Source organism: Xanthomonas sp. 3075 (genome assembly GCF_014197275.1).
GTDB classification, from domain to species: Bacteria; Pseudomonadota; Gammaproteobacteria; order Xanthomonadales; family Xanthomonadaceae; genus Xanthomonas; species Xanthomonas campestris_B.
In genome coordinates, this window is the sequence record NZ_JACIFI010000002.1 from 345,510 (window position 1) to 403,180 (window position 57,671).

General features: G+C 65.0%; 40 protein-coding genes and 1 pseudogene (2 of these 41 cut by a window edge). 18 read left to right on the forward strand and 23 right to left on the reverse strand.

All coding sequences use genetic code 11. The features are described from left to right. Positions 1 to 788 carry the 5' portion of a tRNA 2-thiocytidine(32) synthetase TtcA gene (gene ttcA / locus GGR62_RS03410; RefSeq protein ID WP_184406562.1) on the reverse strand. 133 nt of this gene lie to the left of the window's left edge, so 788 of the gene's 921 nt are visible here — the first part of the coding sequence; it begins with the start codon at positions 786 to 788; its stop codon lies off the left edge, out of view. A 700-nt stretch (positions 789 to 1,488) separates the two neighbouring features. On the opposite strand from ttcA, the gene xylA reads away from it, so the two are divergent. Next, a complete protein-coding gene (xylA, locus tag GGR62_RS03415) occupies positions 1,489 to 2,826 on the forward strand; it encodes a xylose isomerase (protein WP_184406563.1) in 1,338 nt (445 codons plus the stop codon). Between the two features lie 76 nt (positions 2,827 to 2,902). On the opposite strand, the gene GGR62_RS03420 is transcribed toward xylA, so the two are convergent. Beyond that, positions 2,903 to 3,964 (reverse strand): LacI family DNA-binding transcriptional regulator, encoded by a 1,062-nt coding sequence (locus GGR62_RS03420; protein WP_184406564.1) that lies wholly within the window; start codon positions 3,962 to 3,964, stop codon positions 2,903 to 2,905. Between the two features lie 161 nt (positions 3,965 to 4,125). On the opposite strand from GGR62_RS03420, the gene GGR62_RS03425 reads away from it, so the two are divergent. From GGR62_RS03425 to GGR62_RS03450, 6 genes are all read left to right on the forward strand, one after another. Further along, positions 4,126 to 6,336, forward strand: a complete 2,211-nt coding sequence (locus GGR62_RS03425) for an alpha-glucuronidase family glycosyl hydrolase (RefSeq protein WP_184406565.1) — start codon at positions 4,126 to 4,128, stop codon at positions 6,334 to 6,336. Further along, entirely contained in the window at positions 6,333 to 8,297 is a 1,965-nt protein-coding gene (locus tag GGR62_RS03430; RefSeq protein ID WP_184406566.1) for a sialate O-acetylesterase, read from the forward strand. Before GGR62_RS03425 ends, GGR62_RS03430 begins: the two co-directional genes overlap by 4 nt. A gap of 11 nt (positions 8,298 to 8,308) precedes the next feature. Next, positions 8,309 to 9,568: a D-mannonate dehydratase ManD gene (gene manD / locus GGR62_RS03435; protein ID WP_184406567.1), complete on the forward strand. Its 1,260-nt coding sequence runs from the start codon at positions 8,309 to 8,311 to the stop codon at positions 9,566 to 9,568. Then, positions 9,568 to 11,262, forward strand: coding sequence for a glycoside hydrolase family 43 protein (locus GGR62_RS03440; RefSeq protein WP_184406568.1), 1,695 nt, complete (start codon positions 9,568 to 9,570; stop codon positions 11,260 to 11,262). The genes manD and GGR62_RS03440 overlap by 1 nt, the downstream gene beginning before the upstream one ends. 2 nt (positions 11,263 to 11,264) lie before the next feature. After that, positions 11,265 to 13,976, forward strand: a complete 2,712-nt coding sequence (locus tag GGR62_RS03445; RefSeq protein WP_260305405.1) for a glycoside hydrolase family 3 protein — start codon at positions 11,265 to 11,267, stop codon at positions 13,974 to 13,976. 292 nt (positions 13,977 to 14,268) lie between these two features. Beyond that, positions 14,269 to 15,693, forward strand: a complete 1,425-nt coding sequence (locus tag GGR62_RS03450) for a mannitol dehydrogenase family protein (RefSeq protein WP_260305440.1) — start codon at positions 14,269 to 14,271, stop codon at positions 15,691 to 15,693. A gap of 148 nt (positions 15,694 to 15,841) precedes the next feature. Here GGR62_RS03450 and GGR62_RS03455 read toward each other — a convergent pair whose 3' ends face one another. Continuing rightward, positions 15,842 to 16,228, reverse strand: a complete 387-nt coding sequence (locus GGR62_RS03455; protein ID WP_184406569.1) for a VOC family protein — start codon at positions 16,226 to 16,228, stop codon at positions 15,842 to 15,844. A 306-nt stretch (positions 16,229 to 16,534) separates the two neighbouring features. Between GGR62_RS03455 and GGR62_RS03460 the strand changes: the two genes are divergently transcribed. Beyond that, positions 16,535 to 17,455 carry a kelch repeat-containing protein gene (locus tag GGR62_RS03460; protein WP_326520231.1) on the forward strand — a complete coding sequence of 307 codons (921 nt, stop codon included), beginning with the start codon at positions 16,535 to 16,537 and terminating at the stop codon, positions 17,453 to 17,455. 157 nt (positions 17,456 to 17,612) lie between these two features. On the opposite strand, the gene GGR62_RS03465 is transcribed toward GGR62_RS03460, so the two are convergent. The 6 genes from GGR62_RS03465 to GGR62_RS03490 all read right to left on the reverse strand — a co-directional run bounded on the left by GGR62_RS03465 (position 17,613) and on the right by GGR62_RS03490 (position 23,932). Further along, positions 17,613 to 18,650 carry an SMP-30/gluconolactonase/LRE family protein gene (locus GGR62_RS03465; RefSeq protein ID WP_184406571.1) on the reverse strand — a complete coding sequence of 346 codons (1,038 nt, stop codon included), beginning with the start codon at positions 18,648 to 18,650 and terminating at the stop codon, positions 17,613 to 17,615. A gap of 75 nt (positions 18,651 to 18,725) precedes the next feature. Beyond that, positions 18,726 to 19,910 carry an endo-1,4-beta-xylanase gene (locus GGR62_RS03470; protein ID WP_184406572.1) on the reverse strand — a complete coding sequence of 395 codons (1,185 nt, stop codon included), beginning with the start codon at positions 19,908 to 19,910 and terminating at the stop codon, positions 18,726 to 18,728. Between the two features lie 51 nt (positions 19,911 to 19,961). Then, positions 19,962 to 20,132: a hypothetical protein gene (locus tag GGR62_RS03475; protein ID WP_184406573.1), complete on the reverse strand. Its 171-nt coding sequence runs from the start codon at positions 20,130 to 20,132 to the stop codon at positions 19,962 to 19,964. An 11-nt stretch (positions 20,133 to 20,143) separates the two neighbouring features. Then, positions 20,144 to 21,565, reverse strand: a complete 1,422-nt coding sequence (uxaC, locus tag GGR62_RS03480; protein ID WP_184406574.1) for a glucuronate isomerase — start codon at positions 21,563 to 21,565, stop codon at positions 20,144 to 20,146. Positions 21,566 to 21,606: 41 nt separating this feature from the next. Continuing rightward, positions 21,607 to 22,596: an endo-1,4-beta-xylanase gene (locus GGR62_RS03485; protein ID WP_184406575.1), complete on the reverse strand. Its 990-nt coding sequence runs from the start codon at positions 22,594 to 22,596 to the stop codon at positions 21,607 to 21,609. Between the two features lie 10 nt (positions 22,597 to 22,606). Then, positions 22,607 to 23,932 (reverse strand): MFS transporter, encoded by a 1,326-nt coding sequence (locus GGR62_RS03490; protein WP_184406576.1) that lies wholly within the window; start codon positions 23,930 to 23,932, stop codon positions 22,607 to 22,609. 464 nt (positions 23,933 to 24,396) lie between these two features. On the opposite strand from GGR62_RS03490, the gene GGR62_RS03495 reads away from it, so the two are divergent. The 4 genes from GGR62_RS03495 to GGR62_RS03510 all read left to right on the forward strand — a co-directional run bounded on the left by GGR62_RS03495 (position 24,397) and on the right by GGR62_RS03510 (position 30,874). Next, positions 24,397 to 27,339 (forward strand): TonB-dependent receptor, encoded by a 2,943-nt coding sequence (locus tag GGR62_RS03495; protein ID WP_184406577.1) that lies wholly within the window; start codon positions 24,397 to 24,399, stop codon positions 27,337 to 27,339. 97 nt (positions 27,340 to 27,436) lie between these two features. Next, the gene (locus GGR62_RS03500) at positions 27,437 to 28,924 is read left to right on the forward strand and encodes an MFS transporter (protein WP_184406578.1); all 1,488 of its coding nucleotides are present in this window, start codon (positions 27,437 to 27,439) and stop codon (positions 28,922 to 28,924) included. A gap of 36 nt (positions 28,925 to 28,960) precedes the next feature. Next, entirely contained in the window at positions 28,961 to 29,995 is a 1,035-nt protein-coding gene (locus GGR62_RS03505) for a glycoside hydrolase family 43 protein (RefSeq protein ID WP_184406579.1), read from the forward strand. A 345-nt stretch (positions 29,996 to 30,340) separates the two neighbouring features. Further along, positions 30,341 to 30,874 (forward strand): lipocalin family protein, encoded by a 534-nt coding sequence (locus GGR62_RS03510; protein ID WP_184406630.1) that lies wholly within the window; start codon positions 30,341 to 30,343, stop codon positions 30,872 to 30,874. 76 nt (positions 30,875 to 30,950) lie between these two features. On the opposite strand, the gene GGR62_RS03515 is transcribed toward GGR62_RS03510, so the two are convergent. After that, complete coding sequence (locus GGR62_RS03515) at positions 30,951 to 31,304, reverse strand: ribonuclease E inhibitor RraB (RefSeq protein ID WP_184406580.1); 354 nt, start codon at positions 31,302 to 31,304, stop codon at positions 30,951 to 30,953. Positions 31,305 to 31,498: 194 nt separating this feature from the next. After that, the gene (locus GGR62_RS03520) at positions 31,499 to 32,071 is read right to left on the reverse strand and encodes a hypothetical protein (protein ID WP_184406581.1); all 573 of its coding nucleotides are present in this window, start codon (positions 32,069 to 32,071) and stop codon (positions 31,499 to 31,501) included. Between the two features lie 155 nt (positions 32,072 to 32,226). Here GGR62_RS03520 and GGR62_RS03525 point away from each other — a divergent pair, with 155 nt between their 5' ends. Beyond that, on the forward strand, positions 32,227 to 32,430 hold the full coding sequence (locus GGR62_RS03525) for a YdcH family protein (protein WP_184406582.1): 204 nt from the start codon (positions 32,227 to 32,229) through the stop codon (positions 32,428 to 32,430). 375 nt (positions 32,431 to 32,805) lie between these two features. Here GGR62_RS03525 and GGR62_RS03530 read toward each other — a convergent pair whose 3' ends face one another. From GGR62_RS03530 to GGR62_RS03540, 3 genes are all read right to left on the reverse strand, one after another. Further along, a complete protein-coding gene (locus GGR62_RS03530; RefSeq protein ID WP_184406583.1) occupies positions 32,806 to 33,786 on the reverse strand; it encodes a zinc-binding dehydrogenase in 981 nt (326 codons plus the stop codon). Between the two features lie 422 nt (positions 33,787 to 34,208). Then, complete coding sequence (gene plsB, locus GGR62_RS03535; RefSeq protein WP_184406584.1) at positions 34,209 to 36,878, reverse strand: glycerol-3-phosphate 1-O-acyltransferase PlsB; 2,670 nt, start codon at positions 36,876 to 36,878, stop codon at positions 34,209 to 34,211. Next, the gene (locus GGR62_RS03540) at positions 36,878 to 37,852 is read right to left on the reverse strand and encodes a hypothetical protein (protein WP_184406585.1); all 975 of its coding nucleotides are present in this window, start codon (positions 37,850 to 37,852) and stop codon (positions 36,878 to 36,880) included. The genes plsB and GGR62_RS03540 overlap by 1 nt, the downstream gene beginning before the upstream one ends. A 405-nt stretch (positions 37,853 to 38,257) precedes the next feature. Between GGR62_RS03540 and GGR62_RS03545 the strand changes: the two genes are divergently transcribed. The 4 genes from GGR62_RS03545 (at position 38,258) to GGR62_RS03560 (ending at position 47,557) form a co-directional block, all read left to right on the forward strand. Next, positions 38,258 to 39,310 (forward strand): LacI family DNA-binding transcriptional regulator, encoded by a 1,053-nt coding sequence (locus tag GGR62_RS03545; protein WP_184406586.1) that lies wholly within the window; start codon positions 38,258 to 38,260, stop codon positions 39,308 to 39,310. Between the two features lie 122 nt (positions 39,311 to 39,432). Continuing rightward, the gene (locus GGR62_RS03550; RefSeq protein WP_184406587.1) at positions 39,433 to 42,465 is read left to right on the forward strand and encodes a TonB-dependent receptor; all 3,033 of its coding nucleotides are present in this window, start codon (positions 39,433 to 39,435) and stop codon (positions 42,463 to 42,465) included. A 311-nt stretch (positions 42,466 to 42,776) separates the two neighbouring features. Continuing rightward, the gene (locus GGR62_RS03555; RefSeq protein ID WP_184406588.1) at positions 42,777 to 45,806 is read left to right on the forward strand and encodes a TonB-dependent receptor; all 3,030 of its coding nucleotides are present in this window, start codon (positions 42,777 to 42,779) and stop codon (positions 45,804 to 45,806) included. Between the two features lie 230 nt (positions 45,807 to 46,036). Further along, positions 46,037 to 47,557 (forward strand): tryptophan halogenase family protein, encoded by a 1,521-nt coding sequence (locus GGR62_RS03560; protein WP_184406589.1) that lies wholly within the window; start codon positions 46,037 to 46,039, stop codon positions 47,555 to 47,557. A 163-nt stretch (positions 47,558 to 47,720) separates the two neighbouring features. Here the strand turns inward: GGR62_RS03560 and GGR62_RS03565 are convergent, their stop codons facing one another. The 5 genes and pseudogenes from GGR62_RS03565 to GGR62_RS03580 all read right to left on the reverse strand — a co-directional run bounded on the left by GGR62_RS03565 (position 47,721) and on the right by GGR62_RS03580 (position 52,638). Next, on the reverse strand, positions 47,721 to 49,187 hold the full coding sequence (locus tag GGR62_RS03565; RefSeq protein ID WP_184406590.1) for an XVIPCD domain-containing protein: 1,467 nt from the start codon (positions 49,185 to 49,187) through the stop codon (positions 47,721 to 47,723). A 14-nt stretch (positions 49,188 to 49,201) separates the two neighbouring features. Then, positions 49,202 to 49,831, reverse strand: coding sequence for a hypothetical protein (locus GGR62_RS21065; protein WP_260305426.1), 630 nt, complete (start codon positions 49,829 to 49,831; stop codon positions 49,202 to 49,204). 193 nt (positions 49,832 to 50,024) lie between these two features. Beyond that, positions 50,025 to 50,646, reverse strand: a pseudogene (locus tag GGR62_RS21070) (DDE-type integrase/transposase/recombinase); the annotation flags it as partial. 322 nt (positions 50,647 to 50,968) lie between these two features. Next, on the reverse strand, positions 50,969 to 51,700 hold the full coding sequence (pyrF, locus tag GGR62_RS03575) for an orotidine-5'-phosphate decarboxylase (protein ID WP_184406591.1): 732 nt from the start codon (positions 51,698 to 51,700) through the stop codon (positions 50,969 to 50,971). Continuing rightward, positions 51,697 to 52,638 (reverse strand): 5'-nucleotidase, lipoprotein e(P4) family, encoded by a 942-nt coding sequence (locus tag GGR62_RS03580; RefSeq protein ID WP_184406632.1) that lies wholly within the window; start codon positions 52,636 to 52,638, stop codon positions 51,697 to 51,699. The genes pyrF and GGR62_RS03580 overlap by 4 nt, the downstream gene beginning before the upstream one ends. 334 nt (positions 52,639 to 52,972) lie before the next feature. On the opposite strand from GGR62_RS03580, the gene GGR62_RS03585 reads away from it, so the two are divergent. Further along, positions 52,973 to 53,629 carry a YceH family protein gene (locus tag GGR62_RS03585; RefSeq protein ID WP_184406592.1) on the forward strand — a complete coding sequence of 219 codons (657 nt, stop codon included), beginning with the start codon at positions 52,973 to 52,975 and terminating at the stop codon, positions 53,627 to 53,629. A gap of 152 nt (positions 53,630 to 53,781) precedes the next feature. Here the strand turns inward: GGR62_RS03585 and GGR62_RS03590 are convergent, their stop codons facing one another. The 4 genes in view from GGR62_RS03590 to GGR62_RS03605 are tightly spaced (at most 7 nt apart) and all read right to left on the reverse strand, a layout consistent with a single transcriptional unit that may run on beyond the window. Then, positions 53,782 to 54,633 (reverse strand): STM4011 family radical SAM protein, encoded by an 852-nt coding sequence (locus GGR62_RS03590; protein WP_184406593.1) that lies wholly within the window; start codon positions 54,631 to 54,633, stop codon positions 53,782 to 53,784. A gap of 7 nt (positions 54,634 to 54,640) precedes the next feature. Then, the gene (locus tag GGR62_RS03595) at positions 54,641 to 56,002 is read right to left on the reverse strand and encodes an STM4012 family radical SAM protein (protein ID WP_184406594.1); all 1,362 of its coding nucleotides are present in this window, start codon (positions 56,000 to 56,002) and stop codon (positions 54,641 to 54,643) included. After that, positions 55,999 to 56,817 carry an STM4013/SEN3800 family hydrolase gene (locus GGR62_RS03600; protein ID WP_221229004.1) on the reverse strand — a complete coding sequence of 273 codons (819 nt, stop codon included), beginning with the start codon at positions 56,815 to 56,817 and terminating at the stop codon, positions 55,999 to 56,001. The genes GGR62_RS03595 and GGR62_RS03600 overlap by 4 nt, the downstream gene beginning before the upstream one ends. Then, a protein-coding gene (locus tag GGR62_RS03605) for an STM4014 family protein (protein ID WP_184406634.1) crosses the window boundary here: on the reverse strand, positions 56,810 to 57,671 show its 3' portion. It continues 269 nt past the right edge of the window; only the last 862 of its 1,131 coding nucleotides appear in the window; its start codon lies off the right edge, out of view; the stop codon is at positions 56,810 to 56,812. The genes GGR62_RS03600 and GGR62_RS03605 overlap by 8 nt, the downstream gene beginning before the upstream one ends.

Genomic DNA, 57,671 nt, shown 5'->3' on the forward strand with positions numbered 1-57,671 from the left:
GGGCGCACATCGGCCAGCGCGCGGGCGATCTGCTCGACCCGCCCGGGCTGCTCGCGGTCCCACTGCTGCAACATCCTGCCGACCTGCTGGCGCTGCAGGTTTTGCTGGCTGCCGCACAGGTTGCACGGAATGATCGGGAACTGGCGCGCCTGCGCGTACGCGGCGATATCGGCTTCGCGCACATAGGCCAGCGGGCGGATCACGACATGCTGGCCGTCGTCGCTGCGCAGCTTGGGTGCCATCGCCGCGAGCCGGGCGTGGTGAAACAGATTCATAAAAAACGTGGCCACGATATCGTCGCGGTGATGGCCAAGCGCGATCTTGGTCACGCCATGCGTCTGTGCGTAGGCATACAGCGCGCCGCGCCGCAGCCGCGAGCACAGCGAACACATGGTCTTGCCGGCCGGGATGACCCGGCTGACCACCGAATAGGTGTCCTGTTCGACGATATCGAACGGCACGTCCAACCCGCGCAGATAGGTCGGCAGCACATCGACAGGAAAGTCGGGCTGCTTCTGGTCCAGATTCACCGCCACCAGGGTGAACGGCACCGGCGCCTTGCGCTGCAACTGCAGCAGCATATCGAGCAGGGTGTAGCTGTCCTTGCCGCCGGACAAGCAGACCATGATCTTGTCGCCGGCGGCGATCATGCCGAAATCGGCAATCGCCTGGCCCACCTGGCGTTGCAGGCGTTTACCCAGGCGCACCTGCTCACGCTGCAGCCGCTGACGCGGGTCGCGCGGCGCGGGGTCGGCCAGGGGGTGCGGCAGCGGCAGGACAGCGGTCATAAGCCAGCCATTGTAGCTGCCGGGGATGGTGGCTGAGGGGCCGGACGGGTGGATGGGTGGATGGGTGGATGGGTGGATGGGTGGATGGGTGGATGGGTGGATGGGTGGATGGGTGGATGGGTGGATGGGTGGATGGGTGGACGGGTGGACGGGTGGACGGGTGGCGGGACGGCAACCCCCATCCGCCCTTCGGGCACCTTCCCCCGTGAACGGGGGAAGGGAGCGTGCCTGCTTCCGCCAGCGCGCGCGCTCCAGATCCAACCGGCCAGACCAGTCTCTGACCAAGTCCCTCTCCCGCATGCGGGAGAGGGTGCCCGAAGGGCGGGTGAGGGCAGCCCCACCATCACATCACCTGGTACCTAACGCAGTGGCTACGGAACAGGTCGTATCTCGCAGCGCAGCAAGCCTTTCGGCGCCGGGCTGGGTAAAGTCGGGCAGACCGCTTCCCTCGGGATAGGCATGGCATCTTCGGCTTCGCTCCATCGCGCGGCTTTTTTCAGTCGCGATTGTGGTAGCGCTAACATTTCGCATCGCGCAGACGCTGCAATGCATCGACGCGTATGCCATGCGCTGGCTGACAGAGCGCGCAGGCAACACGCCATGGCGATGCTGGATGCGCCTTGGCCGAGTCGCACAGCGATCCGTTCTTGGTAGTGACGCCTTTCACTGTTCCCCTCCCCTTCTGCAGGAGCTTCACCCCATGAGCAACACCGTCTACATCGGCGCCAAAGAATATTTCCCCGGCATCGGCAAGATCGGCTTCGAAGGCCGCGACTCGGACAACCCGCTGGCCTTCAAGGTCTACGACGCGCATAAAAAGATCGGTGACAAGACCATGGCCGAGCACCTGCGCTTTGCGGTGGCCTATTGGCACAGCTTCTGCGGCAACGGCGCCGATCCGTTCGGCCCGGGCACGCGTGCGTATCCGTGGGATGTAGGCAATACAGCGCTCAATCGTGCCGAAGCCAAGGCCGATGCCGCATTCGAGTTCTTCACCAAGCTCGGCGTGCCGTATTACTGCTTCCACGATATCGACCTGTCGCCGGATGCCGACGACATCGGCGAATACGAGCGCAACCTGCAGCACATGGTCGGCATCGCCAAGCAGCGCCAGGCCGATACCGGCGTCAAGCTGCTGTGGGGCACCGCCAACCTGTTCTCGCACCCGCGCTACATGAATGGTGCATCGACCAACCCGGACTTCAATGTGGTGGCGCGGGCGGCGGTGCAGGTCAAGGCCGCGATCGATGCCACCGTCGAACTCGGTGGCGAGAACTACGTGTTCTGGGGCGGCCGCGAAGGCTATGCGTGTTTGCACAACACCCAGATGAAGCGCGAGCAGGACCACATGGCGCGCTTCCTGACCCTGGCGCGCGACTACGGCCGTGCGATCGGCTTCAAAGGCAATTTCCTGATTGAGCCCAAGCCGATGGAGCCGATGAAGCACCAGTACGACTTCGACAGCGCCACCGTGATCGGCTTCCTGCGCCAGCATGGCCTGGACCAGGACTTCAAGCTCAATATCGAAGCCAACCATGCCACGCTGTCGGGCCATAGCTTCGAGCACGACCTGCAAGTCGCCTCCGATGCCGGCCTGCTCGGCAGCATCGATGCCAACCGTGGCAACCCGCAGAACGGCTGGGACACCGACCAGTTCCCGACCGACCTGTACGACACGGTCGGCGCGATGCTGGTGGTGCTGCGGCAGGGCGGGCTGGCACCGGGCGGGCTGAATTTCGATGCCAAGGTGCGGCGCGAATCGTCCGATCCGCAGGACCTGTTCCTGGCCCATATCGGCGGCATGGACGCGTTCGCACGCGGGCTGGAAGTGGCCGATGCGCTGCTGACCTCCTCGCCGCTGGAAACCTGGCGCAAGGAGCGCTACGCCAGCTTCGACAGCGGTGCCGGTGCGGCGTTCGCCGATGGCACCAGCACGTTGGTGGATGTGGCCCAGCACGCAGCCGGTAACGAGCCCAAGCAACTCAGCGGCCGTCAGGAAGCCTACGAGAACCTGATTAACCAGTATCTGACGCGTTGATGCTGTGTAGGTGATCGCTTGGCACATGCATGCGATCACCTGCCGTCTGCACCCATGCAGGCGTGCAGCGTTAGGGCTATTGCGTCGTATCCGCCGCCGGTGCGGCGACCGAATCCCGCTTGACCAGCAGGTGCGCCACCACATGATCGACCATCGCCGTGCGCTCCTTGGCGCGAATCGTCTTCAACAGGATATCCAGCGCGGCATCGGCCATGGCGGCGATGGGCTGCTGCACGGTGGTGAGTTCGGGCCAGACGGCAGTGGCAGCGGAGGTGTCGTCGAAACCGACCACCGACAGATCGCGCGGCACATCCAGCCCACGGCGATGCGCAACCGAAATTGCAGCGGCAGCCATGTCGTCGTTGCTGGCGAAGATGGCGCTGGGGCGGCGTTTGCGCGCCAGCAATTTTTCGGCCGCGACCAGGCCAGATTTGTAGGTGTAGTCGCCCGGTTGCACCAGATGCCGATCCAGACGCAGGCCGGCGTCGGCCAGTGCGGCCTGAAAGCCTTCGAAGCGTCGCGTGCTGGCGGACAGGTTGGGATGCCCGGCGATATAGCCGATGCGCGTATGTCCCTGCGCGATCAGATGCTCGGTGATCTCTTTGGCGGCGGCGAATTCGTCGATGCGCACGCAGGCCACGTCGGGACTGAAATGGTTGGAGGCGATCGCCACCACCGGCACTTTGGCACGCACCAGTTCCAGCACGGCCGCCTTGGATTCGCACAACGGCGGCGGCAGGATCACCCCGGCCACGCCCTTGGCGAGTTTGCGCGCTGCCTTGCGTTCGGCATCGGCGTCCAGGTCGTCCCAGCAATCGATGACCAACTGGATCGAGGTACGCGAGGCAACCCGCAACACGCCCAACAGCAACTCACGCAAGTACGCGCCACTGGGGTCGCTGTAGATCAACGCGATGCGCGTGCTCTGTGCGGCGGCCAGCGCACTGGCGGCCAGATTGGGTGTGTAACCCAGCTTGTCGACCGCGCGCAGCACACGTGCGCGGGTGGCATCGCGCACGCTGCCGTTGTTGTTGACCACGCGCGAGACCGTCATCGGCGAGACCTTCGCCAGCGCCGCCACCTCATCGATGGTGGTCGCGCGGCTGGTGCGGCGGACCGATTTCCTGACCTTCTCCAAGCGTGGCCTCTTCAAGTGGGTGACGAACTTGCACGATGCACACAGACCGCTGCGGGAACGCAAGCGTCTTCTGCATGCATGACGATGCGCTGCATGGTACCGGGAAGCAGGCAGAGCGGCGATACGCCGACGCGTGCATTGACGGCGATGGAGTCTGCAGCATGAGCGCACGTGCAATAGCGCGCTACGTCGCGGATTACCTGGCATTTTCACGGCAATGGCTGCTTGCGGTCGCGCTGCTGTGCAGCGGCCTGCTGGCCAGTGCCCGTGCGCACGCCGAAGACGGCTACGATTTATGGTTGCGCTACCAACCGCTGGCGAATGCAGCGCAGTTGCGCAGCAGCGCAAGCGAGCTGGTGGTGGCTGGCGACTCGGCGACCTTGCAGGCGGCGCGCGAGGAATTGCAGCGCGGATTGTCGGGCCTGCTTGGTGGCGCGCCGCCGTCGTCTGCCGCCATCACGCGCGATGGCGCCATCCTGCTGGGCGCGGCCACGGCGCCGCAGATCGCAGTGTTGACATTGAAGACCACCGGCCTCGGCCGCGATGGCTATCTGATTCGCAGCGTCAGCGTGGACGGGCATCGCGTCACTGCCATTGTCGGTGGCAGCGATGTCGGGGCGTTATACGGAGCATTCCATTTCCTGCGCCTGCTGCAGACCGGCCAATCGATCGCCGCGCTGGATGTGCGCCAATCCCCGCGTCTGCAGCTGCGCATGCTCAATCACTGGGACAACCTCGATGGCGTGGTCGAACGCGGCTATGCCGGTGCCTCGCTGTGGAACTGGCAGACCCTGCCCGGCTACCTGGATCCGCGCTATACCGACTATGCGCGCGCCAACGCATCGCTCGGCATCAACGGCAGCGTGCTCAACAACGTCAACGCCAACGCCTTGAGCCTGACCCCGCAGTACCTGGACAAGGCGGCGGCATTGGCCAAGGTGTTTCGTCCCTATGGCATCCGTGTGTTTCTCAGCGCGCGCTTCAGTGCGCCGATCGAGATCGGTGGACTGACAACCGCCGACCCGCTGGATCCGCAGGTGCAGCAGTGGTGGCGCCACACTGCCGACGCGATCTACGCGCGTATCCCGGATTTTGGCGGCTTTTTGGTCAAGGCCAATTCCGAAGGCCAACCCGGCCCGCAGGATTACGGACGCAGCCATGCCGACGGCGCCAATCTGCTGGCCGATGCACTGGCGCCGCACGGTGGGGTGGTGATGTGGCGCGCGTTCGTCTATTCGCATGAGCAGCCAGATGACCGTGCCAAGCAGGCGTATAGCGAGTTCATGCCGCTGGATGGAAAATTTCGCGACAACGTGATCGTGCAGGTCAAGAACGGGGCGATCGACTTCCAGCCGCGCGAGCCGTTCCATCCGCTGTTCGGCGCGATGCGCAAGACGCCGTTGATGCCGGAGTTTCAGATCACCAAGGAATACCTGGGGTTTTCCACCCATCTGGCCTATCTGGGCACGCTGTTTGCCGAAACCCTGCAAGCCGACACCTATGCGCGCGGCAAGGGCTCGACGGTTGCCAGGACCGTGGATGGCAGCCTGTTCAAGGAGGCCGGTCGCACGCGGCTGACCGGCATTGCCGGGGTGGCCAATATCGGGGCGGACCGCAACTGGAGCGGCTCGATCTTCGACCAGGCCAACTGGTATGCGTTCGGGCGGCTGGCCTGGAATCCGGACCTGTCGCCGCAGACCATCGCGCAGGAGTGGGTGCGCATGAGCTTCTCCAACGAGACGGACGTGGTGACAGCGATCGTGTCGATGATGATGCGCTCGCGCGAGGCGGTGGTGGACTACATGACCCCGCTCGGCCTGCACCACCTGATGGGGCGCGGCCACCATTACGGACCCGCCCCGTGGGACGCCGGCAGCCAGCGCCCCGATTGGGACCCGGTCTACTACCACCGCGCCGACCGCAACGGGATTGGCTTCGATCGCAGTGCCAGCGGCAGCAATGCAGTGGCGCAGTACGCCGCACCGGTGGCACGCGTGTTCGGCGATGTGCAGCGGGTGCCGGAGCGCGATTTGCTGTGGTTCCACCATGTGCGGTGGGATCACCGCATGGCCTCCGGGCGGCAATTATGGGACGAGCTGGTGTGGCACTACGACCACGGTGTGGACGAGGTGCGTGCCATGCGCGCGACATGGCAGGGCCTTGCCGGCAGGATCGATGCGCAGCGTTATCGACAGGTGGCCGCTTTCCTGGCGATCCAGCAGGACGAAGCGCAGTGGTGGCGCGATGCCAGCATTGCGTATTTTCAACAGGTCTCCGGGCGTGCGTTGCCGCCAGGAACGGTGCCGCCCGCGCATCCGCTGGCGTACTACCAGGCATTGAAATTTCCGTATGCACCGGGGCACCCGAAATGAGCGCACGCACGCTTGCCGTTGTCATCGCGGCACTGTCGATATCGCTGGCAACCCGTTGTGCGCACGCAACCGATGCACCGCTGCTGCATGCGCTGTTCCAGGACCATGTGGTATTGCAGCGCGATGCGCCCATCCGTGTCTGGGGCAACGCGGCGCCCGGCGAACGGGTGAAGGTGCAGCTGGATGCACAACCGGTCCTCACACGTGCAGACCGTGACGGCCATTGGGAAGCGCGCCTGCCGGCCCACACTGCCGGCGGCCCGTACAGCTTGCGCGCCAGCACCAACGATGGCGCGGTACAGCAAGTGAGCGACGTGCTGATTGGCGATGTGTGGCTGTGTTCGGGGCAATCGAACATGGAATTGCAAGTACACCGCTCGCTGGATTCGCGCAGCGAGATCGCTGATGCCGATAACCCGCGCATCCGCATGTTCAAGGTGCCCGCGCAATCCAGCCCGACCCCGCAGCGTACCTTCGCCGGTGACGCGCGCTGGCAGCTCACCACGCCGGAGACGGTGAAGGATTTTTCGGCGGCGTGTTACTACTTTGCGCGCGAGCTGCAGAAGAAAGTCGATGTGCCGATGGGCCTGATCAATGCCTCATGGGGCGGCTCGCAATTGCAGGCGTGGATCGGCGAAACGGCCTTACGCGCTGCCGGCGACGATGGCCCCGCACTGGATGTGCTGGCGCGTTACGCGGTGGACCCGGTGGCTGCTGCGCCGCGCTGGGGCGCGCTGTGGGAGACCTGGTGGCATGCCCACGGCGATGGCGAACCCTGGCATCCGGATGCGCCTGGCACCTGGCAAGACGCACCGGCCACGTTGGGCGCATGGGACGACTGGGGCGTGCCGCAGTTGGTCGGCTTCAATGGCATGGTCTGGTACCGCACCAGTGTCGCGCTGACCGAGGCGCAAGCCGCACAGGACGCCACCTTGCTGCTTGGCCCGGTGGATGAGTTGGACCAGACCTGGGTCAACGGCGAAGGTGTGGGCAGTACCTACGGGGCCGATCAGCCGCGTCGCTACCGTCTCGCGCGCGGGCGGCTGCATGCCGGGCGCAACAGCATCGTGGTCAATGTGCTCAACACTTATCGGCGTGGCGGGCTGTTGGGGGATGCCTCATCGCGTGCCCTGCAGTTTGCCGACGGCAGCACGCTGCCGCTGACCGCGCCCTGGCAGTACCGCATCGTGCCGCCGCAAGTGGGCACCCCGCCGCGCGCACCGTGGTCGTCGGCGGCCGGGCTGACCACCTTGTACAACGGCATGATCGCCCCGCTCGGTCACCTCGGGCTGCGCGGCGTGCTGTGGTACCAGGGCGAATCCAACGCCGGCGATGCGGCGCATTACCCTGCGCTGCTGACGGCATGGCAACGCGATTGGCGACAGCGTTTCGGCGCGACACTGCCGTTGCTGGTGGTGCAACTGGCCAATTACGGCGCACCGTCCGCAGCACCGGTGGACAGCGGCTGGGCGCAACTGCGCGAGGCGCAACGGCGCTTTGTCGCCAGCGATGCACACGCCGGCCTGGCGGTGACGATCGATATCGGCGATCGCTACGACATCCATCCGGCCAACAAGCAGGAGCTGGGCCGGCGCCTGGCGCGTGCGGCGCGCCATGTGGTGTATGGCGAGGCGATCGCGCCATCGGGCCCGGTGCCGCGTCGCGTGCGACGTGAGGGCGACACCGTCAGCATCGCCTTCGACGACGTGGATACGGCGCTGCTGAGCTATGGCGCCGATGCGCCGATCGGTTTCGAAATCTGCGGCGATCCTGCACACAGCTGCCGCTATGCCAGCGCCACGCTGCACGACCACGCCATCAGCCTGCACGTTCCTTCCGGCCTGGATCCCACGCGCGTGCGCTACTGCTGGGCCGACAGCCCGGTATGCACCTTGTACGACCGCAGCGGCCTGCCCGCCGGTCCGTTCGAACTTCCCGTTACTGCCGTCACTTCCCCCTGAGCGAGACCACGATGTCCCAGATTCCCGATTCCCCCGCTCCGCTGCAAGGCTCTGCCCGCGATCGCGAGATCGTCGAGGCGCGCGTCATCATCACCTGCCCCGGCCGCAACTTCGTCACCTTGAAGATCCGCACCCGCTCCGGCATCACCGGGCTGGGCGATGCCACGCTCAATGGCCGCGAGCTGGCAGTGGCGGCGTACCTGCAGGAACACCTGGTACCGAACCTGATCGGCCGCGATGCCGGACGCATCGAAGATATCTGGCAGTTCTTCTATCGCGGTGCGTATTGGCGCCGTGGCCCGGTGACGATGAGCGCGATTGCTGCGGTGGACGTGGCGCTGTGGGACATCCTGGGCAAGATGGCCGGCATGCCGTTGTATCAGCTGCTCGGTGGGCGCTCGCGCGAAGGTGCGCTGGTCTACGGCCACGCCAACGGCCGCGATATCGCCGAAACCAGCGACGAAGTGGGCCGCTTCCGCGAGATGGGCTTTATCGCCATCCGCGCACAATGCGGCGTGCCCGGCATCAAGAAGACCTACGGCATTTCCAGCGGCGGCAAACCGTACGAGCCGGCCGAAAGCGAACTGCCGACCGAAACGGTATGGTCCACGCCGCGCTATCTCGGTGTGGTGCCGAAACTGTTCGAGCAATTGCGCAGTGACCATGGCGATGAGATCGAGCTGCTGCACGACGCGCATCACCGGCTCACCCCGATCGAGGCCGCGCGCCTGGGCCGCGACCTGGAGCCGTACCGCCTGTTCTGGCTGGAAGACGCCACACCTGCAGAGAATCAACGCGCATTCGAAGTGATCCGCCAGCACACAGTGACGCCATTGGCGGTGGGCGAGGTGTTCAACTCACTCTGGGACTGCAAGCACCTGATCGAACAGCAGCTGATCGACTACATCCGCACCACGATTGTCCACGCCGGCGGCATCACCCACGTGCGTCGCCTGGCCGACTTCGCCGCGTTGCATCAGGTGCGCACCGGCTTCCACGGCGCCACCGATCTGTCGCCGGTGTGCATGGGCGCGGCATTGCACTTCGACACCTGGGTGCCCAACTTCGGCATCCAGGAATACATGTTCCATTCCGACGAAGCCAACGCGGTGTTCCCGCACGATTACCTGTTCCGGGACGGCCGCCTGCATTGCGGCGAAACGCCCGGGCATGGCGTGGAGATCGACGAGGCGCTGGCTGCCAAGTATCCGTATGTGCCCAAGCAATTGCCGGTCGCACGCCTGGAAGACGGCGCGATGTGGGACTGGTGATGCGCCTGCTGCCGGCCGTGGTTGCGGCGCTGCTGGTGGCGTTGGCCTCGCCTGCGCCCGCGCAGGCGCAGGCGCAGGCCGAGGTTGCCTTCGATTGGTTCGATTATCGCGGCGACGATGCGGTGTTCGCCACGCCGTTGCCGGCTGGCCATTACCGCAACCCGGTGCTGGCCGGGTTCTACCCGGACCCCAGCATCACGCGTGTGGGCGATCGCTATTACCTGGTCAATTCCACGTTTGCGTATTTCCCGGCGATTCCGGTGTTCGAGAGCCGCGATCTGGTGCACTGGACGCAGGTCGGCAACGTGGTCGAGCGGCGCGAGCAGCTGAACTACGACGGCCTGACCGTCTCGCGTGGCATGTTCGCCGCCAGTATTCGCCACCATGACGGACGCTTTTATGTCGTAGGGACCTCGGTCGACAGCGGCGGCAACTTTATCGCCAGCGCCAGCAACGCCGCCGGTCCCTGGTCGCAACTGACCTGGCTGCCGGGCATCGACGGCATCGACCCGTCGCTGTTCTTCGACACCGATGGCAGCGCGTATCTGCTCAACAACGGCCCACCGGAAGGCACGCCGTTGTACAAGGGGCATCGCGCGATCTGGATGCAGCGCTTCGACATCGCCACCAACCAACCGACCGGCCCACGCAAGGTGCTGCTCAACGGCGGCGTGGATCTGGCCAGCAAGCCGATCTGGATCGAAGGCCCGCACCTGTATCACCGCGACGGCTGGTACTACCTGTCGTGCGCAGAGGGTGGTACCGGGCCGCAGCATTCGCAGGTGGTGCTACGCAGTCGCAACGTGTGGGGGCCGTTTGAGGCGGCGCCGCACAATCCCATCCTGACCCAACGCGACCTGCCGGCCGAGCGCACGCACCCGATCAGCAATGCTGGACACGTGGATCTGGTGGACACACCCGATGGGCAGTGGTGGGCGGTATTTTTGGCCAGCCGCCCGTACGCGCAGGACCGTTACAACACCGGGCGCGAAACGTTCTTGCTGCCGGTGCAATGGCGCGATGGCTGGCCGTCGATCCTGCCTGCCGGCAAGCCGATTCCGTACAGCGCCAAGGCACCACGCACTACGCAGCCGCACATCGATCAAGCGCCGCTGTCGGGCAACTTCAGCTGGCATGACGATTTCGACACCGCCACGCTGCGGCGCGAGTGGCTGTTCCTGCGCGTGCCCAAACAGGATGTGGCCGACCTGCGCACGCGTTCTGGTTGGTTGACGCTGCATGCCAGCACGCACGGCCTGGATAGCAGCGCGACACCGGCCTTTCTCGCACGTCGCCAGCAACACACCCGCTTTACCGCGAGCACGGCGGTGGCGGTGCCCGCGCATTCCGGCGTCAGTGCCGGGCTGGCCGCGTTTCAGAACGCCAACGCGTGGTATGCGCTTGGCGTGCGCCGCAACGGCGATGCACTCGACGTTTTCCTCGACAAGCGCGATGGCGCCAACACGACAACCTTGGCGCGCACCCGCGTGCCTGTCACCACGCAACTGCGCTTGCAGATCATTGGGGATGGCGGCGCGTACAGCTTCGCCTTCGATGCCGATGGTCGCGGCTGGCAGACGCTACGCCGCAACGATGACGCCAGCATGCTCAGCACCGCACAGGCGGGTGGCTTCGTCGGCAGCATGATCGGGCCTTTTGCCCAGTTGGACCCGGACCGTACCAAGGAGGACTGACCATGCACCCGCACTTCGCCCACCTCGCCACTGCTCCACGCCGCGCGCTCACACGCAGCGTCGTGTTGGCACTGGCACTGGCACTGGCCGCCGCCAGCACCCAGGCTGCCACCCCACCGCCGTATCTGGATTCGCAGCGCCCCTTCGACGCGCGCGCCGCCGACCTGGTATCGCGCATGACGCTGGAGGAAAAAGCCGCGCAGATGCAGAACGACGCGCCGGCCATTCCCAGACTGCAGGTACCCGCCTACGATTGGTGGAACGAGGCATTGCATGGCGTTGCGCGTGCCGGCGGGGCGACGGTCTTCCCACAGGCGATCGGCCTGGCGGCGACATTCGACACGCCGCTGATGGCCGAGGTGGCCACCGCCATCAGCGACGAAGCACGCGCCAAGCACCACGCGTTTCTCGCCCGAGGCGAGCACAAGCGCTATCAAGGACTCACGTTCTGGTCGCCCAACATCAACATCTTCCGCGACCCGCGTTGGGGACGCGGGCAGGAAACCTACGGCGAAGACCCGTTCCTGACCGCGCGCATGGGCGTCACCTTCGTGCAAGGCCTGCAAGCCCAGCAAGGCCCATACCGCAAGCTCGATGCCACCGCCAAGCACTTCGCCGTGCACAGCGGCCCGGAGGCCGACCGTCATCACTTCGATGTGCATCCCAGCGAGCGCGATCTGCACGAAACCTATCTGCCTGCGTTTCAAGCCTTGGTGCAGGAGGGCAAGGTCGCTGCGGTGATGGGTGCCTACAACCGCGTCAATGGCGAATCGGCGTCGGCCAGCACGCGACTGGAAGGCATCCTGCGCCACGATTGGGGCTTCGACGGTTACATCGTCAGCGATTGCGCGGCCATCCGCGATATCTGGCAGAACCACAAGATCGTCCCCACGCCCGAAGCCGCCGCCGCGCTGGCGGTCAAGCACGGCACCGACCTGGATTGCGGCGATACCTATGCCGCATTGCCGGCTGCGGTGCGCGCCGGTCTGATCGACGAAGCCACCATCGACACCTCGCTCAAGCGCTTGATGACCACGCGCATGCGCTTGGGCATGTTCGACCCGCCCGCCAAGGTGCCGTGGGCGCAGATTCCGGCATCGCGCAATCAGTCGCCACAGCACGATGCGCTGGCGCGCCGTACCGCGCGCGAATCGCTGGTGCTGCTCAAGAACGATGGCGTGCTGCCGCTCAAGCCCACGCTCAAGCGCATCGCGGTGGTCGGCCCCACCGCCGACGACCCGATGTCGCTGCTGGGCAACTACTACGGTACGCCCGCCGCACCGGTCACCATCCTGCAAGGCATCCGCGATGCGGCGCCACAGGCGCAGGTGGTCTACGCGCGCGGCAGCGACCTGGTGGAGGGACGCGAAGACCCCAACGCCGCCGCCCCGATCGACACGCGTTATCTGCGCCCCACTGCCGATGCCAAGCAGAACGGCCTCACCGGTGAATACTTCCGTGGACGTGCATTGGCCGGCCAACCGGTGCTGACCCGCATCGACCCGCGTATTGCCTTCCGCTGGGATCGCAATGGACCCACCGACGATGCCGTCGGTCGCGGCGAACTGAGCGCCGCCAATGCACTCGGCCCGGACGATTTCAGCGTGCGCTGGCACGGCCAGTTGCTGGCGCCGACATCGGGCACTTACGAGCTGCAAGTGGCCGCCGACGATGGCGTGCGCCTGTACCTGGACGGCAAGCTGCTCATCGACCAGTGGGCCGATGCACCGCGCATGCGTGGCGGCACCGCCAGCGTCGCCTTGGATGCCGGCAAGGCCTACGACCTGCGCCTGGAGTACTACGAAGCCACCCGCGACGCCGGCGTACGTCTGGCCTGGCGCATGCCCGGCGCCAAGCCGCCGCTGCAGGAAGCGGTGGATGCTGCGCGCAACGCCGAGGTGGTGGTGTTCGTCGGTGGCCTCACCGGCGATGTCGAAGGCGAAGAGATGGACGTCAATTACCCCGGCTTTGCCGGCGGCGACCGCACCGACATGCGCCTGCCCAAACCGCAGCGCGCGTTGCTGCAGGCATTGCAGGCCACCGGCACGCCGGTGGTCGCGGTGCTGACCACCGGCTCGGCCCTGGCGATCGACTGGGCGCAGCAACACGTGCCCGCCATTCTGCTCGCCTGGTACCCCGGCCAGCGTGGCGGCAGCGCCGTGGGCGATGTGCTGTTCGGTCAGGCCAGTCCCGGCGGCCGCCTGCCGGTCACGTTCTACAAGGAAGACGAGCGCCTGCCTGCCTTCGACGACTACGCCATGCGCGGGCGCACCTATCGCTACTTCCAGGGCAAACCGCTGTATCCGTTCGGCCACGGGCTGTCGTATACCCAGTTCGCCTATTCCGATCTGCGCCTGGATCGCAGCAGCGTGGCCGCCGACGGCACGCTACGCGCCACCGTCATGCTCAAGAACACCGGCAAGCGCGCCGGCGACGAAGTGGTGCAGCTGTATCTGCATCCGCTCAAGCCGCAACGCGAGCGTGCACTGAAGGAATTGCACGGTTTCCAGCGCATCACCCTGCAACCGGGCGAACAGCGCGAAGTGAGCTTCACCATCACTCCGCACGCCGCGCTGCGCATCTATGACGAGCAGCGCAAGGCGTATGCGGTGGACCCGGGTGCCTACGAGGTGCAGATCGGCGCCTCCAGCGCGGATATCCGCGCGCAACAGCGGTTCACCGTCACCACCGCACAGGCGGCCGACAACCGTTGACACGTGCGCCTGGTCCCATGCCCCGCTTCCGAGGCTCCCTTCTCCCGCCTGCGGGAGAAGGGAACCGAAGGACGAGTGCAGACGCCGCACACGCCCACACACGCTGCTGCCAGCAAGGCATCGCGCCATGCGCCTGCCCGCTCCCGAGCTTGCTTCTCCCGCCTGCGGGAGAAGGTGCCCGAAGGGCGGATGAGGGCAGCACACGTCCCATGTCAGCCATAACGCAAAGAGCCCCGCAGTGACCGACCACCCGACCGCACTCCCCCCGCTGCGCACAGACCTCGTTCACACCTTGCCGCCCGCCATCGTCCGTCCGGACTACGATCGCGCGGCGACCCGGATCGGCATCGTCCATCTCGGCGCCGGTGCCTTCCACCGCGCCCACCAGGCTGTCTATATCGACGACCTGCTCGCAGACGACCCCGGCTGGGCCATCTGCGCGGTCTCCCTGCACAACCCGCAGGTACGCGATGCACTGCGTCCGCAGGATGGGCTCTACACGCTCGCCCTGCTCGACGAACACCCGCAGCTGCGCGTCATCGGTGCCATCGGCGAGGTGCTGTGCGCGCGCGACGAACAAGCCGCCGTGCTCGCCCGCCTGTCCGACCCCGCTGTGCGCCTGGTCACCCTCACCGTCACCGAAAAGGGCTATTGCCTGGCTGGCGACACGCTCGATCTCGCCCATCCGGACATTGCGCACGACATCGCCCATCCCGCCACCCCGTGCAGCGCCATCGGTTATCTCGTCGCCGGCCTGGACCGGCGCAGGCAACACGGCATCGCGCCGTTCACCGTGCTCAGCTGCGACAACCTGCCCGACAACGGCAGCCTGCTGCGCCGCGCCGTGCTGCACCTCGCAGATCAGCACGATCCCGCGCTTGCCTCCTGGATCGACCAGCACGTCACCTTCCCGCGCTCGATGGTCGACAGCATCACCCCGGCCACCGACGATGCCCTGCGCGCACAGGTGCAAGCGCAGACCGGCGTGCACGACGCCTGGCCGATCCAGCGCGAGCGCTACAGCCAATGGGTGATCGAAGACCGCTTCTGCAATGGCCGCCCCGCGTTCGAACGCGCCGGCGCGATTCTCAGCGACGATATCGCCGGCTACGCACGCGCCAAGTTACGCCTGCTCAACGGCCCGCATTCGGCACTGGCCTATCTTGGTAGCCTGCTCGAACTGGAGACCGTCGCTGACGGCATGCGCCACCCGCGCCTTGCCGCCTTCATCGAAACGCTGATGCGCGAAGACATCGCCCCCACGCTGCACCCCATGCACGGCTTCGACGCGCAGCACTACATCGACGCCATCCTCGCCCGCTTCCGCAACCCCGCCATCCGCCACCTGCTCGCGCAGATCGCCTGGGACGGCTCGCAGAAGATTCCTGTGCGTTTGCTCACCACCATCGCCGATGCACTGGCCGCCGGACGACGCGTCGATCGCCTCTGCATGCCGGTGGCGGCATGGCTGCAGTTCGTGCGCAGGCAGGCGGGAAATGGTGTGGCGTTGGTCGATCCGTTGAACACGGCGCTAAGCCACATTGGGCGTTCGATCACTGGCGCTGCCGGCCATGACATCGCAGCGTTTCTTGCGCTGGATGCGGTGTTCGCATCGCTCGGTGGCGATGCGCGTTTTGTAGAGCCGCTGCAGATCGCTTACAAGGCATTGGGCGACGGCAAGCCAGCGGACGTAGCGCGGGCGATCAGCTCAACGTAGACAACCAACATGACATGCCAGCTCCGCATACGCCTGCGCAAAGCAGCCCTGCTGTCCACACGGGGTCACGCACTGCGCGGTCATGCAGCGCACCCAGCAGCAACCTGTACACGTCACGCGTGCAGATCTCGATAGATCCGGCATGCGCTTAGCCCTCGATCATCTGCCCGATCCGAAGCAGGTTGCCGTCCTCGTCGACAATCGCAAACTCCCGCATGCCCCAGGGCTTGTCCGCGACCGGATCGAGGCGCGGAATGCCACGTGTCGGCAGATCGGCCACCCGCATGGCGGCGTAGACCTCATCGGCATTGCCAACCCGGATGTAACACCCTGCATAGCAGGCTGCCGGCTCAAGGTCCGGATGCGCAAAGAAATGCAGTTCCACCTCGCCACGCGTCAGGATCGCGTACCCGGCATCATGCGGATGCGCGTCTCCGACAAATCCAAGGCGACGATAGAACACAAGCGTTCGCGCGATCGAACGGCTTGGCAGCAGCGGGATGGTGCGTTCGGTCGCGGAAGAATCGGAAGCCATGCGTTCCCTCGTTCGGTGACTACTGGCGCAACTCGATGGACCTGCCCGCGCATTCTACTGTTTCGACAATGCGCATGTTGACTGCGCCTGCCTTTGCACGGCGCCGGTACTGATCAGCTTGCCTGGAAGCGGCAGAAGGTGGTGATGTGTCGATCCACTTGCCATTCCGCATCCAGGGAGTGATCTGCCATGACACCGTCAGCAAATGCTTTGTGTGTGCTTCTGTTGTCGACTGCATCGGCATGCTTGCCTGCGTTTGCCGGGACCGCCGTGCACACGCCTGGATCGCCGACGGAGCAGCACGCAGTGCATTGGAAAGCAGTGGCTGGCAAGGGCACACCGCATGCACGCCACGAGAACAGCATGGTGTCGATCGGCGAGCGTCTCTATCTGATCGGCGGCCGCGATGATCGGCCACTGGCGATCTACGACAGCAGGACGCGCCGCTGGTCGCAAGGCAGCAAACCGCCATTGGCCGTGAATCACGCGCAAGCGGTGGTATCTGCCGGAAAGATCTACCTCGTTGGCGGGTTCACCGGCAATTATCCGGAAGAACCTTCACTGACCCACATGCTGATCTACGATCCTGCCACCGACCGCTGGCAGGTTGGTGCAGAGATTCCCAAAGACCGTCGCCGTGGCTCTGCCGGCACGGTGGAGCACGACGGTGTGCTGTATCTGGTGGGCGGCAACACGCGTGGTCATATGCGGGGCTATGTCCCGTGGCTGGATGCGTTCGACACCCGAACGCAGCAATGGACCCAGCTACCCGACGCACCGCGTGCGCGCGATCATTTCCACGCGGTGGTGATCGATGGCAATGTGTATGCAGCCGGCGGACGCAGGTCGGCACACGAAAGTGGCAACACGTTGGCGCAGACGATTTCCGAGGTCGATGTGTACGACATCAGGCATGGCACGTGGCGCGTGGCACCGGCCGCGTTACCGACCCCGCGCGCCGGTGCCGCCGCCATCGCACACGCCGGGCAGCTGCTCATCATGGGCGGCGAAAGCATGCGCCAGGTCAAGGCGCACGACGAGGTCGAAGCCTTCGATCCGGCGACGTCCACATGGACGACACGTGCAGCCTTACCACAGGGGCGGCACGGCACCCAGGCCGCGGCGATCGGCAGCGATCTCTATCTCGTTGCAGGGAGCGCAAACCGTGGCGGCGGCCCGGAGCTGGAAGACATGCTGGTGTTGAGTGACGTGCAGATGGCGCGATAAATATAGGTAACCGGCAACACCTCAACCCGCGATGTTGGCGGGAGACAGGACAGCGGCCACGGCCACGGACGATCGGGCGTCATCCTAGCCAATGACCGCTCCCAGGATGGAGCGGCACATTCAGCATGTTGTGCTTTGTGGTCGCCTGGAACAGCCTCTAGCGCGCAAACTCCAACCCAAGCGCTTTCACCCGCACCCGCGTCAACATCGCATGCGAGGTCATGTACAGCGTGTGGCCGTCATTGCCGAACGCGCAGTTGGAGATCGGCTCGCCAGTTTCGATACGGCCCAAGCGCTGTCCAGCCGGATTGAACACGATCACGCCACCCGGGCCGGTGGCGAACAGGTGGCCATCGGCGGCCACCGCCATGCCATCGGGCAGGCCGGGCGCATCCTTGGCGACCAAATCGGAGGCATCGGCAAAGACACGCCTGCCGGTCACGGCACCCTTGGCATCGAGCGCATAGGCCATCCAGATCGGGCGCTCCGGGTCGGAGTTGGACACGTACAAGGTGCGCTCATCCGGCGAGAGCGCGATCCCATTGGGAAAGCCCAGGGTATCGTCCAGCAGATGCACGCTGCCGTCGCTGTCCAGGCGATAGACGCCATTGAAGCGCAGCTCCTTGACCGGCGAGTCGTTCATGTTTTTGAGGCCGTACGGCGGGTCGGTGAAGAACACCACGCCGTCGCTGCGCCGAACCACATCGTTGGGGCTGTTAAAGCGTTTGCCTTCGAACTGTGTCGCCAGCGGCGTCTTCTTGCGGGTGGCCGGGTCGAGCCGGGCAATGATGCGGGTACCGGAGTCGGCCAGCAGCACGCTGCCGCTGGGTTCGGCGTACAGCCCATTGGCGCCGGGTTCGCGCAGGGTGTCCAACGCCGGGCCGCTATAACCCGACGGCGACAGGAACACCGACAGGCCCGCGTCCTCGGACCAGCGATAGAGCGTGTTGTCCGGCACATCGGTGAACAGCAGATAGCCGCCGTTGCGGACCCAGGTCGGGCCTTCCGACCAGATGAAGCCTTCGCTGAGCTTTTCGATGCGCGCGTCGCTGGCGACCATCTCGCTGAAGCGGCGATCGAATGTTTTCAACTGCCCGATCGCGGTGAAACGCGGCGGTGGCGGCTCTTTCCTGGTGCAGGCGGCGAGGATTGCGAGCAACGGAACGGCCAACAGCAGATAGGGCGGCAAGCGCATCGGTCAATCCACTAGCGAAGTGCGGCCATGATGCCATCCTGCCTGTGCACGAGGCAGATACACGCACGTGACACGTTAGCGCTCGCTAGCGGCCGCAGGCACCGCCAACACCGCATCCAACGCGGGCTTCGGTTGATGATTGCGATCGAACAGCAGTGGGTAGTTGGTGCGGCCGGGCACGGGATAATCGTTTTTCCACGACATGTCATCGCTGACACCCCAGACGCTGACACGTGCGAGCTTGTCGCGCTTGCGCCAGAACAGCGCGAACAATTCGGCGTAGCGATCACGCAGTTGCGCCTGCACGTCGGGCGGAAGGCCATCGCGATAGGGATCGAGAAAGCGCTTGAATTCCGGTAGCTGAAACTGCTTGTGGGCAAGGCCGGTGCCGATGACCTGACCTTCCTTGGTGAGCGGCAGGACATCGACGTCCAGCTCGGTGATCATCACCTTGATCCCCAGCGCGGCGTACGCATCGATGGCGTCTTCGATGTCGCGCAGGCTTGGGTAGTCGAGCCCCCAGTGCCCCTGCATGCCGACGCCATCGATACGGATGCCGGCGCCCTGCAGCATCTTGACCATGCGCACGATGCCATCGCGCTTGGCCGGCCGCCAGGCGTTGAAGTCGTTGTAGTAGAGCTCGGTGTTCGGCGCATAGCGCTGGGCAAACGTGAACGCATTACGCACCACCGTGTCGCCATCGCCGACGCGCTGCACCCAGTTGGTGGAACGATAACTGCCGTCTTCGTCGATGATCTCGTTGACCACATCCCAGCCCTGCACCTTGCCGACATAGCGTCCGGCCACCTGCGCGATGTGCGCGCGCATGCGCTCCAGCTGCGCCTGCGGGGTATTGGGCTTGCCTTGCGCATCGACGAAGAACCAATCCGGCGTCTGGTTATGCCAGACCAGCGTGTGGCCGACCACGAACATGTGGTGGCGGCGCGCATAACCGACGAACGCATCGGCGGCACTGAAGTCGAACACGCCGGGATGCGGCGAAACCACTTCGGCCTTCATGACGTTCTCGGCAGTGATGGCGTTGAAATGACATGCGACCAATGCGGCAGAGGCCGCATCCTTGCCGGAGACGATGTCGGCATTGACGGCAGTGCCGACCAGGAAGCCATCGGCATAGGCGCGCTTGAGCGAACTGCTGCGGCTGTCGCACGCGGCAAGCGCGGGCAATGCGATGACGATGCCGATGGCGGCCAAGCCGATGCGCAAGCGCGTTGCCGGACACACGGTGGGTTTATGCATGGCTGGATTCCTGTTGAAAGGCCACCTGAACTACATCGGCCGCACACCGCCTCATTCCGCCACGACCTGCGTGCTCGCCGCGTGCAAGGTGTCCGATTCCACACGGACGATGATGACGCCGCGTGCACCTGGCTTCGCACGCACGATGGCCAGGCAGCGGCCATTGAGGACATCGCGCCATTGCGCATTGAGCACCAGACGCGCGCGCGGGCATCGCTGCACCGCGCACAGCCTCACAGCTTGTAGGCCCGCTTGGGCAGGCGATACGCCAGATCGATCGCCACCTCGACCGCTTCGTCTTCCTCCAACCGATGTTCGGCCACCAGTTTGGCCAGGAACGCGCTATCCACGCGTCGCGCCACATCGTGCCGCGCAGGGATCGACAGAAACGCACGCGTGTCGTCGTTGAAGCCCACGGTGTTGTAGAAGCCGGCGCTGGCCAGGGTCTGCTCGCGGAACCGCCACATGCCTTCCGGCGCGTCATGGAACCACCACGCGGGGCCGAGCAGCAGCGAGGGGTAATGCCCGGCTAGCGGCGCCAACTCGCGGCTATAGCTGGTCTCGTCCAGGGTGAACACGATCAGCCGCAGGCGCGGGTCGTTGCCGAACCGGTCCAGCAACGGTTTGAGCGCATGCACATAGTCGGTGCGCATCGGAATGTCGGCGCCCTTGTCGCGCCCGTAAGTCTGGAACAACGGCCGGTTGTGATTGCGGAAGCAGCCCGGGTGCAGCTGCATCACCAACCCGTCGTCCAGGCTCATCGCCGCCATCTCGGTCAGCACCTGCGCGCGGAACAACTCGGCCTGTGCGGGTGTGGCTGCGCCACGCACCACGGTATCGAACAGCCGTTGCGCCTCGCCCGGCGAGAGATCGGCAGTGGCCGCACTGGGGTGACCGTGATCGGTGGAGGTGGCGCCATGCGCGGCAAAGAACGCGCGCCGCTGCCGATGTGCGCGCAGATAGCCTTGCCAGCTCAGCACGTCCTCGCCGGTGAGCGTGCCGAACTGTTGCAGTGCGTCGGCAAACTGTTCGTGCTCCGGGTCCACCACCGGGTCTGGACGGTAGGCGGTGACCACGCGTCCCTGCCAGCCGCTGCCGGCGATGGTGGTGTGATGCTGCAGTGTGTCCAGCGGCGATTCGGTGGTGGCGATCACCTCGATGTTGAAGCGCTCGAACAACGCACGCGGTCGAAATTCCGGCGTCTGCAGGGCGGCGGTGATGTGATCGTAGTAATGATCGGCTGTGCCGGCATCCAGGCGAATGCGCAGATCGAATACCTTGTGGAACACGTGATTGAGCCACAACGCCGACGGAGTTCCGCGCAGCAGGGTGTAGTGCTCGGCAAACACGCGCCACGCCGTCCGTGGATCGACGGCTGCGTGCGACCCGTCCGCACGTGGAATTCCCAGCGCATCCAGCCCGATGCCCTGGCTGTAGAGCATGCGGAACACGTAGTGGTCCGGCACCAGCAACAACGCGGTGGCATTGGCGAACGCTGCGTCGGTGGCGAACCATGCCGGATCGGTATGGCCGTGCGGGCTGATGATCGGCAATGCGGCGATCTGCGTATACAGGCGGCGCGCGATCGCGCGCGTGCCTGGGTCGGCAGGCAACAGGCGGTCGTCGTGCAGCGTCAAGGATGTGGGTGTGGGCATAGGTCAGTCGACAAACAAACGAAAGAGAAGTGGTACAGCGCTCATGGCGCAGCACTGCGATGCGCGGCCACATACTGACGCAGCCAGGTCAGCGCCGGCCGCTCGCTGCCATCGGTACGGATCAGATAGGCCGCCTCCTTGTCGCGCCACAGCCCCGGCCGAAAGCCCCACAGCGTGATGCCGTGGACGCCGGGGTGTTCCCAGAACACCGGAAACACGCGCTGGTAGTCGGCTAGTTGCTGCGCATCGCTTGGGCCGTCCAGATCGAATTCGGTGATGTACAGCGGCAGACCGGTGGCGGCCAATGCATCGAGATTGGCGCGATGCACCGACATCGCCACCTCCGGCGTGGTCTCGAAGGCGTGTTCCTGGATGCCGATGGCATCGACCAGCTTTTCGCGCTGCAGCAGCTGCACGATCCGCAGATAGGTCCGGGTGGCCTGCGGGTTGTTGGTGATGCTGTAGTCGTTGATCATCAGTCGCGCGCGCGGGAAATCTTTCCGCGCAAGCCGAAACGACTGCAGCACCCACTCCCAGCCACTTTCACCGTTACCCCCCAGTGCCTGCAGATAGTTGCCGCCGCCGGTGTCGTTCTTGCTGGGCGGGTCGTTGAGCGGCTCGTTGACCACTTCCAGCAGGTCGATGTCCGGGTAGCGCTGCGCCACGGCGGCAAACCATTGCTCGATCTCGCGGCGTTGTTCGGCCGGCGGCAACGACTTGATCCACTCCGGTTGCTGGTTGCCCCACACCATCACGTGCATCTGGAACGGCAAGCCGTTGGCCTTGGCGAAGGCATAGGCGGCGTCGAGCCCGCTCCAATCCATCCGATCGCGCACCGCTTCCACGCTGCCCCACTTGCCGCTGTTCTCGGGGGTGAGCTTGTTCCAGTACTGGGTAAAGTGTTGCGCTTGTTGCGGGCCATAGGCGCTGCCTAGGAACTTGGATGCACCGGACGCCAGTGGTTCCGCATGCACACCCATTGCACTGCTCGCCGCCAGCAACAGGCCCGCTATCACATTGCATCTGCGCATGATGGTTCCCTCAGGACGATGCGGTCGGTGCAGCCGCATTATCGATCGGCACGTGCGCCGGCTCCAGGCGCGGCACCAGCAGGTGGACCACCAACAACGCCAGCAGATAGGCCGAGCCCGCCATCAGGAAGACCGGCACGTAACTGCCGGTCGCCTGCAGCAGGAATCCGATGAAGGTGGCGATCACCATGCCGCCCACCGCGCCGGCGAAGCCACCGATGCCGACCACCGTGGCGACCGCATGGCGCGGGAACATGTCCGATGGCAGGGTAAACAGATTGGCCGACCAGCCCTGATGCGCGGCAGTGGCCAGGCCGATCAGGCCAACCGCCACCCAGAGATTGTCGGCACGCGCGGCGAACACGATCGGCACCACCGACAGCGCGCAGATCAACATGGCGGTCTTGCGCGCACGGTTGACACTCCACCCTCGCGCGATGAAGCGCCCGGCGACCCAACCACCGGCAATGCTGCCGATATCGGCCAGCACGAAGATCACGATCAACGGGGCGCCGAGTTGCAGCAGGCTCAATCCGTATTCGGCATGCAGGAACTTCGGTAGCCAGAACAGGAAGAACCACCAGATCGGGTCGGTGATGAGCTTGCCCAGCACGAACGCCCAGGCCTGCCGATGCCGCAACACCTGCAACCACGACAGCCGCTGCTGCACCGGCTCGTGCGCATCACTGCGGATATGCGCCAGCTCGGCAGCCGACAGGTTCGGTTGCTGCTCGGGCGGGTGATAGCTGAGCCACCACACCACCAGCCAGGTCGCACTGAGCACGCCGGTGAACAGGAAGGCCGCCTGCCAGCCCCAGGTCGTGGCGATCACCGGCACCAGCAACGGCGCGACGATGGCGCCGATGTTGGAGCCGGAATTGAAGATGCCTGTCGCCAGCGCGCGCTCGCGGCGCGGGAACCATTCGGCCACGGTCTTGAGTGCCGCGGGAAAGTTGCCCGATTCGCCCAGCCCCAGGAAGAAGCGTGCAATCGCAAATCCCATCACCGTGGTGGCCAGCGCATGCCCCATCGCCGCCAGACTCCAGACCCCGATTGCCAGGGCGTAGCCCAGGCGCGTGCCGAAGCGGTCGATCACCGCACCGCTGCAGAGCAACCCGAGCGCATACGCTGCCTGAAATGCGGTGACGATGTAGCCGTACTGGATTTCGTTCCAGCCGATCTGTGTCTGCAAGAACGGCGCCAGTACGCCGAGCACCTGGCGATCGACATAGTTGATGGTGGTGGCTGCCAACAGCAACGCGCAGACACGCCAGCGCACACGCCCCAACCGTTCCACGACGCCATCAGGCGCACTTTCCGGCGGCAACTGGCTCATGCGCGCGACCACCGCAACGGTGCTACATGCAACAGGTAGTGGGAATTCGCGTAGCGAACGTCGCCACGCGGCGCCGCATCTCGAAGGCAGTTCGGGGTCTTGCCGCTGTGTTCTTCGGTTCGAGTCATCGACCACTGCGCCTGCACGAAGGTGGCCTTGCGCCACGGGTGATAGCGCTACCATTACCATGCCGCCGCGATAAATCCATCGCGCAGTGCAGCACGCGGCAAGCGCATGTCTGTGCGGCGACGTATCGACGTGCCGCGCCGCAACGTTGGCCGCCGCAGTCGGCCAACTATGCTGCCCTGCAGCGTGCTGTTCCGAATTTGGTAGCGCTAACATCCAACGCCACTGATCGCCCGTCTCCCACCTTGCACCACCGCCGCGCCGACCGCCGGCAGCGGCACTCCCTGCGCAGGGGCGATGCGTGGGACATCTGCTCACCTGTTAGGGAAGGGATTACGGTGAAGAACAGCTACGCACGAACCGCGTTGTCCTGCGCGTTGGGATCCATCCTGCTGGGCATGACCAGCACTGCCGCCTGGGCACAGTCCACCGCTGCCGACAGCGCCGCCACCACTGCGCAAACACCGCCGGCCACCGCCGCCAGCGGCGATGCGGTGACCCAGCTCGATACGGTCACCGTGTCCGGTTACCGGCGCAGCATCCAGTTTTCCACCGATGCCAAGCGCGACTCGGTAGGGTTTGCCGACACCGTGTTTGCCGAAGACATCGGCAAGTTCCCGGACATGAACATCGCCGAGTCGCTCAATCGCATTCCCGGCGTGCAGCTCTCGCGCGACGTCAACGGCGAAGGCCTCAACATCGCCATCCGCGGCCTGGGCACCAGCTTCACCAAGACCACGCTCAATGGCGCCAGCATCGCCACCGCCTCGATCGGCCTGAATGCGCAGAACCAGAACCGCGAAGTCGATCTGAACCTGTTTCCCACCGAATTCTTCACCCAGCTCACCGTGAGCAAGACGCCCACCGCGAGCATGCTCGAAGGCGGTGTCTCCGGCGTGGTGGACATGCGCAGCGCGCGGCCGTTCGATCGCCCCGGCGTGCACTTCACCTATCAGGCGCAAGCCGACTGGAACAGCACCAGCGAGAAGACCACTCCGCGTGGTGCACTGATGGGCAGCTGGACCAACGAGGCAGGCACCCTCGGCGCGCTGTTCGGCGTGGCGTCGGTGCGCAGCAAGCTGGGCGTGCGCGGCTTCGAGAGCGTGGGCTGGACCAACCCCGGCCTGACCTACACCCAGTGCGGGCTCACCCCGCCTGCGGGCACGCCGGCAACCAATCAACCGGCGGCCTGCAACGTCAACGGCGGCGGCAACTGGCGCATTCCGGACCGGGTGCCGGCCACCGCCGGCAGCGGCCTGACCACCGGCGAAACCATCGATGCGGCGTGGTTGCTGGCGCGCAACCCCGGCCTGAGCATCGACCAGATCAGCGATGCGCTGATTCCGCGCCTGGGCCGCACCGTGCACATGGATGGCGACCGCGATCGCGATGCGTCGGTCATGTCGCTGGAGTGGCGGCCGTCCGACAGCATGCACTTCTACCTGGACACGTTGTATTCCGAAGCCAAGCGCACCACCAACCGGATCAGCATGAATCTGATCGGCCGCAACGGCAACATGATCCCGCTCGGCATGCAGCTGGACCAGAACAACGTGGTCACCAGCGCGACCTTTGCCAATGCGCAGTATTTCCTGGAAGCGCGTCCGTACCACGAGAACGTCAAGTTCTGGAGCGTCAATCCCGGCGCAGAGCTACTGTTCGGTGCCGATCAGGACATCAAGCTCAACGTACAGGCCAACGCCACCCGCAGCTGGCTGGCGCGCGAATCGCCCAGCATCCTGGTCACCTCGCCGTTCACCACCGTCGATTACCGCAACGAGGGCGGCGATCAACCCTCGATCACCAGTCCGCTCGATCTCAACGACCCCAATCTTGGCTGGGGCTGGAACGGTGGCCGGGTCAATATCCAGAACGAAAAACGCGTAACCGAAACGCGCGGTGCGCGCGCCGACCTGCAGTTCGGCGAAGACAAGCGCAACATCAAGATCGGCGCGGCCTACGATCTGGCCGAGCGCACCATCCGCGGCTTCGACAACAGCACCGCGTGGGAACAGGTGGTGTGCCGCGGCGGTGGCGGCAACGTATGCAATGGCGGGCCCGGTTCGGCAATTCCCAACGCGGCCTTGTCCGGCTATTTGCGGCCCGGCCCCGGCGGGTTCATCACCGCCGATTTCGACCGTTTCCTCGGCGATACCAACTACTACGCACTACGCGATTCCGCACCGGAGACCAACTCCGCCAATACCGGTGCCTCGGCCGGCGGCATCCGCGAAAAGAACCTGGGTTTCTACATCGAAACCAACGCCGAAACCGAAGTGTGGAATCGCACGCTGCGCCTGAATGCCGGCGTGCGCTACGTGACCACCGACCAGACCATCACCGGCCCGGTCACCATCAACGGCGTCCGCCAGGTGCAGGTGCTGGATTCGGACTACAAGGAAACCCTGCCCTCGTTCAACGCGGCCTGGGATGTCGCCGACAACGTGGTGCTGCGCCTGTCCAGCTCGCGCACGCTGACGCGCCCCGACCCCAGCGCGATGTTGCCCAATACCAATTTCAGCGACCCGTCCGCGCAGACCGCAACGCAAGGCAATCCGAACCTGGCGCCGTATCTGTCCACCAACGTGGATTTCGGCGGCGAGTGGTATACCGGCGGCGAAGGCTACGTGGGCCTGACCCTGTTCAACAAGCGCATCAGCGGCTTCACCGTCAACGGCGTGCGTCGCATTCCCTTCAACGATCTCGGCGTGGCCTACGACAGCCTGTTGCCGATCCAGCAGGCCGGCCTGGAGCAGCGCGGTGGCCCGAATGCGGCCACGGTCGATGTGCAGACGCAGGTCAACGCCGATGGCGTGCTCAACATCCGCGGCACCGAGGCAATCTGGGTGCAGCCGCTGGACAAGCTGATCGACGGCATGGGCTTCAGCGTGAACTACACGCATGTCACCCAATCCTCCGAAGGCGAAGGCATTCCCGCCGTCGCCGTCGGTGTGGCCCCGAACCTGTGGAACGGCACCGTGTACTGGGAAAAGGACGCCGCCTCGGTGCGCCTGTCCTACACCTGGAACGACGACATGGTGATCTCCGGCGCCAACCAGAACGGCATCCCTTACGCACGCCTCAACGCCGATGCACGCGGTCAGCTGGATCTATCGGCCAGCTACGCGCTGGACTGGCTGCCGTCCAAACCGCAGATCACCCTCAACGTCACCAACATCACCGACGAGCCGCTGCGGACCACCTACGCTTGGCCCAATGCCACCTACGACCTGTATCAACCCGGGCGCACCGTCATGCTCGGCATCCGCGGTACCTTCTGAGTGCCGTGCCGGCCGGTCGTGGCACATCCGTGCCGCGATCGGCGGCATCGCGCGCTGCGGCGTTTCCCGCAGCATTCCTTGAGCCCCGCCCCATCCCATGAACGATCGCTCACAGCAACTCTCCTTGCGCGAAAAGATCGGCTACAGCCTGGGCGACCTGGCGGCCAACCTGATCTTCCAGACGCTGGTCACTTTTCTGGCGTTCTTCTACACCGATGTGTTCCGCATTCCGGCGGGCGCAGCGGCCACGCTGATCTTCGTGGTCGGCCTGCTGGGCGCATTCGTGTTCACGCCGATCATCGGCATCCTGGCCGATCGCACCCGCACGCGCTGGGGCAAGTTCCGGCCATGGATCCTGTGGACCGCATTGCCGTTCGGCGCGTTGTCGCTGGCCGCGTTCAACACGCCCGCACTCGGCGAACAGGGCAAGATCGCCTACGCATTCGCCACCTACACGCTGTTGATGCTGGTGTATGTGGCCAACAACCTGCCGTATTCGGCACTGAGCGGCGTGCTCACCGGCAGCATGGAGCAGCGCAATAGTTTGTCGGCATATCGCTTTCTGGCTGTGACGTTTGCGCAGTTCGTGATCCAGGTGCTGTTGCTGCCACTGGTGTTGATCCTGGGCAACGGCGACAAGGCGCAAGGGTTTCGCAACACCATGGCGCTGTTCGCCGCTGTCGGCACGCTATGCTTTCTGATCACCTTCTTCACCACCCGCGAGCGGGTGTTGCCGATCAGCGAACAACGCACCAGCGTGCGCCAGGACCTCACCGACCTGATGCGTAACAAACCCTGGCTGGTGATGTTGGCGCTGACCATCCTGGTGTTCGTCAATCTCGCCATGAAGGGCGGGATGTACATCTACTACTTCAAGTACTACCTCGACCCTGGCGCACTGGCGCAGTTTCTCGACGACGCCGGTTTCAACCGGTTTATCGCCGCGATCAACAACGTGCTGACCGGCGCCGGCATGAGCGCGCTGCATTGGCCGCAGGATGCGCCGACATCGGCGTTCAGCGTGTTCAGTGCCGGCGGCATCCTGGCGATGATCGTCGGCATCGGGTTTTCCAAACGTCTGGCAGACCGGTACGGCAAGCGCAATGTCTTCGGCGGTGCCTTGCTGATCTCTACGCTGTTTCTGCTCGCGTTCTATCTGTATCCACCCAACGCGATCGGCTGGGTGTTCGTCTCTTACGTGCTGCATGGTTTCTTCTACGGCATCACCATTCCGTTGCTGTGGGCAATGATTGCCGATGTGGCCGACTACTCGGAATGGAAGAACCACCGCCGTGCCACCGCGATCATTTTCTCGGCAATGCTGTGCGGGCTGAAGATCGGCCTGAGCGTCGGCGGCGCACTGGTCGCCGGCATCCTGGCGGTCTATGGCTACGACGCTGCCCTGCCGCAGCAAAGCGCCGCGGTCACCAGCGGTATCCGCATGGCCATCAGCGTGTACGCCTCCATCCCGTTCCTGCTCGGCACCGCGCTGCTGGCGCTGTATGAAATCGACAAGGCGCTGGAAACCCGCATCGAAGGCGAACTCGGCGTGCGCCGACAAGCCGCGCCCGTGGCGACCAGTTGACGTCAACTCCCTTCCACCTCATGCACAGGTACGCGCATGTCCGATGAATCGTCCACCGCTGCACTGCAGGCCCTAGCGCGCACCGCCATCTCCGCACCGCTGGTCACCCACCTCTACACCGCCGACCCTTCTGCCCACGTGTTCGACGGTGCGTTGTATCTCTATCCGTCCCACGACATCGATGCCGGCGTTGCCTTCAGCGACGATGGCTCGCATTTCGACATGGCCGACTATCACGTGTTCCGCATGGCGCACCCTGAGGCGCCGGTGGAAGACCTGGGCCAGGTGCTGCATGTGCGCGATGTGCCCTGGGCGCAGCGACAGCTGTGGGCGCCGGATGCTGCCCAGCGCGACGGCAAGACCTATCTGTATTTTCCCGCAAAACGCGCCGACGGCCTCTTCCAGATCGGCGTGGCGGTAGGCGATGGCCCGCAAGGCCCATTCGTCGCAGAGCCCGAGCCCATCGCCGGCGCCTATTCGATCGACCCGGCAGTCTTTGCCGACGATGACGGCGCGCATTATCTGTACTTCGGCGGCATCTGGGGCGGCCAGCTGCAGCATTACCGCAACAACGTCTATGCACCGACCCATCAGGAACCCGCAGACGACGCGCCTGCCCTCGGCCCACGCGTGGCGCGCCTGCGCGAAGACATGACACAACTGGCCGAGCCCACCCGCGAGATCGTCATCCTCGACGAACACGGCACCCCAATACGCGCCGGCGACCACGCCCGCCGTTTCTTCGAAGGCCCCTGGGTCCACCACCACGCCGGCCGCTATTACCTGTCCTACTCCACCGGCGACACCCACCGCATCTGCTACGCCACCAGCGATACCCCGTACGGGCCGTTCACCTACCGGGGTGTGCTGCTCGCACCGGTGGTCGGCTGGACCACGCATCACTCTGTCTGCCTTTTCGACGGACAGTGGTACCTGTTCTATCACGACGCGGTGTTATCAGGCGGACAGACGCATTTGCGCAGCATCAAGATGGCGCCGTTGGAGCACGACAAGGAGGGAAGGATCGCGACGATCTATCCGTATGGGGAAGGGGCGGTGTCGCCTTGGTGAATGCCGTTGGGCAACCGCCTCCCGAGATCCAACCAGCCCGCCATGGCGCGACCGCTGGCACTGAACGAAAGTCCTGTCCCCTCTGCGCGTCCAAAGCACGTCGTGATCCTCACTGCGGCTGATCGTTGAACCAGCGCTCACCGACCTGTGATCGCGCGCTTCCTGCCGTCTGCGCAACGCTTGGGTCTTGCTCTTCAACGTTGCCATGACGACTCGCACGGTACCGTCATCTGACTACGACAGTGGTCCAGCTTGCGGCTGGGCCGGACCTGCATCGCATGGGGCCGCATCCAGGCGCATTGCGGCGACGTAGGCCATGTACATGCTCTTTTGATGGAGGTTGCCATGCGACATAGTTCGATGCTGTTGTTACTGACACTCGCGGTCCACGGGAGTGCTGGCGCAAGCGATTCAGGCGCCGCCCTGCCCCGCGCAGACACCGTTGATGTGCCACGCTTCATGGGCGACTGGTACGTCATCGCCCACATTCCTACCCGGCCCGAGCGCAAGGCCTACGATGCCGTGGAGCGCTACGCGCTGCGACCGGATGGCCGCATCCAGACCACGTTTACTTTTCGCAAGGGCAGTTTCCAGGCGCCGCTCAAGTCCATGCATCCCATTGGCCAGGTTGCAAAGGAGGGCAATGGCGCGCTGTGGAGCATGCAGTTTCTCTGGCCGTTCAAGGCCGAGTACGTGATCGCCTGGCGTGATGCAGACTATGCGCAAACCATCGTGGCACGCAGCAAGCGCGATTACGTCTGGTATATGGCGCGTACCCCGCAGGTGTCCGATGCCGACTATCAGCAGGCCGTTCAACGTATCGCCGCCATGGGCTACGACGTGTCACAGCTGCGTCGCGTGCCGCAGTCGCCGCGGTAACGCGTCAATGCTGTAAAAACTGCGACGCGCTCAGTGATGCAGTAACTGCATCCTAGGCTCTCGCACACTGACTGCATTAGACGTCTTTGTCATCCACCGCAAACTCCCAGCCATCATTCAAACCACCCAACGGCCTGGCCTCCGTTGCCAGCTCTTCTTCGAAAGCCGAAATCGCCTTGTACGACGGGATCATGGTCGGATACACCGTCACGTCCATCGGAAACGCCGCGTTTTCCTCGTAGTGACAGCAGCGAACTTTCTGCTCGAAGCGGAGCAGCGTCACTGAGAATTCCAATGCCGACTCCTTCGTGGGGAAGACGACGGAAAACGCGATCTCGCGTGGCTTGGAAAGATCCACCCCTTGCTGGGCGATGTGCCAGAGGGTGTCGCCGTTATCGTCGTTGGGGTACAGATCCGGATGTCGTTGCATAGGGGCTTCGGTCTTTGGCGGCCGGTTGACCAAAGACGAATCTTAGCGCTTGACACGTCTGGTCTGGTTGGCTGGTCCCAAAATCCAGACGTCCGTTCCTGGCGCCAGCAGTTTCTCCGCCCGACCAAGCGAAACACCGGCCGGGCAGTGAGGGCCACTCAGGTGGCCGCGCGAGGCGCGACCACCCGATCAATTCAGGGAAGCCAAACCAGATTCATCAACTGCGGATCGGCCGTCACCTTGACCAGCTTGCCACTAGGGCCGAACTGCACCTGGTACTCGGAGAAGCTGTCACGCCAGTAGCGCCACAACGAGGCGTCCAGATTCGGGTTTTCGCTGCTGATCGGGTAGCCGACGGCCATCAGGACCTGTTCGCGGGTCATGCCGCCGGTGAGCTTTCCATCGTTGATGGCCTGGCGAATCTTCGGCGGGAAGGTGGCGAGCTTGAGCTTGGGGTCGGCGGTGACGACGTAGCGTGCGGCGAAGGCGGTGTTGTCCAGGTCGCGGCTGTAGTCGTTGCCGATGGACTGCTTTTCGCCGGCGATCTTGAGGTTGACGCGGTTGCGGCCAAAGCCGGTGACGCTGACCGGGGTGCCGACGGGGAGCACGCGCTTGCCGTCTTCGGCGTAGTTGCTGTCGCTGATCCAGCTGCCGTCGGTGCGCAGGTTGCAGCACAGAAAGCCGTCGTACTTGGCAGCGTCGGCAGCTGCGGCGAGGTTGGCGGCGGTGAGCAGGCTCAGGGCCAGCAGGGAAGAACGCAAACGCATCGTAAAGACTCCATTCTCGACGGCCGTGGCCGCATGGCAATGATGGGTAGGGCGCGCCGTCGTTTCCCCGATGGCGCGTGGGCATTGTGGCAGCCTCGGGCGTGTTGGCAAGCGCGGGTGACGCGGCCGGCCCGTGGTTGTGTATGCTCGGAACCGTGGACACTCTCTCACCCGCCGAGATCGCCGAGCAGATCGCCGAGTTGCGACGCGCCCATCGCGCGTTGGACGAGGAAATCCAGCGCGTGCCCGCCAACCCGGAGGACGAGTTGCAGATGAAGCGCTTGAAGAAGCGCAAGCTGCATCTCAAGGACTGCATCACGCGGCTGGAAATGGAGCTGGTGCCTGACGAGCCGGCGTGATGCCGTGCGTGCGGCCGCTTGGGCTGGCGTTGCCGTCGTGGAGATCCGCGTCGCGGTGGCAGGCGGTTGGGCAGGCAGGGTTCGTCTGATGGTGGACGCCGGCTTGCGCTGAGGCCGGTCGTGCTGGTCGCTTGGGCCGTCCCCTCACCCCAACCCCTCTCCCGCAAGCGGGAGAGGGGCTAGTGCGCATGCGAGCTCGCTATTCCACTGCCGCACAATGTCCTTCTCCCGCGTGCGGGGAAGGTGCCCGCAGGGCGGATGGCAGCAGTCTCGCGGGCAGATGCGCAAGCCGTTCCTCTCCCGGCAGGAGAGGGACGTTTGTCTCAATGATTTGGTGACGCACCTGCTGTCTTTGAGCCAGTTGCGTCGGTGTGCTCAGCCAGCGCGCAGCAGGACCTTGCCACGACGCCCCGGTTCGGCGCTTGCGGCGGCAGCCTTGGCGGCGTCTTGCAGATCGAACACCGCTTCCACCGGTAAGGCCAGGCTGCCATCGAGTGCGGCTTTCAGCAGCTCACCGATCATGCGGCGCTTGTCCTCGGGTTTGGTGGCAGTGGTGACCTTGCTGCCCCAGAAGCCGCGCACGGTGGCCTGCTTGAAGATCACATCGCCGCTGGAAATCTGTAGCGGCTCGCCGGTCATCGAGCCGAACGAAATCAGTTCGCCACCTTCGGCCAGCAGTCCCATCAATTCGCCTGCCGCGCTGCCAGCGACCGAGTCGATGGCACGCACGATCGGCGCGTCACCGACCAGCGCGCGCACATGGTCCTGCCAACCCTCCTGCGCGGTGGACACGGCATTACCGATGCCGAGCGCCTTCAGTTCCTCCACGCCGGCATCGCGGCGCACCAGGTTGATCACGTTGATGCCGCGCGCGGCAGCGAGCATGGCCACGGTCTTGCCGACGGCGCCATTGGCGGTGTTCTGCACGATCCAGTCGCCTTGTTGCACGTGCAGGAATTCGATCAGCATCAGCGCGCTCAGCGGCATGGCGATCAATTGGCAGCCGCGGTCGTCGTCCAATGCGTCGGGTAGCGGCACGACACCGGAGGCACTGGCGAGGAAGAACTCGGCCCAGCTTTCGTGGACGCCGGCGGCGACAACGCGTTGGCCCACTTGCAGACCTTCGACGCCTTCGCCGAGTGCGTCGATCACGCCTGCGGCTTCGCTGCCACCGATGGCGGGAAGCGCGGGCTTGTAGCCGTAGTTACCGCGCACAGTCCACAGGTCGTGATTGTGGATCGGCGCGCGGCGCATGGCGATGCGCACCTGGCCCTTGCCTGGCTGCGGCGTGGGCCGCTCGCCGAGTGCCAATACCTGGGCCGGGTCACCGAATTGGGTGTGGATCGCTGCGCGCATGGACGTCTCCTGCCGGACGCGCCTGACGTAGAACGCACCCGATCATTGTGAAAGGTCAGCCGATGTTATCGGCAGGGCTGCAAGTGCGCGATGAAACCAACGGCGGTTTTGTGTGAAGCCTGCGTTGTGTGTGGTGCTGCGCTGTTGGAGTGACTTGCTGGTGCGAGATGGATTGCACGCCCTCATCCGCCCTGCGGGCACCTTCTCCCGCTGGCGGGATAAGCGAGCGTGGGCCGATCACTGATTGCAACGATCCGAGGCTGCAATCGTCGATTGCAGCGAGCTGATACAGCGATGAGCGAGTGCAGCACGCTGCTGCACCGATCAGCTGTTGCAGCCCCCTGCTGCAGCCATCCGCTGGCGCAAGAACCGGGCGCAGCGATCGTTGTGCACGAACCTGATGGGGCAGAAGCCCGACCGCCTCACTCGGACGGCGGCGCTACCACATCGGGCTTGGCTGCGGCCGGGCTGACCCGTTCGATGGTGTGGCGCAATTCGCGGCCGAGAATGAACTTGGCATCCTTCGCCCACACATCCAGCCGGTCGTCGAACATCAGCTTGCTGTTCTCATCCGGCCAGACCAGACGCAGCTCGCGCAGTTTCTGGATGAAGCCGCGGAACAGGGTCTTGTCGAAAAACTCCGGCGCGGCCGGGGCATACAGCAGGCTCAGACGTTGCGCGGCCTGTTGGCACAGGCTTTCCAGTTCGCCGGCACCGAGCACGCCGGGGCCGTTCTTCACCAGCACCGAAATGGCGATGTAATAGCGCTCGAACGCCTGCTGCAGCGAATGGCCGATCGCGCGCAGGCGGAACACTTCGTCGGTCTGCCCGGTGTTGCGGGTCAGCACGCCGCCATCGTCGTCGGCGACGTTGAGCAGCAAGCCTTCGCGTACGAACATGTCGATGGTCTGTTCGATGCGTTCGGCAAAACGATCTTCGCTCCACGGCAGGAACAACTCGGACTGCAGGAACGGGTAGAGGGTGCGACCCAGGCGCAACAGACCGGCACGGCTCATGCGGCGGTTGTTCTGGAAGCAGCACGCCACCCACGACGAGGCCGTGAACAAATGCAGCACGTTATTGCGGAAATAGCTCAACAGCACTGCGGTGTCGCCACTGACGCTCAACACATCGCCCAGCGGATGCGACACGCGCGTGAGCACGTTGATCTCTTCGGCGTGGGTGATGATGCGCGCCGGGGTGTGCGGGGTCACGGTGACGCGGTCCGAATACGGCATTTCCGCCAGCAGCTTCTTGCACAACTCGATCTGCGCGATCAGGTCGGCCTCGCCCATCGCATGCTTGGGCGTGGACAGCAGCGCCAGCGCCAGCAGGTTGATCGGGTTGACGTCGGCGGCGCAGTTGATGCGGGTCTGGATCTGGGTGGACAACGTATCCACCGCCGGTGCCAGCCAGGTCGGTTTTTCGTCGTCGGGCAGCGGTTGGCCGTCCCAGTCCGGGGCGTGCTTGGCCAGCACGTCGTTGAGCGCGATCGGCTCGCCGAAGTTCACCACCACCTGGCCGTAGTTCTGCTTGAGCACCTTGGGGATCGACCACAGCAGGCCCCAGATCGATTCCTTCTCCTTGGGCCGGCCGGTGAGTTCGTCCAGGTAGCTGTTGCCTTCCATCAGCTTCTCGTAGCCGATGTACACCGGCTGGAACAGCACCGGCTTGCGCGGCTGGCGCAGGTAGGCGCGCAGCGTCATGGCGATCATGCCGCCCTTGGGCTGCAGCAGACGCCCGGTGCGCGAGCGCCCGCCTTCGACGAAGTATTCGATCGAATAGCCGCCGGCCACCAGCTGGGCGACGTATTCGCTCAGCACTGCCGAATACAGCGCATTGCCCTTGATCGAGCGACGGATGAAGAACGCGCCGCCCTTGCGCAGCAGCGTGCCGACCACCGGCAGATTGAGGTTGATGCCGGCCACGATATGCGGCGGCACGATGCCGCGCTCATACAGCAGGTAGCTCAGCAGCAGGTAATCCATGTGGCTGCGGTGGCTGGGCACGTAGACCACTTCGTGTCCGGGCGCGGCCTGCTTGAGCTTGTCCAGGTGATGCACCAGCACGCCGGCATAGATGCGGTTCCACACGTGGGTCAGCAGGAAACTGGCCGAGCGCACCACCGGGCTGGAATAGTCGGCGGCGATTTCCCAGGCATAGGCGTGCGCCTTGCGCCAGGCGTCGACCGGCTTGGAGTTGTCGCGCTTGGCCTGGATGGCGATGGCCTCGCGCACCGAGTCGGCAGCCAGCACCTGGTCCACCAGCAGGCGGCGGGTGGACAGGTCCGGGCCGATCACCGCCTCGCGGATACGCCGGAAGTGGGTGCGCAGCACGCGCTGCAACTTGCGCAGGGTGCGCTCGGGCGGCAGGCCTTCGGCCATGGTCTGGCGCAGCGAGATCGGCGGCGCGAAACGCACGATGGTGGTGCGGCCGTTGAGCAGCACCGACAGCAGGCGACGGAAGCGGCCGACCAGCGCCCAGTTTTCCGAAAACAGCACCGCAAACCAGCCGCTCTGCTTGTCGGGCGCGCGGCCGACGAAGATCGACACCGGCACCAGATGCACGTCCAGATCGGCGCGCACGCGATGCGCCTGCAGCAACTTGGCCAGCGAATCGGAATGGGTCTTGCCGCCGCGCTGTTCGGGGATCAGCGAATTGCTGCTACTGCGCCGCGACAGCGCCAGATAGGCGCGCTTGCGCTCCAGCGGGTCACCCGGCAGCGGCACCAGCGGCGACGGCAGCCCGGCCTCGCGGCAGGCCTTGTCCAGGATCAGCGCATTGGACATGCCGTAGTCTTCCAGCACGTACACCACCGGCCGGCCGTCGTCGTAGCGGCCGGGTTGATCCGGTTCGATGGTCAGGCTCAACCACGGGTCGACCAGACGACCGAGCAGGCGCGCCCACCACGGGCGTTTGGCGTTACGCCCGACGGCAATGACCGGCCCGACAGGCGACGCGGCGTCCAACGCCGACGCTGCGGCAGGCGCCGGCACCGCCGTGCTGCCGGCGATCTCGGCGGCAGCCGGGGTGGGCGGGGCGGGCTGGCCGTCCGGGAACGGCAGGGGATTCTGTTCTGGCATCGCCATCATTATCGCCCAGCCGGGCGTTGCCCGGTGTCCGCTGGCGCGGCAGGTACGGCCGTCGGCGTGTCGGGCGCTGCAACGGCGTCGGGTAAGGGCGGGGTCGGCATGGCGCTGAGCAGCGCCTGCACCTCGTCCTGGGTCTGCTGCTGATACCAGTGGCCGTCGCGCTTGATCAACGCGATGGTGAGGTCGATATCGCGGGCCGCCAGCGGATAGCGCAGACGCACCTGGGCGCGATCACCGTCCTGCTTTATCAAACCGGTGCGCAGCGCATCCAGGCTGCTGTCCAGCGACAGGTCGTAGCGCTCCAGCACGGTCTTGGCCGCCGCCCAGAACGGCCCGAGCCGGCGCAGGCTCTCTTCCATGCCCAGGCCTTGCAGATCGGCATCCGAGCCAATGCCGGTGGCGCGGGCAGCGGTCACCAGGTCAGTGATGCTGGCCTTGGCGCGCGCGCGATCGGCCAGCGGGGCGGTGGCGGCCCAAGCGCTCAAGGCATCGACCAGTTGCATGTAATGGGCGCGCTGCTCGGGTTGATAGTCGTTGCGGCTACGCAGGTATTGCACACCGAACTGGCCCAGCGACTGCGCGGCCTGGGCGATGCCCTGCGACTGCCCGGCCAGTTGCGCATCGAAGGCCTGCTGCAAGCGGCGCTCGGCGCCTGGCGCCGACAAGGTGCCGAGCAGGCTGCCGACCTCGTTGGGCAGCGGCAGTTCGGTCAACGGCCAGCGGCTGGCGCCACTGCGCCAGGCCGCTTCCAACTGGGTGTATTGCGCGGGCGTGACCCGGATCCGCGCATAGGCGACCAGATCGTTGCGCCGCAAGGGCAAGGTCATCGACTGCATCGCGGCGGCCGGCTCGGCGGTGGCGCCAGGCAGTGCAGCAGCCCTGTCTTGGCGCTGGCAACTGCCCAGGCACAGCGCTGCCAGCAGCGCCCACGCAATGAACCGGAACCGGCCGGTACGGACGGTAGATAGCGACATGCGCACGCTGTTTCCCCTGATCGATCGGCGCATCTTGCTGTCTGAGTGCACTGGCGGCAAGGCGTGCAGCAACCGTGCGCTCGGGTACGGCAACAAATGTTAGATTTTCGTAGTTCCATGCACGTTGTCACCCGGTGTCCGACATTGACCGCTGTTGTCTTCTTCGGACAACGTTGTCCAGGCGGCGGCGCAAGTCCTTGTGCCGCCTGCATTTGGTGGAATGCTGCGGCGCATCATGTAAGCGCTTGCAGTTCCTGCTAGCGTGCGCCCCATCTCGCTCTGAGGTCGCCATCGGTTGGGGCCGATGTCATTCATGTGCATCTATGACACGAACGCTCTGCGCCAGCGGACCGTGCGCCCCTACCCGGCGTGCGGCGGCAACCGCATTGTTTTGGCGGTGTCGCCATGAGTCGGCCACGCTCGGAAGGCGGCAGCGTCACCATCAAGGATGTCGCGCGCGAAGCGCAGGTGTCGGTGGCGACGGTCTCGCGCACCATGAATGGACATCAGCATGTCGCCGAGTCGGTCCGCGAGCGCGTGCTGCAGGTCGCCCGCGCACTGCACTACATCCCGCATCACGCCGCGCGCAGCCTGAGCAGCCGGCGCACCCACACCATCGGGGTGGTGTTGCCGGACCTGCACGGCGAATTCTTCTCCGAACTGATCCGCGGCATCGACCAGGTGGCGCGCGATCAGGGCTACCACCTGCTGGTGTCCAGCTCGCACGGCGACCCGCAGGCGCAGCGCAAGGCGCTGGAACGCCTGCCCGGACGCGTGGACGGGGTGGTGGTGATGTCGCCCTCGCTGGGCGACTCCGGCGTGCACGAGGACGCCCTGCCCGGCGGCCTTCCTGCGGTGCTGCTCAACTGCGCCGGCACGGCCAGCCAGCGCCCGGTGCTCAACGTGGACAACTACGGTGGCGCGCGGGTGATGACGCGGCACCTGCGCGAGCGCGGCCACCGCCGCATCGCCTTCATCGCCGGGCCGGCCGACAACTTCGATGCGCACGAGCGTCTGCGCGGCTATCGCGACGAGCTGGCGCTGGATGCGCAGGCGCAGCCGTGGGTGCTGCCGGGCAACTTCGATGAAGAATCCGGCTACCGTGCCGGCCAGGCGCTGGCGCAGGACACGCGCCCGGATGCGGTGTTCGCCGCCAACGACATGATGGCGCTGGGCTGCCTGTTCGCGCTCGGCCATGCCGGGCTGAAGGTGCCGCACGACATCGCACTGGCTGGCTTCGACGATGTGCCGATGGCGCGCTACGTGCTGCCGGCGTTGACCACCATGCGGGTGGATATCGCCGGGCTGGGCGCGCGCGCCTTGCAGCTGTTGCTGGATCAGCAACTGGGCGATGCCCCCGCCCCGCCCGCCGATGCCGCAGTGCAGACGTTTTCCGAGATGGTTCCCGAACTGATCGTGCGCGCGTCCAGCGCGCCGCGTGCTGCGCCTCCGACGTAAGGCGCGTCGCGGCTGCTTGCTCATGTGTTGCTTGTCGTGGTTGTCCGCTGTCCCGCTTTATGCAGTTTCAACGCGCCAGTGATTCCACTGGTTCGCGCTTTACCCCTGGGAGGGGGGAAGTCATGAACAATTACCGCACCGTCTCCACCTTGCCGGCGCGCAGCTTGCTCTGCTGCGCCCTTGCCGCCTCATTGTTCGCCGCCTCGCCGGCCATGGCCCAGTCCAGCAACGCCACGTTGCGTGGCCAGGTCGCCTCGGCACAGGCCGGCACCACTGTCACCGCGACCAACGTCGCCACCGGCGCGGTCAGGCGCGTGCCCACCGGCGCTGACGGCAGCTACGCGCTGGTCGGTCTGCCTCCCGGCACCTACAAGGTGGACGCCGGCTCCGGCAGCGCGCAGACCGTGACCCTGTCGGTGGCCTCCTCGGTCACGTTGAACCTGGGCGGTGGCGCGGCGGCGCCGGCAGCGGCCGGAGAGGCGACCACGCTGGACGCGGTGCAGGTCACCGCCACCACGCTGCAGGAGGTCAAGACCTCGGAAGTGGGCACCAACGTGTCGCTGAAGCAGATCAGCACCGTGCCGCAGCTGACGCGCAACTTCCTGGAGTTCGCCGACACCGTGCCGGGCATGCAGTTCGAGACCAACTCCAACGGCAATAGCCAGATCCGCGGCGGCGCGCAGGGCAGCTCGGCGGTCAACGTCTATATCGACGGTGTCGGCCAGAAGAGTTACCTGTTCGGCGGCGTCTCCGGGCAGGAGCAGAGCGCGGGCAACCCGTTCCCGCAGCTGGCCATTGGCGAGTACAAGGTCATCACCTCCAACTACAAGGCCGAGTTCGACCAGGTCGGCTCGGCGGCGATCGTGGCCTCGACCAAATCCGGCGGCAACGAGTTCCACGGCGAAGTTTTCGGCCGCACCAGCAACACCGACTTCCGCGCGCGTCAACCCGACGAACGCGCTGGCGCGCCCAATGCCGACGGCAGCAAGCGCAAGACCCACCAGGACGAATACGGCTTCGCCCTGAGCGGGCCGATCGTGCAGGACAAGGCGCATTTCTTCTTCAGCTACGAAGGCAAGGGCTTCGAGGTCTCGGCCGATCCGGTCGCCGTACCCGACAGCTTCAGCGCGCTCAGCGACGATCTGCCGGCGGGCGTGCAGAGCCGGCTGGGCTCGGTGACCCGGCCGTTCAACGAAGACCTGTACTTCGGCAAGGTCGATTGGGACATCGGTGAAAACGATCGCCTGGAGCTCACCGGCAAATACCGCGATGAGGAAAGCCGCGACAGCGTGGGCAACCAGACCACCGCGCTCGCCTCCAAGATCAATCTCAATACCGAAAAACGCTTCGACCTGCGTTGGCAGCATTACGGCGAGCGCTACGTCAACGAGGCGCGCGTGTCCTACGAGGACGTGCTGTTCAATCCCACCGCCTACACCATCGGCAGCCAGACCGTGTACACGCGCGGCATCGCCGAAGACGACGTGCTGCTCAACGATGGCGCCACCAGCGGGCTGGCGATCCAGCGCAAGGGCCAGAAAGGCCCCAGCTTCCAGAACGACCTGACCTTCAACAACCTGGAATGGCACGGCAACCACGTCATCAAGATGGGCGTGAAGTACAAGGAAGTGGAGCTGACCCAGAGCGAGAACTCTGCGGCCAACCCGTCGTTCTACTACGCGGTGGGCGATGGCGCGGGCACCTCGGCCATTCCCTACCAGGTACGCTTCAACCTGCCGTTCGCCGGTGCCGCACCGTCGGTGACCACCACCAGCAAGCAGCTTGGCCTGTACATCCAGGACGACTGGGACGTCAACGACAAGCTGCAATTGAATATCGGCGTGCGCTGGGATGGCGAGAAGATTCCCTCGTACCTGGACAACGTGACCCCACCGGAAGTGGTGGCGGCCTTGAACGGCCCCGGCACCGACCCGGCCGTCAGCGCTACCTACGCCGAGCAATTGGCCAAGGGCGGGGTGGACATCAACGACTACATCAGCAACGGGCGCAATCGCAAACAGGACAACAACAACTTCGCGCCACGCCTTGGCTTTTCCTACGATTTCCGTGGCGACGAGTCGCTGGTGCTGTTCGGCGGTGCCGGCCGCAGCTACGACCGCAACCTGTTCGACGTGATGGGCCTGGAGCAGATCAAATCCGCGCTGGCGCAGTACACCATCCGCTTTGCCGGGCCCACCAATTGCGTCCCGGCACCCGGCACCTGCACCGCCTTCGATCCGGCGTTTGTGAGCAACCCCGACAGCCTGGGCAACCTGGTCGATGCGCGCGTGCGCAACGGCGAGATCGATCTGCTCAACAACGATCTGAAGACGCCGTATGCGGACCAGTATTCGTTGGGCCTGCGCACCCAGCTGGGCGAGTGGAACACCTCGGCGACGGTGTCGTATATCCATAGCAAGGACGGTTTCATCTTCACCCTGGGCAACCGCTATGCCAACGGCGACTTCTTCCAGAACGGCGCTCAGGCGTTCGAGCAGCGGCCGCAGGGCTTCGGCAACCTGATCATCGGCAACAACGGGGTGGAAACCAAGACCGGCCAGCTGCTGCTGTCGGCGGACAAGGCCTATACGCAGGAAAGCGGCTGGGGTCTGACTGCGGCGTACACCTTCTCGCGTGCGCGCGGCAATCGCGGCAACGACGATCGCTACGGCTTCGATGCGGCCACCATTGCCGATTACCCGTTCCTGGACCTCAATGCAGTGCCGCGCCACCGCCTGGTGCTGACCGGCATCTACGACCTGTTCTGGGGCATCAGCGGCTCGGCCAAGCTGACCCTGGCCACGGTGCCGCCGCGTAACGAGGCGATCTCCTTCGACCAGTACGGCGGCCCGACCTCGGACAATATCCGCGTGGTTTCGGTGGATGCGCCCGGCGGCAAGTTCATCGCCGGTGGCGACATCTTCGGCACCCGCCAGCTGGACCTGTCGTTGTCCAAGGACATGCACATCACCGACGCGGTGACCGTGCAGGTGCGCGGCGATCTGATCAATGCGCTGAACTTCCGCAACTACGACCAGTACAGCATCGACTGGGGCAGTGCCGGCATCTACGACCCGCGCGTGAGCATCAATCAGTACGGGGCGATGTCCACCCCGCCGCGCACGTTGTTTATGAGCGCCCGCATCATCTGGTAATGGTGGCCCGGATGGCAGCTGGCGCATCGATGCCGGTTGTCCGCTCAGGCGCTGGTACTGCACCGGCCCCACGGCAATGGGGAGGGGCCGGCTGCAGGGTTTGCGTCGTTTTACCGATCGACGGTGTGTGCCTGCAGCGCGGCGCTTGATGTACGCGACGCTGCGGGCACCACGCTTGCCTCCGCGATCGTTTTGTTGTTTGCCGTTCCTGCTGTTGCCGACCGCTGCATCCGTTTCATCCATACCCAGCACCAACCTCGACGCGCCAGTCACTTACTGGTTCGCGCTTTACCCCTGGGAGGGGGAGAGTCATGAAGAAGCACCGCACCGTTTCCACCCTGCCCGCACGTAGCCTGTTGTGCTGCGCCCTGGCTGCCTCGTTGTTCGCCACCACGCCGGCCATGGCCCAATCCAGCAACGCCACGTTGCGTGGCCAGGTCGCTTCCGCGCAGAGCGGCAGCGAGGTCGTCGTCACCAATCTCGCCACCGGCTCGGTGCGCCGCGCACCGGTCAACGCGACCGGCAACTACACCATCGTCGGGTTGCAGCCGGGCACCTACAAGGTCGAATCCAACGGCGCCAGCCGCACGGTGACCCTGTCGGTAGCCTCCAGCGCCACCGTCAATCTCGGCACGGAGACGGCGGCGCCCGCAGGCGATGCGACCACGCTGGACACGGTGACGGTCAGCGCGCCGATGATTCGTGACGTGAAGACGTCCGAAGTGGGGAACACCGTGTCGCTGCGACAGATCCAGCAGCTGCCGCAGGCCACGCGCAACTTCCTGGAATTCGCCGACACCGTGCCGGGCATGGTGTTCACCATCGACCAGGACGGCAACACCAAGCTGCGCGGCGGCGCCTCCAATGCCAGCGCCAGCAACCTGTACATCGATGGCGTGAGCCAGAAGAGCTACGTCTCCGGCGGCGGCATTGCCGGCCAGGACGAAACCCAGGGCAATCCGTTCCCGCAGCTGGCCATCGGCGAGTACAAGGTCGTCACGTCCAACTACAAGGCCGAGTATGGCCAGATCAGCGGCGCGGCGATCACTGCGGCGACCAAGTCCGGCACCAACGAATTCCATGGCGAAGCGTTCTATCGCTTCACCAATCAGGACCTGCGCAAGCAGCGTCCGGACGAAGCCGACGGCAAGGTCGATTCCCAGACCAAGGAATACGGTTTTGCGTTGGGTGGCCCGATCATCCAGGACCGCATGCATTTCTTCGTCGCCTACGAAGGCAAGGACAACGTCGCACCCAAGAGCGTGCAGCCCAGTGCCGAAGCGACACCCTTCATCGGGCTGCTGCCGTCGAACCTGCGCGATCAGTACGGCGCGTCGAACATGCCGTTCAGCGAGGACCTGTACTTCGGCAAGATCGACTTCGAACCGACCGACAACGATCGCATCGAGTTGGCCACGCAGTACCGCGACGAAACCCAGGTCAGCAACGTGGGCGGCCAGAACGCGCCCGATCGCGCCGTGGACAAGATCAACAAGGACAAGCGCACCAGCCTGCGTTGGCAGCACAGTGCCGATGGCTGGTTCAACGAAGCCATCTTCACCACCGAGGATTCGCGCAATCTGCCGACGCCGCGCGGCGTGGGCAATGGTTCGATCTATACCTATATCGATCGCACCGAGGCCGACCCGCGCCAGTGGGTGTTTCTCAATACCGGCGCCGCCAGCGGCGAAGACTTCAAGCTGCGTAGCCAGAAGGGCTGGTCGTTCCAGAACGACCTGACCTTCAATGCACTGGAGTGGCACGGCGAGCACACCATCAAGACCGGCGTGACCTACCGCGACATCAAGCTGACCTCGCGCGAATCGAGCTCGCTCAATCCGCAGTTCAGCTACGAAGTCAGCCAGAACGGCGTGGCGCCGGTGCCGTTCCAGGTGCGCTACATCCGCGCCTTCGACAACCCCGGCCAGCTGCCGGTGGTCGAGTCGCCGTCCAAGCAATACGGCATCTATCTGCAGGACGACTGGGCCGCCACCGACAAGCTGATGATCAACATCGGCGTGCGCTACGACTACGAAGACACCCCGGCCTACACCGACTTCGTGACCTCGCAGCCGTTCGTGAATGCGCTGTATTCCGACGACCCGGAAAACCCCGGCCAGCCGTGGGCCAACCGCCTGCTGCCCAGCGGCGTCAACGTGGCCGATTACATCAGCACCGGCAACAACCGCAAGAACTTCAAGGACGCCTGGGCGCCGCGCCTGGGTTTCTCGTACGACCTGTTCGGCGATGAGGCGGCGGTGATCCATGGCGGTGCGGGCCGTTCCTACGACCGCAACCTGTTCGAACAGCTGGCGCTGGAATCGGTCAAGGCCGCGCTGTCGCCGGTGGTGGTGTACTTCAGCGATGCCGCCAGCGGCCAGGGCTGCTTCCGCGACGACCGCGCCTGTGCACCGTGGAATCCGGCGTTCCTCACCGGCATCGATCAGCTCAACACGATCCCCGGCACCAGCGACAGTTCCGAGCTTTTCATGTTCAAGAACAAGCTCAAGACCCCGTACAGCGACCAGTACAGCATCGGCATCAGCAACCAGGTTGGCGACTGGCTCACCGATGTGACCTTCCAGCGCATCCTGTCTTACGACGGCCTGGTGATGAGCCTGGTCAACCGCTATCCGAACGGCGCGTACTTCGACGCCAACGGCGGCGTGCCGTGGGGTGAGCCGGTGCCGGGTTATCGCAATACCGTCATCGGCTACAACGGTCTGGAGCAGCGCAGCAGCCAGGTGTTGCTGTCGGCCGAAAAGCCTTACACCAAGGAATCGGGTTGGGGCTTGAATCTGGCGTACACGCATACCAGCGCGCGCCAGAACCGCAACATCGACGAGCCGTTTGCGTTCGACAAGGCCACCGTTCGCGACTACCCGTTCGTGAAGTCCGATGCGGTGTCGGCACATCGCTTCGTCGCTTCCGGTTCGCTCGATGGCCCATGGGGCGTCACCTTCGGCGCCAAGCTGGTGCTGGCCACGCCCGAGCCGATCAATACGATCGCCTGCTACGGCTTCACCGATCCCGATGGCGGCACCTGCCAGCAGGTCGGCGTCACTCCGCCGGGCAATGGCAAGTTCCTGGTGGGTGGCAAGATCTGGGGGTATCGCACCGTCGATCTGCAGGCCACCAAGGACTTCACCGTGGCTGGCGACTTCAAGCTGACCGCACGGGTCAACGTGCTCAACGTGTTCGATTTCAAGAACTTCAGCCAGTACGAATACAACAGCTTCGGCAGCAACGGACGGCTCGAGCCGGATATCACCGTTGTCAACAACGGCGAGATCAGCTACGTGCCACGCAGCGTGATCTTCGAAGTGGGCGCAAAGTTCTGATCCAACGTAACCTGCACGCGCACGCGCCTGGATGCGCGTGATTCGAACGGGGCCGATTGGCCCCGTTCGCCTATCAGCTTCTGGAGCGGCTGACACAACGTAATGCGCAGTGGTCAGCTTGGTGCGTCAACATGTGCAACTGGTGCTGCATATCGCACCGGTTGCAACCGTCAGGCAGTGCGCGCAGACGTTTTGTCAGTGGCTTTATTTCTTTTGAGGACCGGACCTCCATGATCCCCGCTCCGCTTCGCAACATCGTCATCGTCGGTGGCGGCACCGCCGGCTGGATGGCGGCCGCCGCCTTCGCGCGCGTGCTTGGCCCCACCTTCAATGTGCAGCTGATCGAATCCGAACAGCTCGGCACCGTCGGTGTCGGCGAAGCCACCGTGCCGCACATCAAGGCCTTCAACAATCTGCTCGGCATCGATGAAGCCGAGTTCGTGCGCCAGACCCAGGGCAGCTTCAAGCTCGGTATCGAGTTCGTCGACTGGCAACGGCCGGGGACGTCGTATATCCACGGCTTCGGCACCCAGATCGGGCATCCGCTCGGGCTGCTGCCGTTCCATCAGTACTGGATCAAGCAGCATGCACGCGGCAAGGCGCAGCCGCTGGGCGCCTACACGCTCAACACCGTGGCCGCCACGCGCGGCAAGTTCATGACCTCGGCCGGCGACGTGCCGGCCAATTCGCCGCTGGCCAATATCGCCTACGCGTATCACTTCGATGCCACGCACTACGCGCGATTTTTGCGCGGCTATGCGGAGCAGCGTGGCGTCACCCGTATCGAAGGCCTGGTCGAACAGGTGCAGCTGCACCCCGACTCCGGCCACGTGCAATCGCTGCAACTGGCCTCCGGGCAGGTCGTCAGCGGCGACTTGTTCATCGACTGCTCGGGCTTTGGTGGGCTGTTGATCGAAGAAGCGCTGCACACCGGCTATCACGACTTCACCCACTGGCTGCCGTGCGATCGCGCGCTGGCGGTGCCGAGCGAAAAGGTCGGCCCGCCCACGCCCTACACGCGCTCCACCGCGCGCGCGGCTGGCTGGCAGTGGCGCATCCCGTTGCAGCACCGCACCGGCAACGGCTATGTGTATTCCAGCGCGCACATCAGCGACGACGAAGCGGCCGCCACGCTGCTCGCCAACCTGGATGGCAAGGCGCTCGGCGACCCGCGCCCGTTGCGCTTCACCACCGGGCGGCGCAAGCAGTTCTGGAACCGCAATGTGGTGGCACTGGGTCTGGCGAGCGGCTTTCTGGAGCCATTGGAATCGACCAGCATCCATTTGATCCAGGCCGGCATTTCCAGGCTGCTGGAGCTGTTTCCGCGCGAGGGCATCAGCCCGGTGCTGGTGCAGCGCTACAACGACCGGCTGGCGTTCGAGTTCGACCGCATCCGCGATTTCCTGGTGCTGCATTACCACGCCACCGAACGCGACGACAGCGCGTTCTGGCGGCATTGCCGCACGATGCCGATCACCCCCGAGTTGCAGTTCACCCTGGACCTGTTCCGCGACAGCGGGCGCTTCTACCGCAATGCCGAGGAAATGTTCGCCGAGATCAGCTGGGTGCAGGTGATGGTGGGCCAAGGGATCCTGCCGCAGGGCTACCACCCGCTGGTGGACCAGGTGCCCGACCACGACGCCGAACGTTTCCTTGCCAGCGTCGCGCAGACCATCGGCCATTGCGTGGACGTCATGCCGACGCATCAGCAGTTCATCGACCGCTATTGCAAGGCAGCGGCATTACAGTAGGTAGTCGCTCCTGCAACACTCTCTACACAAAATCGCAGCCCCGCTCTGTAGGGGCGCGCCAGAATGTCAGTTTTCGCTAGGACGCGTTAACCCGTCTTGGGTGTCCCGTACCAGACCATGCGGCACTTGGTGCTTGAATGGGATGTTTTTCGCTGCTGAAGCCTCAGCGAGTCATCGATGGGCCGGTTTGGCTGACGGCTTGCTGTGATTGCTCCAATGCTTGCTGTTGTTCCCGCGCCTGGGCCTGACTTTGGCTGATTGCTTGCAGGCGATCGAACGACTGGGCCTCTGGTGTCTGCACGGCGTCCAAGGTCGGCATATGGGCACGCTGGTGAGCCGGGTCATTAAGAGCGCCCTGCACGACGAAGACTTTCTCGCCGCCGGCTAGCTGAGGCGTGGGGTTGTTGAGAACGACATGGTCCACCCGCGACAGCCCTTCCTCTTTTGCCATCGCAAGCAGGCTGGCAGTCATGCGCTGGCTTGCCCCGTCCCACTCTTTGCCGTGCTGGGCGTCGAGCTGCATCACACCGCCTTTGATCTGCTGGTACAGCGCGTGATCTGGGTGGCTTGGCTGTGAAGGTGTCTGCGCCGGGGAAGGTGGCGATTGTGGGTCGCGCTCTCGCAGCTCCTGCTCCAGCGCCTGGGCAGAAATCGGCGAGACGTGCAGGTGAGTATCCTTGCTGTGCTGGAAGAGCCCAGGGGTTGGCGGCTGCGTACTACTGTCCATGTATGGCATGGGATGGGTGTCGCTGCCCAGGTCAATGCCGTTGCGCTCCAGGATGTCTTCCTTGAATCCCAGGCGCTGCATGTCCAGGATCATTGGCTGCTCTGGCTCGCCGGGCTTTGACTTGTTGTAGTGTCGCTCGTAAATGGCGGCTGTGCCGACCACCCATGGACCGTAATGGTTGACGTAGTCGGACTGGCCCGCATGACCGATACGGGTGTCCTTGACCGATTTGTCGAAGTAATTCACTCCCATTGCCTCGACGTTACTCGCCGTGGGCGACAACGTCAGGTCGCTATTAAACGTCAGGTTTTCCTTGGGCGTATAGACGCTTGGATAGCCGCTGCGCGTGACGAAATCTCTGGCCCGACCATCCGCAAATAGGTACACATCTTCAAGCGTAGGATTAGGATTACGACTCTTGACCGCGCTCACGATAGCGTTCCATCCGGTTATTTCGGCCGTTGCTTCGTCCGTACGGTTACTGGCCAGCACCTTCTCGCCAGCAGCAGTGTAATCGTGCGTGCTACGTGCAATTTTTATTGCCTCTGTCTTGAACTGTTCTCGCGCAAGCGCAGCAGTGGGACTATAAAGGCTATGCTGAATTTCATGTCCCAAGACGAAGGTCAAATCGCCTGCTGCTGCATGCTTGCCGTTGGCATCATTCACCAGCGCTGCAAGCGGCAGGTGAATTTCCTGATCGCGTGGATCATAGATGCCTCCCGCATGCGGATCGTTTAACGGCGCAAAGCCTTTCAGCACCTTTTTCTGCACTGCATCGTTGATCTGGCGGGTCAACTCGGGCGAATCGTTCAGGACCCGGTTGAAGTTGTCCAGATGCTCACGTGTGACACCTGGTTGCTGACCAAATGATGCCACCACGGCGCTTGCTTCCTGGCTCAACATGTCCGCTCCTTGGACTAGCGAATTTGAACCCACTCGACGCACTGATGAGTGGTGCGCGCTAGAGGGACGTCAGCCTCGCCACGCGGGAAGAGCTCTACGCGCATCCCCGGGCGTTGAAAAATATCGCTCATCCATCGTCCATCCTCGACAATATTGCGCTGTCGCGAAAAACCCATTTTTTCGAGGTGTGCCGCAAATGCCTCGAAGTCGATCTGGCAGATATCCGACATAGACGGAGACGCTTCTGGCGGATTAGGCAGGAACAGGAACTCGAACCATGCACCCTTTACTTCGGTTCTGTTGACACCAAACCCGTAGTTCCAGTCTCGGGTCAGCACTCCGCTGGCACCAAACCGCCCGGAACCATCATCGCGATACTGCACCGACTGGCCCATTGCTCGAGACACATGGTCGGCATTGAACGATTCAATGCTGGCGCTTGTGCGAATCAGCTCAAGTACCCGCTCCAATGCTTCCTGCGCAGTACGTGGTCCACTTTTGGAAGGATCTGCAGGTACGTGATCGGCTGAGGAACTCATGGCAGATGTCTCCGTGACGGTTGCCGGGGCTGAGGTGGCGGCCGTGTGGGCGCATGCGCCCAGAGCGAGGGTGGCGAGCAAGGCGTAGAGGGGGCGCGCGAGCATGAAGCGTCCGTGGTGCGCTGGTGTGGTTGCGACGCTAGTGGCATCAGGCACCGAGGTCAATCGCAAGGGATCTCGGCGCGCTCCATCACCGCCTGACGCTGCGCACCTTGGCCAGCATCTCCACCGGCTCCAACACCTCCATCGCCAACCGCCCCTCGCTGGCAGCGTTCATCGCCCAGGGTTCCGTAGACACTCAGGCCCCTCGTTGCGAGTAGCGCCATTGGAACTCTGCAGGCGACAGTTCGTCATTGGAACCATGGCGGCGTTCGGGATTTTAGAAGACCTCGTTAAAGGCAAACACATCTGCGCGTTCGGCGTCTTTGATGGGGCGGACACGCCGCCTGAGCCGCGCGCGTCTGAGAAGGCAAAAGGAGCTCTCCACCGGCACGTTGTCGTGGCAGCTGCCACGCCGACACAGGCTGCACACCTGGCCACGAGCTGCAAGCAAGCTCTGCCAGTCAGTGCGGTGGTAGACCGAGCTTTGATCCGAGTGAGCCAGGGCACGGCCTTGGGATTGCACCGCCAGGGTGCAGACAACAAGGCCTGCAACACCAGATCGAGATCGGCGCGATCACGCATCGCCCAACCGATGACTTGCCAGAAAATAAAGTCGAGCACAACGCTCAGGTACATCCAGCCTGCATGCATGCATGCATGCATGCGGATATACGTGAAGTCGCTTTCCCACACCGTGTCTGGCGCGTTCTCGCACTGGCGATCAAGCAGGTGCCCGCCATGGGAGCGTAGCTTGCGGCGTAGCCCAACTGGGCACTCAGCCCTTCGATGCACATCAGCCCATGCACGCGGTGGCGGCTATCGGCCAGCACTCGGCTCGGGCTTCGCTGCGATACGTGCTCGCCTTGTGCGCGGGATGACGCTCTATCCAATGCCGCCATGTGGCCGGTCGCCCCCGGCGATCCTGGTGAAGCGTGCTCTGACGGCCAAAAAAAAGGATCGGGCACAAGGCCCGATCCCTTCGAAAACCGGGACAAGCCCGGTGGACAATGAGTGGCACAGCTTCCGACTGACATCGGACGAGGGCATCGTACGCAGCCCTTAACGTTAAAGCAACACTTTAATTCTACTGAATTAACTTGTTGATTTTATTAGCGAGCGGATGCCATTAAGCGCCTCCCACTACGCCTGGCGCTGCCCCAATGCCGTACGAATCTCAGCCTGGATCGCATTCGCCGCCGCCGCCGGATCGGCAGCCAGGCGGATCGGGCGGCCGACCACGATGGCATCGGCACCGTCGTTGAATGCCTGCGCCACGCCCACGGTGCGTTGCTGGTCGTCGCCGACCGGGCCGCCGGGACGGATGCCGGGGCAGACGATCGAAAACCCGGTGCCGGTGGCGCGGCGGATCGGGCCGGCTTCCTGGCCGGAGGCGATCACTCCATCGATGCCGGCGGCCTGTGCGGCCAGCGCGCGCTCCACCACCACGTCCACCGGTTCGCGGTCGATACCCATCGCGGCCAGGTCCGGGCGGCCCATCGAGGTCAGCACGGTCACCGCCAGCAGGCGCATGTCGCCGTGGTTGGCCTCGGCGGCGGCCTGCAGCATGCCGGCGTGCCAGCCGTGCACGGTGCAATAGCTCACCGGCCATTGCGACAAGCGGCGGATGGTGCCGGCCACGGTGGCGGGGATGTCGAAGAACTTCAAATCGACGAACACGCGCTTGTTGCGCTTGGCCAGGGCATCGAGCACATGGAAGTACTCGCCCGAGGCCAGCAGCTCCATGCCGATCTTGTAGAACGCTACCGAGTCGCCCAGCCGGTCCACCCAGGCGATCGCCTCGTCATGGCTGGGCACGTCCAGCGCGAAGATCAGCCGCTCGTGCGCGGCCAGCGGCAGCGGTGCGCGGCTCATCGGGCTACCTCCAGCGCGGCGCGCTTGGCATCGTGGCGCTGCTGCCAGGGCTGGGCGAAGTCGTTGTTGAACTGTGCAGGCTCCCAGCCGCCGTAGCTGGGGTTGGGCAGCATCCACCAACGCTCGCCGAACCAGTCGTGGTACTGCTGCAGCAATGCGCCACGGGCCTGGCTGGTGTTGGCGCTGACCTGCACGAAATCGCCCAGCTGGTCGCCGAACTGCATCAGCACGCGGTAGGTCTGCCCGGCCAGCTGGCGGCGGCAGTTCTTCTCGCTGCCGTTCTGCTCGCAGCCTTGCACCACCGTGCCCAGGCCGAGGAACACGCTGTCGTCGGCCACCGGCAGCCCGACGCTGCGCAGGTTGGCCAGGGTGGCGTCCTTGAGATGCACGGCGCGGTTGGAGATGTAGATCAGGGTGATGCCGCGGGCGTTGGCGGCCTTGGCGAAATCCACCACACCCGGGATCGCGGTGGCCTTCTTCTCGGCCACCCACTGGTCCCAACTGAGCTCGTCGTATTCCTTGCCGTCGCGCAGCAGGCGTGCCTGGTAGGGCGAGTTGTCCAGCACGGTCTCGTCCACGTCCAGCACCACCGCCGGCTTCAGGCCGGTGGCAGCATTGCTACGTTCTTCGGGGACCAGCGCGTCCCACTTGGGCTGCTTGAGCGCGGCATCGAGTTTGTCGGCCGCAGCGCGGTAGGTCTGCTCGGCGACGGCGCGGTATTCCTCCGAGCGCTGCATCCACAGCACCGCATTGAGGTTGTCGTCGCCGGCCGGTGCGGCGGTGGCCTGCGGCGGCGTCTTGGCAGCAGTCGCGCTGGCGGCGGCATCCTGCGCGGGCTGGGCCAGTTCCTTGTCGCCGGGCTTGCAGGCGCTCAGGGCCAGCACAGTGCAGGCGAGCAGGGACAACGGTGCGTAAAGCGAGGGGCGCATGGCATCCACCAGAACAGGAGCGGTCATTAAGCCCGCGATTTTAGCGGGTTCGCGCCGTATTGCCCGCTCTGGCGGCTGGCGCGCTATTAGCGGCGGCAGAGGCGCAGGGATGGCCATCGCTGTCACGCGGGTCGTATGGCAGCCTGGCCAGACGGGTTGTCACCGCTATTGCGGATGCGTGCTTGCGCCGGTGCATGCATGCGCAGACTCATCGTGACCGCGCAATGCAGGCCTGGCTCATGCAGACCTCGATGGCGTAAGCCGCACGGCGTGATCCCCGCATCGGAAGAACGCCGACACAGGATCGGCATATGCTTGTGCGCTGATTGCCCCGGAGTCACCCATGACAGAGACCTCGCCCCCGCCCGTCCTCGATACCGCCCAGGCCCGCGTGCTCGGCTGCCTGATCGAAAAAGAGGCCACCACGCCGGACGCGTATCCGCTCACGGTCAACGCCGCGCAGGTCGCCGCCAATCAGAAGACCGCGCGCGAGCCGGTGCTGAACCTGCAGACCGGCGTGGTGCATCACGCGCTGCGCCAGCTGGAAACCCTGGGCCTGGTGCGCCAGCAGTTCTCCTCGCGTGCAGAGCGGTACGAACATCGGCTGGGCACCGTGCTGGACCTGACCCGGCAACAGGTCGCGGTGATCGGCCTGCTGCTGTTGCGCGGCCCGCAGACGCTGGGCGAGCTGTTCGCGCGCAGCGAGCGGCTGGCGCGTTTCAACGATGCCGAGGACGTGCGCCACCATCTGGACCGGCTGATCCAGCGCAACCTGGCGGTGCAACTGCCGCGCGCCAGCGGCCAGCGCGAGGACCGCTACATGCATCTGCTCAGCGGCGAGCTGGATCTGGATGCGCTGCAGGCCGCAGCTGCAACGCGCGAGAGCACGCCGCGCGGCGCCGACACCGCCGCCCTGGAAGCGCGCGTGCAGAGCCTGGAAGACCAACTGCAGGAACTGCGCGAGCAGGTCACCGAGCTGCGCACCCGCCTGGGCGAGTAAGCGCGGGGACCGAAACGCCTGCCAAGCCGCCAGCCGCGCGCGACCGGTGCTTGAACCAGGCGCGCACTGCGGTGACTGCGCGCCATTCCCCGATCACCGCCTGCCAGACTGTTGGCCGCTTCGGGCCAAGTCACCGGTCGGCACTGGCCGGATCACGCCGTCGCCGGTACCCGTTCCAGCACGCCGCCTGCGTAGTCGGCCTGGAACGGCAGGTCCGGCCGATGCACGTAGCCGATAAAGCAATCGCACCGCATGTTGGGGCAGCTGCGGGCACGCAGCTGCGCCGCGAAACTGCCGTCGTACAGATTGCCCAGCGGCGTATCGACGAAGTGGCAGCGCCGCACGCTGCCGTCGCCATCCACCGACAGCACCGATTCGCCGGTCAGGCAGGGCGCGCCGAAGCTGGGCGGCGGTGCGAGGTTGTAGCCGAAATGCGGATCGATCCGGCTCAAGCGCTGTACCTGCCCGGGCGTGTAGTAATCGGGCGGACGCGGATCGAAGGCGTTGAGCCACATCGGCGTGGTGTCGGGCAAGGCCGCACGTAGCGCCTCGATCTCGTCCAGGTGCGCGTGCGAGGCCACCATGCCCACGCTGTGGCGCACGCCGCGTTCGCGCAACGCCTGGCAGCGCTGCAGGAACGCCGCGCGCGTCACCTGGCTGGGATGGTAGGTGCACCACAACGCCAGGCGGTCGAGATTGGCCGCGTCGAGCCAGCGCATGCCCATGCACAGGTTGGTCTGGATCGCCACGCGGCGCAGCTGCGGCAGCTGGCTCAGCTGCACCATCGCCTCGCGGTAATGCCGCCGCACCAGGCCCTCGCCCCAGGGCGTGAACAGGATCGACAACGGCCGCGTCTGCGCCTGTGCCCAGCCGACGAACCGCGCCAGATCCTGCGCATCGCGGCGCAGCGCGGCGGGGCTGTCGTAGGTCTTGGCGAACGGGCAGTAATCGCAGGCGTAATTGCAGCTGCTCAGCCGTCCCCGATAGAGCAATGACAGATGCATCGGCCGCTTACCCGACCTGGTACTGCTGCATGCGCTCGACAATCGGCGCAGAGGTCAGCCACGGGCCGATGGTGTCGGCCCGCTCCATGCCCGCGGCGGTGAGCGCCAGCAGCGCTCCGTGTTGCTGCGCCAGCCCCAGCGCCAGCAACTCCTGCAGCTGCGGCAAGGCGTCCACACAATCGAGGCCGAAGCGCTGACGGAACGCGTCGCGGTCCAGCCCGGGAAACACCAGCAGCGACTGGATCGCATGCCGCCGCATGGCATCGTCGGCCTCCAGCGCGATGCCGTAGTCGGCGCTGGCGAAGCTGGCCGGATCGCGCGCCAGATAGTGCTCGAGAATCTCCGCGACCGAGCGCCGGCTGACCCCGTATTCGCTGGAGTAATGCAGGCCGGCGGTATACGAGCGCGCGCCGCAGCCGATGCCCACCATGCCATCGCTCTGGCAGCAGTACACCGGCGCGTCGCTATCGCGCGCATGCGGGGCGCGGAACATACGCATCGACACCTGCGTATAGCCGGCCGCCAGCAGATGGTCGCGGCCGGCGCGGTACAGCAGCAGGCGCTCGTCCAGCGGCTCGGGTTGCAGCACGAAGCTGCGTCGCCCGCCGCTCTTGGCCTCGATCCGGCCCAGGCCGGTCATCGGACGCACGTACAGCGGATACAGATACAGCTCTTCGGGAGCATGCTGCAGTGCGCTGTCGATGGAGGCCAGGAAGCTGTCCACGGTCTGCCCGGCGATGCCGTAGATCAGATCCAGGTTCAACGTCGGGATGTCCTGGGCGCGAATGGTGGCGATCGCCCGCTCCACCGTGTCGCGCTGCTGCGGCCGCACCAGTGCGCTCACTTCAGCAGCGCTGAAACTCTGGATGCCCATGCTGACGCGATCGATGCCGGCCTGCCGGCAGACCCGCAGCCGCTCGGCGTCGACGGTTTCCGGCGAGACCTCGATGCCGGCCGGAATGGTGTCCAGCGCAATCGTCGCGTGGCGCGCCACCATGTCGAACACGCGCTGCAATTGCGCCGGATCCAGATAGCTCGGCGTGCCGCCGCCCATCGCAAAACGCACGAAGCGGTGTGTGCCCAAGGCCTGCACGGTGGCGCGCAGTTGCTGCTCCATCTGCGCCAGATACGCCTCCACCTGCGCCGGTGCCGGGCGCGCCAGCGCGAACAGATTGCAGAACCCGCAGCGGTACGAGCAGAACGGGATGTGCAGGTACAGAAATAGTGCGTGCCGGGGTTCGTCGGCCCAGACCTGCGACAACGGCACGGCCGGCTGCAGCGGCCGGTAACTGGTCTTGTGCGGATACGAGTACGAATAGGCCTGATACGGCGGCTGACGCAGTAACTCGGCCAACGAAGGCAGGCTCATGGGGTCACCAGGAAATGGGCATAAGGCACGGTCATCACCACCTCGTGGGCCAGGCGATGGCCATGGTAGCCATCCTCGCCGTAGGCAGTGCCGTGATCGGAACAGACGATGGCAAACGCACCGCCGCGTGCGCGCAGCGCGGCAAACAGCGGCGCCAGCGCCGCATCCACATAACGCAGCGCGGCGCAGTGGCTGTCGAAGTCGTCGCGCACCGCGCCTGGCACGTAATGGCAATTGGGTTGATGCAAGGCCGAGACGTTGATGAAGAGAAAACAGCGGGTATCGCGCAGCGCGGGGTCGCCCAGGCGAGCGCAGGCCAGGGCGACCTGGCGCTCGGTCGAATCGGCGGCGGTGACGCCAAACTCCGGCGACCAGTGACTTTCGCGGAACAGGCCGGGCAACTGCGTGCCGAGCGCGTTGCGCTTGTTGAAAAAGCCGGTGCCGCCGATGCACACCGTGTGGTACCCGCAGCGTGCCAGGCCATCGACGATATCGCCGCTGTCGGCGAACACCTGGGTCTGCGCGACGATGGTCTCGCTGCCATCGAAGGCCAGCGCAAACAGGCGCGGATGCGGGCCCTGGCGCGCCGGGGTCGGCAAGAACCCGGCGAAGAACGCCATGTGCGCCGCATACGTAAAACTGCCTGGCGTGTGCCGCCGCTCCCAGCCGGCGGCCGGCAGATACGGCGCCAGCACCGGCAGTTCGCCCCGCGCAAAACAACGCTGCGCAGCGTCGTAGCGCAGCGTATCCAACGTGATCAGCACGATGTCGTGCGCACCGACGATGGCGCGCATGTCCGGCAGCATCTCAGCCATGCAGGCGGTTCTCGCAGCGCGCATCGGCGGTCATGCCAGCAGTGGCGAAGACGGTACCAAGGGCTGCCTGATCCTCGTACGTGGTGCGCCCCTGCCAGCGCAGCTGCGGCAGCAGATCGCCAAAGCCGTTGGCTTCCAGCACATGGCAGCGCCCGGCGCGCTGGATCAGGTCGAAACCGATCATGCGACAGTCGGCAAACGCGCTGGCCGCCTGCGCCACGGTGCTGGCCACGGCTGCATCCACCTCGGCGCTCTGCCAGGCCTGCGCCGGCAGGCGCCGGTTGCCCAGGTGCAGATTGGTCAACGGGCCGCGGCTGGCACGTGCTACACGTTGCCGCGCCACGCCGTCGAACGCGACCACGCGCAGGTCGTAGTGGTACCCGGGCAGGCCGGGCGCGCGCGGCTTGGGAATCCACTGTTCCAGATACGCGCCCTGCGCGGCGATCGCATCGACCAGCGGCGCGATCTCCTCGATGCGGGTATAGCGGCGCTGGCGCAAGGCGTTGAACACGCGTACCTGGCCGTCCTGCACCACCAGCTCGGCAGAACCGCTGGCGATCTGGCGTCCGTCGCGGTGCCAGCGATACGCCAGCACGCCCGCCCCGGAGGAACCGTAGCGTGGCTTGAGAAATGCCTGGGTGCAGCCGCTGGCCTGCAGGCGTTCGCGCAGGCTGGCGTAGCCATCGACCGTGCCCAGCAGCGTCGGTACGCTGACCCCTGCCGCAGCCAAGCGTTGCTGGCAGCCACGTTTGTCGGTCATTGCCAGCAGCTCCGCTGGTGGATTGAGGTAGCGCGCCGCCGGCAAGGTGGCGAGCAGGTCTGCAAACCCGGCATGCCACAGGTGCTGATGCGCC

What these genes read in the sequence shown, in the direction of transcription:
- xylA (WP_184406563.1), top strand. Translation starts at nt 1,489, where the DNA reads ATGAGCAACACCGTCTACATCGGCGCCAAAGAATATTTCCCCGGCATC.
- GGR62_RS03425 (WP_184406565.1), top strand. Translation starts at nt 4,126, where the DNA reads ATGAGCGCACGTGCAATAGCGCGCTACGTCGCGGATTACCTGGCATTT.
- GGR62_RS03430 (WP_184406566.1), top strand. Translation starts at nt 6,333, where the DNA reads ATGAGCGCACGCACGCTTGCCGTTGTCATCGCGGCACTGTCGATATCG.
- manD (WP_184406567.1), top strand. Translation starts at nt 8,309, where the DNA reads ATGTCCCAGATTCCCGATTCCCCCGCTCCGCTGCAAGGCTCTGCCCGC.
- GGR62_RS03440 (WP_184406568.1), top strand. Translation starts at nt 9,568, where the DNA reads ATGCGCCTGCTGCCGGCCGTGGTTGCGGCGCTGCTGGTGGCGTTGGCC.
- GGR62_RS03445 (WP_260305405.1), top strand. Translation starts at nt 11,265, where the DNA reads ATGCACCCGCACTTCGCCCACCTCGCCACTGCTCCACGCCGCGCGCTC.
- GGR62_RS03455 (WP_184406569.1), bottom strand. Translation starts at nt 16,228, where the DNA reads ATGGCTTCCGATTCTTCCGCGACCGAACGCACCATCCCGCTGCTGCCA.
- GGR62_RS03465 (WP_184406571.1), bottom strand. Translation starts at nt 18,650, where the DNA reads ATGCGCTTGCCGCCCTATCTGCTGTTGGCCGTTCCGTTGCTCGCAATC.
- GGR62_RS03470 (WP_184406572.1), bottom strand. Translation starts at nt 19,910, where the DNA reads ATGCATAAACCCACCGTGTGTCCGGCAACGCGCTTGCGCATCGGCTTG.
- uxaC (WP_184406574.1), bottom strand. Translation starts at nt 21,565, where the DNA reads ATGCCCACACCCACATCCTTGACGCTGCACGACGACCGCCTGTTGCCT.
- GGR62_RS03485 (WP_184406575.1), bottom strand. Translation starts at nt 22,596, where the DNA reads ATGCGCAGATGCAATGTGATAGCGGGCCTGTTGCTGGCGGCGAGCAGT.
- GGR62_RS03490 (WP_184406576.1), bottom strand. Translation starts at nt 23,932, where the DNA reads ATGAGCCAGTTGCCGCCGGAAAGTGCGCCTGATGGCGTCGTGGAACGG.
- GGR62_RS03500 (WP_184406578.1), top strand. Translation starts at nt 27,437, where the DNA reads ATGAACGATCGCTCACAGCAACTCTCCTTGCGCGAAAAGATCGGCTAC.
- GGR62_RS03505 (WP_184406579.1), top strand. Translation starts at nt 28,961, where the DNA reads ATGTCCGATGAATCGTCCACCGCTGCACTGCAGGCCCTAGCGCGCACC.
- GGR62_RS03510 (WP_184406630.1), top strand. Translation starts at nt 30,341, where the DNA reads ATGCGACATAGTTCGATGCTGTTGTTACTGACACTCGCGGTCCACGGG.
- GGR62_RS03515 (WP_184406580.1), bottom strand. Translation starts at nt 31,304, where the DNA reads ATGCAACGACATCCGGATCTGTACCCCAACGACGATAACGGCGACACC.
- GGR62_RS03520 (WP_184406581.1), bottom strand. Translation starts at nt 32,071, where the DNA reads ATGCGTTTGCGTTCTTCCCTGCTGGCCCTGAGCCTGCTCACCGCCGCC.
- GGR62_RS03530 (WP_184406583.1), bottom strand. Translation starts at nt 33,786, where the DNA reads ATGCGCGCAGCGATCCACACCCAATTCGGTGACCCGGCCCAGGTATTG.
- plsB (WP_184406584.1), bottom strand. Translation starts at nt 36,878, where the DNA reads ATGATGGCGATGCCAGAACAGAATCCCCTGCCGTTCCCGGACGGCCAG.
- GGR62_RS03540 (WP_184406585.1), bottom strand. Translation starts at nt 37,852, where the DNA reads ATGTCGCTATCTACCGTCCGTACCGGCCGGTTCCGGTTCATTGCGTGG.
- GGR62_RS03545 (WP_184406586.1), top strand. Translation starts at nt 38,258, where the DNA reads ATGAGTCGGCCACGCTCGGAAGGCGGCAGCGTCACCATCAAGGATGTC.
- GGR62_RS03550 (WP_184406587.1), top strand. Translation starts at nt 39,433, where the DNA reads ATGAACAATTACCGCACCGTCTCCACCTTGCCGGCGCGCAGCTTGCTC.
- GGR62_RS03555 (WP_184406588.1), top strand. Translation starts at nt 42,777, where the DNA reads ATGAAGAAGCACCGCACCGTTTCCACCCTGCCCGCACGTAGCCTGTTG.
- GGR62_RS03560 (WP_184406589.1), top strand. Translation starts at nt 46,037, where the DNA reads ATGATCCCCGCTCCGCTTCGCAACATCGTCATCGTCGGTGGCGGCACC.
- GGR62_RS03565 (WP_184406590.1), bottom strand. Translation starts at nt 49,187, where the DNA reads ATGTTGAGCCAGGAAGCAAGCGCCGTGGTGGCATCATTTGGTCAGCAA.
- GGR62_RS21065 (WP_260305426.1), bottom strand. Translation starts at nt 49,831, where the DNA reads ATGCTCGCGCGCCCCCTCTACGCCTTGCTCGCCACCCTCGCTCTGGGC.
- pyrF (WP_184406591.1), bottom strand. Translation starts at nt 51,700, where the DNA reads ATGAGCCGCGCACCGCTGCCGCTGGCCGCGCACGAGCGGCTGATCTTC.
- GGR62_RS03585 (WP_184406592.1), top strand. Translation starts at nt 52,973, where the DNA reads ATGACAGAGACCTCGCCCCCGCCCGTCCTCGATACCGCCCAGGCCCGC.
- GGR62_RS03590 (WP_184406593.1), bottom strand. Translation starts at nt 54,633, where the DNA reads ATGCATCTGTCATTGCTCTATCGGGGACGGCTGAGCAGCTGCAATTAC.
- GGR62_RS03595 (WP_184406594.1), bottom strand. Translation starts at nt 56,002, where the DNA reads ATGAGCCTGCCTTCGTTGGCCGAGTTACTGCGTCAGCCGCCGTATCAG.
- GGR62_RS03600 (WP_221229004.1), bottom strand. Translation starts at nt 56,817, where the DNA reads ATGGCTGAGATGCTGCCGGACATGCGCGCCATCGTCGGTGCGCACGAC.